The 57,671-nt window shown below is 38.8% G+C and carries 42 protein-coding genes (1 of these 42 running past the window's edge); 19 read left to right on the plus strand and 23 right to left on the minus strand.

The window, feature by feature from the left end:
* Positions 1–36: 36 nt before the first annotated feature.
* Positions 37–2,598, minus strand: coding sequence for a chemotaxis protein CheB (locus tag LY11_RS14715; RefSeq protein WP_245952779.1), 2,562 nt, complete (start codon positions 2,596–2,598; stop codon positions 37–39).
* Positions 2,599–2,615: 17 nt separating this feature from the next.
* On the minus strand, positions 2,616–4,142 hold the full coding sequence (locus LY11_RS14720) for a GAF domain-containing protein (RefSeq protein WP_111634430.1): 1,527 nt from the start codon (positions 4,140–4,142) through the stop codon (positions 2,616–2,618).
* Between the two features lie 176 nt (positions 4,143–4,318).
* On the opposite strand from LY11_RS14720, the gene LY11_RS14725 reads away from it, so the two are divergent.
* The 5 genes from LY11_RS14725 to LY11_RS14745 all read left to right on the plus strand — a co-directional run bounded on the left by LY11_RS14725 (position 4,319) and on the right by LY11_RS14745 (position 10,885).
* Positions 4,319–4,861 (plus strand): biliverdin-producing heme oxygenase, encoded by a 543-nt coding sequence (locus LY11_RS14725; RefSeq protein ID WP_111634431.1) that lies wholly within the window; start codon positions 4,319–4,321, stop codon positions 4,859–4,861.
* A 209-nt stretch (positions 4,862–5,070) separates the two neighbouring features.
* The gene (locus LY11_RS14730) at positions 5,071–5,610 is read left to right on the plus strand and encodes a hypothetical protein (protein WP_111634432.1); all 540 of its coding nucleotides are present in this window, start codon (positions 5,071–5,073) and stop codon (positions 5,608–5,610) included.
* Complete coding sequence (locus LY11_RS14735; protein WP_146610853.1) at positions 5,604–6,134, plus strand: STM3941 family protein; 531 nt, start codon at positions 5,604–5,606, stop codon at positions 6,132–6,134. Before LY11_RS14730 ends, LY11_RS14735 begins: the two co-directional genes overlap by 7 nt.
* A gap of 168 nt (positions 6,135–6,302) precedes the next feature.
* A complete protein-coding gene (locus tag LY11_RS14740; RefSeq protein WP_111634434.1) occupies positions 6,303–8,159 on the plus strand; it encodes a M61 family metallopeptidase in 1,857 nt (618 codons plus the stop codon).
* Between the two features lie 242 nt (positions 8,160–8,401).
* Entirely contained in the window at positions 8,402–10,885 is a 2,484-nt protein-coding gene (locus tag LY11_RS14745) for a DUF5686 and carboxypeptidase regulatory-like domain-containing protein (RefSeq protein ID WP_111634435.1), read from the plus strand.
* 159 nt (positions 10,886–11,044) lie between these two features.
* Here LY11_RS14745 and LY11_RS14750 read toward each other — a convergent pair whose 3' ends face one another.
* Both LY11_RS14750 and LY11_RS14755 read right to left on the minus strand, forming a co-directional pair.
* Positions 11,045–12,280 carry a glycosyltransferase family A protein gene (locus tag LY11_RS14750; RefSeq protein WP_111634436.1) on the minus strand — a complete coding sequence of 412 codons (1,236 nt, stop codon included), beginning with the start codon at positions 12,278–12,280 and terminating at the stop codon, positions 11,045–11,047.
* Between the two features lie 39 nt (positions 12,281–12,319).
* The gene (locus tag LY11_RS14755) at positions 12,320–13,570 is read right to left on the minus strand and encodes a hypothetical protein (protein WP_111634437.1); all 1,251 of its coding nucleotides are present in this window, start codon (positions 13,568–13,570) and stop codon (positions 12,320–12,322) included.
* A gap of 219 nt (positions 13,571–13,789) precedes the next feature.
* Between LY11_RS14755 and LY11_RS14760 the strand changes: the two genes are divergently transcribed.
* The 5 genes from LY11_RS14760 to LY11_RS14780 all read left to right on the plus strand — a co-directional run bounded on the left by LY11_RS14760 (position 13,790) and on the right by LY11_RS14780 (position 20,068).
* Positions 13,790–14,152, plus strand: coding sequence for a cysteine peptidase family C39 domain-containing protein (locus tag LY11_RS14760; RefSeq protein WP_245952785.1), 363 nt, complete (start codon positions 13,790–13,792; stop codon positions 14,150–14,152).
* Positions 14,153–14,277: 125 nt separating this feature from the next.
* Positions 14,278–15,948 carry a vitamin K epoxide reductase family protein gene (locus LY11_RS14765; protein ID WP_111634439.1) on the plus strand — a complete coding sequence of 557 codons (1,671 nt, stop codon included), beginning with the start codon at positions 14,278–14,280 and terminating at the stop codon, positions 15,946–15,948.
* 495 nt (positions 15,949–16,443) lie between these two features.
* Positions 16,444–17,535: a TlpA family protein disulfide reductase gene (locus LY11_RS14770; RefSeq protein ID WP_111634440.1), complete on the plus strand. Its 1,092-nt coding sequence runs from the start codon at positions 16,444–16,446 to the stop codon at positions 17,533–17,535.
* 179 nt (positions 17,536–17,714) lie between these two features.
* Positions 17,715–18,806 (plus strand): TlpA family protein disulfide reductase, encoded by a 1,092-nt coding sequence (locus LY11_RS14775; protein ID WP_170132695.1) that lies wholly within the window; start codon positions 17,715–17,717, stop codon positions 18,804–18,806.
* 179 nt (positions 18,807–18,985) lie between these two features.
* A complete protein-coding gene (locus tag LY11_RS14780) occupies positions 18,986–20,068 on the plus strand; it encodes a TlpA family protein disulfide reductase (protein ID WP_170132696.1) in 1,083 nt (360 codons plus the stop codon).
* Positions 20,069–20,200: 132 nt separating this feature from the next.
* Here LY11_RS14780 and LY11_RS14785 read toward each other — a convergent pair whose 3' ends face one another.
* The 7 genes from LY11_RS14785 to LY11_RS14815 form a co-directional block, all read right to left on the minus strand.
* Positions 20,201–20,563: a carboxypeptidase-like regulatory domain-containing protein gene (locus LY11_RS14785; protein ID WP_111634443.1), complete on the minus strand. Its 363-nt coding sequence runs from the start codon at positions 20,561–20,563 to the stop codon at positions 20,201–20,203.
* Between the two features lie 200 nt (positions 20,564–20,763).
* Positions 20,764–21,417 (minus strand): MBL fold metallo-hydrolase, encoded by a 654-nt coding sequence (locus LY11_RS14790; RefSeq protein ID WP_111634444.1) that lies wholly within the window; start codon positions 21,415–21,417, stop codon positions 20,764–20,766.
* 14 nt (positions 21,418–21,431) lie between these two features.
* Positions 21,432–23,201: an ABC transporter ATP-binding protein gene (locus LY11_RS14795; protein ID WP_111634445.1), complete on the minus strand. Its 1,770-nt coding sequence runs from the start codon at positions 23,199–23,201 to the stop codon at positions 21,432–21,434.
* Positions 23,202–23,298: 97 nt separating this feature from the next.
* Entirely contained in the window at positions 23,299–24,270 is a 972-nt protein-coding gene (locus LY11_RS14800; protein ID WP_111634446.1) for a 2,3-diaminopropionate biosynthesis protein SbnB, read from the minus strand.
* A gap of 17 nt (positions 24,271–24,287) precedes the next feature.
* Positions 24,288–25,262, minus strand: coding sequence for a pyridoxal-phosphate dependent enzyme (locus tag LY11_RS14805; RefSeq protein ID WP_111634447.1), 975 nt, complete (start codon positions 25,260–25,262; stop codon positions 24,288–24,290).
* Positions 25,263–25,384: 122 nt separating this feature from the next.
* On the minus strand, positions 25,385–26,011 hold the full coding sequence (locus tag LY11_RS14810) for an RNA polymerase sigma factor (protein WP_111634448.1): 627 nt from the start codon (positions 26,009–26,011) through the stop codon (positions 25,385–25,387).
* A 468-nt stretch (positions 26,012–26,479) separates the two neighbouring features.
* The gene (locus LY11_RS14815; RefSeq protein ID WP_111634505.1) at positions 26,480–28,864 is read right to left on the minus strand and encodes a glycoside hydrolase family 95 protein; all 2,385 of its coding nucleotides are present in this window, start codon (positions 28,862–28,864) and stop codon (positions 26,480–26,482) included.
* 715 nt (positions 28,865–29,579) lie between these two features.
* Here LY11_RS14815 and LY11_RS14820 point away from each other — a divergent pair.
* Positions 29,580–31,043 (plus strand): tetratricopeptide repeat protein, encoded by a 1,464-nt coding sequence (locus LY11_RS14820; protein WP_111634449.1) that lies wholly within the window; start codon positions 29,580–29,582, stop codon positions 31,041–31,043.
* Between the two features lie 30 nt (positions 31,044–31,073).
* Here LY11_RS14820 and LY11_RS14825 read toward each other — a convergent pair whose 3' ends face one another.
* The 3 genes from LY11_RS14825 to LY11_RS14835 all read right to left on the minus strand — a co-directional run bounded on the left by LY11_RS14825 (position 31,074) and on the right by LY11_RS14835 (position 33,919).
* Entirely contained in the window at positions 31,074–31,505 is a 432-nt protein-coding gene (locus LY11_RS14825) for a hypothetical protein (protein WP_111634450.1), read from the minus strand.
* Between the two features lie 22 nt (positions 31,506–31,527).
* Entirely contained in the window at positions 31,528–32,958 is a 1,431-nt protein-coding gene (dnaA, locus tag LY11_RS14830) for a chromosomal replication initiator protein DnaA (RefSeq protein ID WP_111634506.1), read from the minus strand.
* Between the two features lie 475 nt (positions 32,959–33,433).
* A complete protein-coding gene (locus tag LY11_RS14835; RefSeq protein ID WP_111634451.1) occupies positions 33,434–33,919 on the minus strand; it encodes a hypothetical protein in 486 nt (161 codons plus the stop codon).
* Positions 33,920–34,173: 254 nt separating this feature from the next.
* Between LY11_RS14835 and LY11_RS14840 the strand changes: the two genes are divergently transcribed.
* The 6 genes from LY11_RS14840 (at position 34,174) to LY11_RS14865 (ending at position 42,100) form a co-directional block, all read left to right on the plus strand.
* Positions 34,174–34,929: a hypothetical protein gene (locus LY11_RS14840; protein WP_146610854.1), complete on the plus strand. Its 756-nt coding sequence runs from the start codon at positions 34,174–34,176 to the stop codon at positions 34,927–34,929.
* 7 nt (positions 34,930–34,936) lie between these two features.
* Complete coding sequence (locus LY11_RS14845; RefSeq protein ID WP_111634453.1) at positions 34,937–35,365, plus strand: SRPBCC family protein; 429 nt, start codon at positions 34,937–34,939, stop codon at positions 35,363–35,365.
* Between the two features lie 95 nt (positions 35,366–35,460).
* On the plus strand, positions 35,461–36,600 hold the full coding sequence (locus LY11_RS14850) for a hypothetical protein (protein ID WP_111634454.1): 1,140 nt from the start codon (positions 35,461–35,463) through the stop codon (positions 36,598–36,600).
* A gap of 45 nt (positions 36,601–36,645) precedes the next feature.
* Entirely contained in the window at positions 36,646–37,155 is a 510-nt protein-coding gene (locus LY11_RS14855) for a DUF6141 family protein (RefSeq protein ID WP_111634455.1), read from the plus strand.
* 281 nt (positions 37,156–37,436) lie between these two features.
* Positions 37,437–40,541, plus strand: coding sequence for a SusC/RagA family TonB-linked outer membrane protein (locus LY11_RS14860; RefSeq protein ID WP_111634456.1), 3,105 nt, complete (start codon positions 37,437–37,439; stop codon positions 40,539–40,541).
* Between the two features lie 11 nt (positions 40,542–40,552).
* Positions 40,553–42,100 carry a RagB/SusD family nutrient uptake outer membrane protein gene (locus tag LY11_RS14865; RefSeq protein ID WP_111634457.1) on the plus strand — a complete coding sequence of 516 codons (1,548 nt, stop codon included), beginning with the start codon at positions 40,553–40,555 and terminating at the stop codon, positions 42,098–42,100.
* 45 nt (positions 42,101–42,145) lie between these two features.
* Here LY11_RS14865 and LY11_RS14870 read toward each other — a convergent pair whose 3' ends face one another.
* From LY11_RS14870 to LY11_RS14885, 4 genes are all read right to left on the minus strand, one after another.
* Entirely contained in the window at positions 42,146–44,581 is a 2,436-nt protein-coding gene (locus tag LY11_RS14870) for a glycoside hydrolase family 3 N-terminal domain-containing protein (protein WP_111634458.1), read from the minus strand.
* Between the two features lie 9 nt (positions 44,582–44,590).
* Positions 44,591–46,009, minus strand: coding sequence for an alpha-L-fucosidase (locus tag LY11_RS14875; protein WP_111634459.1), 1,419 nt, complete (start codon positions 46,007–46,009; stop codon positions 44,591–44,593).
* A 25-nt stretch (positions 46,010–46,034) separates the two neighbouring features.
* The gene (locus LY11_RS14880; protein ID WP_111634460.1) at positions 46,035–47,942 is read right to left on the minus strand and encodes an alpha-L-fucosidase; all 1,908 of its coding nucleotides are present in this window, start codon (positions 47,940–47,942) and stop codon (positions 46,035–46,037) included.
* A gap of 97 nt (positions 47,943–48,039) precedes the next feature.
* Positions 48,040–48,909, minus strand: coding sequence for an AraC family transcriptional regulator (locus tag LY11_RS14885; protein WP_111634461.1), 870 nt, complete (start codon positions 48,907–48,909; stop codon positions 48,040–48,042).
* A 225-nt stretch (positions 48,910–49,134) separates the two neighbouring features.
* Here LY11_RS14885 and LY11_RS14890 point away from each other — a divergent pair, with 225 nt between their 5' ends.
* A complete protein-coding gene (locus LY11_RS14890) occupies positions 49,135–50,052 on the plus strand; it encodes a helix-turn-helix domain-containing protein (RefSeq protein WP_111634462.1) in 918 nt (305 codons plus the stop codon).
* Positions 50,053–50,098: 46 nt separating this feature from the next.
* Here the strand turns inward: LY11_RS14890 and LY11_RS14895 are convergent, their stop codons facing one another.
* Both LY11_RS14895 and LY11_RS14900 read right to left on the minus strand, forming a co-directional pair.
* Positions 50,099–51,136 (minus strand): 3-keto-disaccharide hydrolase, encoded by a 1,038-nt coding sequence (locus tag LY11_RS14895; RefSeq protein ID WP_111634463.1) that lies wholly within the window; start codon positions 51,134–51,136, stop codon positions 50,099–50,101.
* Positions 51,137–51,420: 284 nt separating this feature from the next.
* The gene (locus LY11_RS14900; RefSeq protein WP_111634464.1) at positions 51,421–51,948 is read right to left on the minus strand and encodes a protease; all 528 of its coding nucleotides are present in this window, start codon (positions 51,946–51,948) and stop codon (positions 51,421–51,423) included.
* Positions 51,949–52,327: 379 nt separating this feature from the next.
* Between LY11_RS14900 and LY11_RS14905 the strand changes: the two genes are divergently transcribed.
* On the plus strand, positions 52,328–53,722 hold the full coding sequence (locus tag LY11_RS14905) for a glycosyl hydrolase family 18 protein (RefSeq protein ID WP_211321558.1): 1,395 nt from the start codon (positions 52,328–52,330) through the stop codon (positions 53,720–53,722).
* Positions 53,723–53,801: 79 nt separating this feature from the next.
* On the opposite strand, the gene LY11_RS14910 is transcribed toward LY11_RS14905, so the two are convergent.
* The 3 genes from LY11_RS14910 to LY11_RS14920 form a co-directional block, all read right to left on the minus strand.
* A complete protein-coding gene (locus LY11_RS14910) occupies positions 53,802–54,617 on the minus strand; it encodes a DUF4249 family protein (RefSeq protein ID WP_245952780.1) in 816 nt (271 codons plus the stop codon).
* A 4-nt stretch (positions 54,618–54,621) separates the two neighbouring features.
* The gene (locus LY11_RS14915) at positions 54,622–56,949 is read right to left on the minus strand and encodes a TonB-dependent receptor (RefSeq protein ID WP_111634466.1); all 2,328 of its coding nucleotides are present in this window, start codon (positions 56,947–56,949) and stop codon (positions 54,622–54,624) included.
* A gap of 79 nt (positions 56,950–57,028) precedes the next feature.
* Positions 57,029–57,671, minus strand: partial view of an undecaprenyl-phosphate glucose phosphotransferase gene (locus LY11_RS14920; protein WP_111634467.1) — the 3' portion only. It continues 752 nt past the right edge of the window; only the last 643 of its 1,395 coding nucleotides appear in the window; the start codon falls outside the window, past its right edge; it ends in the stop codon at positions 57,029–57,031.

The raw sequence follows: 57,671 nt of genomic DNA on the forward strand, positions 1-57,671 counted from the left end.
TTTGAAAACCCCAAAAAAACAAACATAAATAATTGACTAATAGCTATCTATAAATATTAAATCGATAGTTCTAAGTTTTACCGGACAATAGTGTTCCGTAATATAAGTTATATCAACAAAAGTGATAACGGCACCATCCCTCTTTTTATCTTTTCGGATATAAGGCATGATCCGCATCAAACTTCTTTTACCATTTTTTAGCGCCACCTCTTTTTCAATGACCGGGCCACCTGATAAAACTGAACTTACATCCGTAATCAGGTTCTCTGAAATCAGATTAGTCGAAATCTGGACAAAAGAACGGCCTATATCTGCATCAATCATATTGATAATATGAATCGCAGCCGCATTAAACTTACGGATGTAAAGGTTTGCATCCAGAAATACCTGACCAATATCTGTACTCCTGAAGTAATTATCCAGGTCGTCATTCAATTCAACCAATTCCTTAATCTTGACCTGGTGTTCAGTATTCAGCGTATAAAGCTCTTCATTTAAAGATTGTAACTCCTCATTTCCTGACTGTAATTCTTCATTCGCTGAAAGCAATTCCTCATTGGTAGACTGCAATTCTTCATTGGTTGTCTCCATTTCTTCCATAGCCAGCTGCAGATTGCTTCTACTTTCATTCAGCTCTGCTTCCAGCTCAAAAACATACTCATCATATTGAATGGAGGACAATGGAGAATTACCAGCTTCGTCTTTATCAGTAATCACCTCAGCTGCATATGCTGCAAAAGTAAGCATGGTATATCCAGCCTCATCAGGTGGCTGAATTGCTATATTCAAGAGCGATGGGTTTTCGTCCGGATTGACCCGGAGCTTGTTTAAATGTACCGAAACGTTATCTTTCCATACTTTTCTTAAAGCAGTATTTAGGACAACAGTTATTTCTTTAGGCACCATTTTCAGAATATTCAGCTCGATTTTCTGATCTGGTAAGGATAAAAAGTTCTTATAATTCCCTATAACCTCTTTAATAATATATCCCTTATCAATAAATACACCCGCATAACCCAGTTCATCGACGATGAATTTATTAAAGCGTTTTTCAATTTGGGTCTGCGCTGGCTCAGGTACATTTTTTGCACCTTTATCTTCTGTAGCCAGTAACCTGCCGGAAGTATTATAAGTATTAAAAGAAGAATAATTAATTGCTCCTGATTTTTGATAAATCTTCCACTTCTCCGCAATTTCAGAGATACCTCCCTTTAAAACATGAGCCGTTTCACTCGGACCTAAAAAAAGATACCCACCCTTATTCAGCGCAAAATGCAAAGTAGAAAGTATTTTTTCCTGCAATGTTTTATTCATGTAGATCAACATGTTGCGGCAGCTTACCAGGTCATTCTTAATAAATGGCGGAGACTTAATCACGTCATGTTTCACAAAAACCAGTTGTTTTCTGATTAAAGGATTGATGCTATAGGTACTGCCTTCCTGTATAAAATACTTTTTAAAAAGTGCAGCAGGGACTTCCTTTATTATGTTTTCTGGATACTGATTTTTGGAAGCTATTTCTATACTTTTATCATCAATATCCGTAGCAAAAATTTTCACTTCCAGATTTTTCCCTGCACGTTCCACACACTCGTTAATCAAAATAGCAATAGAATATGCTTCCTGACCAGTACTACAAGCACAAACCCAGACTTTTAAAATGTCTTTATCTTTCTTATTGCTGATGATCTCCGGTAAGATCTTTTTTTCTAAAAACTCAAAATGATCTTTATCCCTGAAAAACCTGGTCACTCCGATCAGGAAGTCCTGCCCCAGTATTTTCACTTCATTGATATTCTCTTTTAAGAACCGGATATAATTATCCAGCGTGTGGATACCGTTTTCATTCATCCGTCGTCCAATACGCCGGATAATAGTAGGTGTTTTATACAAATTAAAATTGTTCCCACTCTGTTCATGTACCAATTTAAAGATAGTATCCAGCATACTTGCATCGACATTACTATGGTCCAGCACGGCTAATGGATCTTCATTGACATAATTGAGCAGTTCCTGGAACATTTTAGCAGGAGAAAGAATATGGTCAGCTTCTCCAAGCGAAATGGCACTATTAGGCATTCCGTCAAACTTGGCAGTGACCGGGTCCTGAACCAGTACCATTCCTCCATTTTCTTTGATACTCTGGATTCCTTTAGTGCCGTCAGTGCCGGTTCCTGAAAGAATAATGGCAATTGCCTTTTCCTTTTTGTCTTTAGCCAGGGTATGCAAAAAAACATCCACTGCCATATTAGGCGCTTTAACGATTGATTTATCGGCAAGTTTTAAGCGGTCCTTACTCACTGTCATTAATTTATTATTCGGAATAATGTAGACGAACCCCTGCTGTATCAGCATATTGTGGGCTGCCTCAATAACCTGCATTTGCGTATGCTTGGAGACTAACTCTACCAATAAACTCTTGTGGTCGGAAGAAAGATGCTGAATCACAACAAATGCAAAATCTGAACTCTGAGGCATGTTATCAAAAAATTCATGTATAGCCTCTAGTCCCCCCGCAGAAGCACCTATAGCGACAATGTATTGCGCATCTTGTTTAGAATAACTGTTCTCCTGCTGATCCCGCATTTCGGTCTTCATTTGTATTTTTTGATTTTCTATTGTTGTGCTTGTTTAATTGTAAATTCGAACAGGAAGCTCCTTAAAGATTCAGCAACTTCGAGTTCATTTTTAGTCCAGGGTAAAGCTTGCTGCTCAACCGTTTGTTTCCAGAGTTCAAATGAAGTTCTGGGATGATACTTTTTACCATCATCAGTAAAGTTGATCGCCTGATTAGGGTCTCCTCCCCAATCGATATTTTTTATAACCTCTGGTCTGAAACATACCAGAAAATCTCCTGCGGTTTGAGCTATGGGTATAAAGAGTACGCCACTTGCTACAGCTGAATACGCCGCTGCATCCTCATATATAGCAGATAATGAGTTTGTTGAATATACAGTATTTAAGTTTCTACTTTCAAACCATTGTATTAAGTTATATAAATCAGCCCGATCAGGAATATTCCCTTTGGTTTCTGACCTGCCATTGATGCTGATTAACACTCCCGAAGCATTAAATAGTTCTAATATATCACCCGAATCATCCTTTAAAAGGCCCGTAGCTATATCATCTTGTGCATAAATCTGATCAGTTAATGCAACACGTTTCTCCTGAATTTGTTTACTATTTCTATAATCCTGTTTGTTAACGATCAATGAAATTTTAGTTGAAATCACTTCCGACAGCCATTCAAATATAGAACATAGTTCATAATTCAGATATTTTGGTTCCAGGTGATGACAAGAAATTAATCCCCATAAAGTCTCATTGCAGATTACCCTGATTGACATGGACGCTTTCACTTTCATGTTTTTCATATATTCCAGGTGGACTTTAGCAACCCCTCTCAGATTGCAATCAGAAAGGTCTATAAAGGCATTGGTTACGGGGTTAATGACCGGGTATAACCTGATGGGTTCATAATCCCGGTTTGGTATCAGCCGGTAAGGATTCTTCAGGTACATTTGCCTGGCTTGTTTTGGCACATCAGAAGCGGGGAAAGTCTGTCCAAGATACTGGTCAAGACGCTCATCTTTTTCTTCTGCAATGACAGTACCGTTCCAGTCCTTGTCAAACTGGTACATCAGTATCCCGTCAAAGCCAGCTATCTTACGCAGTTCATGAATGGCAATATTGCAAACTTCCTGCACGTTATCGGCCTGATCAATAGCTGTGCTGATATATTTTACTTCCTGAAAAACATCTGCAAAACTTCTGTTATAATTTTCTTCTTGTTTTTCAAGCTCTATGATAATATAATCTGCTTCCACATGTAATAAGGCCAGGAATAAACTGGTCTGTTGCTGAGCAGTAAACTGAAGATAAAGTGGTATCCTTTTAGACAGCCCTCTTTTAAGTAATTCTTCAATTTTCACGAGATCTTCTGAACTGATAAAATCAACCAGCGAACTGTTGATTAACTCTTCCGCCCGTTTACCCGCCAACTGAACAATATTCTCACTTAACTGTATAATATTCAGTTTTTTGTCTACAATTAATAAATAACCGTAGTCTTGTATGGAGTTGATATGATGTAAGGGCAAACTTCCGCAGAAGTCAGAATCAAAGTTTTTTTTATCAGTCATCTTGAATTAAAAATCAGAGGTTAATTACACAATTTGCAAGGTAAAGCATTTTACAGGTGTTTTTTTTCTTTACCAAATAATATACCAATTCTACCTTACGTTGTAGGATTTTTTAAAGTTTCAAAGCTGATGGTCCGTAGATTAATTACTATTTTAGCCGCCATACACAAATCATTATGATCAGTTCAATAATCAAAGAGGCTACCATGCCTGCACATCAAAAACTGGAAAAAGAAGTTATTTTAAAACTTAAAGCGATTCGCAGTGACGAAGATTATGTAGCACTGCTCAAAAACTTCAATGACTATTTCAGCGCACTTGAAAATGCGATAACTCCCTATATTACAACAGAAATCCTTTCGGACTTTGCACAGAGAAGAAACTCGGCTTATATCAAACAGGACATTATAGAACTGGGCGGAGATCCTGCAGCAGCAGCCGGGATTGAAGTCCCTGAAATTAAAAATGCGCTGGACGCTATGGCGGCCTTGTATGTAATGGAAGGCTCTATTATGGGCGGAAAAATCATTGTACAAATGCTGGCTAAAGGTAATGTCACTAAAGGTGTTTCTTTCTTCTCTGGCTATGGGGAAGACACGGGCAGCATGTGGGGTAAATTTGTACAGGCTTTAGATCAGACCGGCAAAAATGAAGCTGATGAAAGCAGAGCTGTTGAAGTTGCCAATGCAACTTTTAATTGTTTCGCCAAAGTATTTTAATCCATAGGATGAACGCATACAATGCTTGTCCACGCTGATAACGCATTGTATGCCATTCAAATCAGGAAAACCGGAACCTTTATATCAGCATTTGAGCTTACAAAAGCTAAAGTACAGCATATGAAGTTCATAGCAGTAGCAACCAATTAAGGGGTGTGAACGGCATTATTATTGATGAAGGAAAATAAATTTAACCAATCAATAATTTAATGAAAAACATTCTTAAACATTCCGCTGCCAAATTAGCTGTTGCCGCCACCCTTATTTTAGCTCTACAGTCCTGTTCAGAAACCGCCGACAAATTCTTTGGGATTGCGGTGTTAAACACAAATTTCATATCCAGATTTGCGACCCCGTCAATGGCGAAAGAAATTAATGGACAAACCGTTGAATATGCAGATATTCCTTCTTCTAAGAAAAAAGGTGATGAAGCTGTTTCCTATGTTAAAAATCAAATACTCTATATAGAAAAATCTCTGAAGGACATCAAAGCCTTAAGCGCGAGTGGTGAAAGAAAAGTAATCCAGGACCAGGCTATTGCATTGTATGAATACGTACTGCCAGTTTATAAAAATGAATATACTGCTTATGCGAAATTATGTGATGCAAAAGGTTCACAGGAAGAAAAAGATAAATTAATTAAGGCTATCGAAGAAAAATACAACACTGAATTTGAGAAGAAATACTCCATTTTATTAGAAAACGGGAAAGCATTCGCAGAAGAGAATAACCTGAACGTCAAATGGTAGTGGAATTTTACAGAAACAGAAAGAAATCGATTAATTTATTATTGATACTATCAGGCGTATTGGTACTAATGCTGTTGATCCTGCTTTATAGCAGTGGGGTAATTTCTGGCAGCATCATTGCCAAAGGAATTGCTTTTTCTTCCATAGCCAGTGTAATATTAGCAATCATTATCATTAAAACGCTGATCTCCTTAAAAGATAAGTCTCCTTTAATCGTGCTGACCCCAGAAGGAATTACCTCAAAGGTTACGGCGGTGAGTAAAGCCGCTGGTTTAATTTTATGGGAACATACCGATGATATACAGCTTCACAAAGTTGGAGGAGATACTCTGGTTGCTTTGATTATTAATAATGCTGAGCCGTATTCAGCAAAGATCCGCAAAAAATTGAGTTCAATTGCTTTGGAGAAAGATCAGGATCTGCACATTTACATGACTGCTTCAGTGCTGGACATAAGCGCTGAAGAACTTTATGAGCAGGTGAGTGATTATAGAAACCAGGTAAATCAAGCTGCTGCGTTCTAATTCAATTGCTGCTGCCCTATAGTACGGCAGCAATTTTTAAATAAAATGCTATTGCTTATCAATAAAAATCACGTCATCACCCTGATGCTGTAACTAATTCCGGTTTATTTACTCTTATTGCAGGAACACCCAATTAATCCGCATTCTTAAATAGCACAAAGACAATCAATGAAAAGGTATTTTATTCAATTTCTGCTTCTGGTAAGTGCTGGTTCAGCATTTGCACAGCAAAGTGGCCCTAGCTACCAATACAGCCTCAATTTAAACAATGTCACCAATGACAAGCTGCAGGTTACACTGCTTACACCAAAATTAAAAGGTGGTGAAACCGTTTTCCATCTGCCTAAAATGGTTCCCGGCACTTATGCAATAGCCGATTATGGCCGTTATATTTCAGAGCTGAAAGCCTTTGATCAAAAAGGGAATTTATTAAAAACTGACCGCACAGATTCAAACTCGTGGAAAATCTCTACTGCAGATAAACTTGCAAAAGTTACTTACCTGGTGGATGACAGCTGGGACAGCCCGGAGGTTAAGGGTGCTGAAATATTTCAGCCTGCAGGCACAAACATAGATAAAGACAAATTATTCGTCATTAATAACTTCGGGTTCTTTGGCTATTTCGATGAGCAGAAAAGTATTCCTTTCGAGATCACAATTACTAAACCAGCCGGCTTTTATGGGTCAACTTCTCTGAAAGCGGACCATGTTAATGCCACTACAGATAAATATAATGTGCCTGATTATTACAGCCTGGCAGATGCGCCTATGATGTATAATAAACCGGATACGACTTCTTTAAATATCGGAGGTGCTGAAATCCTGGTTTCACTGTATTCGCCGAACAAAAAGGCGACTTCAGCGGACATTGCCAAAGGGCTTAAACCGACATTAGAAGCTCAGATGGCTTATCTTGGCGGCCGTTTACCTGTTGATAAATATGCTTTTATAATTGCTTTAACAGACAATACAAAAATAAGGAGTTATGGTGCTTTAGAGCACTCCTACTCTTCGTTGTATTTCCTTCCGGAATTCTTTAGTCCGGAGAAACTGGCCGAAAATATTAAAAATGCAGGTTCTCATGAATTCTTTCATATAGTAACCCCGTTAAGTATTCACAGTCATGAAGTTGGAGAGTTTGATTATGATCATCCTAAAATGTCTGAACACTTATGGATGTATGAAGGACTAACCGAATATGCTGCACATCATATGCAGGTAAAGTATGGTTTGATAGACTTTAAGCAATACCTGAAAGTTCAGAATGATAAGTTAGACAATGCTATGCGTTATAATGATACATTGGCTTTCACTAAAATGTCTAAAGGGGTTTTAGATACTTATGCCAGTCAGTATGGAAATGTTTATGAAAAGGGAGCGCTGATTGGCCTTTGCCTTGACATTAAACTCAGACAGTTATCAAATGGAAAGTACGGTACTCAAAACCTCATGGCTGACTTATCAAAAACCTATGGTAAAACAAAGTCTTTTAATGATGAGGAACTGTTTGCAACCATTACCAAATTGACTTATCCTGAGATCGGCGAGTTCCTGAACACTTATGTTTCCGGAGCAAAGAAACTACCTTACAAAGAGATTTTCGCCGCTATAGGGGTAGATTATGAACCTGTGGTTACCGTTAAAAAAGCGGGTATGGGTAAAATGGGTATGGCTTACAACGGTAAAAGCTTTTTTGTTGCCGATATTAACGGAATGAATGATTTCGGTAAAAGAATGGGTTATCAGAAGGGTGATGAATTTATCAGCATCAATGGCAAAAAGATGCCTGATGTTTCTGAGGTCAAACTATTCCTGGATAACTTACGTGAGAACTTAAAAGAAGGTGATCAGCTGACTATCGTTGTCTCCCGAAAAGATACCACTGGTAAAGCTACTGAAGTTACCTTAAGTCAACCTGTTGAAGTTCAGGAAGAGAAGAAATACAATGTTTTAAAAGAGCTTCCTGAGTTAACAGCTGCTCAGACAGCATTAAGAAAAGCCTGGTTGAATACAAGTTCAAACTAGTTTATTCTGCACAATAACGCTGATTAAAAAAGTTATTTTAATGTGTACGTTTAAACAGGCGGGTATAAAATTGCCCGCCTGTTTGAATTTTCAGAACGTACTATCGAACGCAGCGCACAAAACATATCCACAAAAGAAAACCAAACCGCGCCGAACCAAGCTGTTATTTAACTTATTTTAACTTATTGTTATAGAATGTTATATAAATAATATAACCAATTTAGCGATAAGCCATTATATACATGAAGAAACTATTATTTTCCTTACTATTCCTGTTTGCTGCAAACTTTGTCTTTGGACAGCAGTTTATCCTTAAAGGTGTTACCTCTGACAAGCAAAACAACACCCTTCCCTTTACCAGTATTTATATTCAGGGCACCACGAAAGCTACTTCTGCCAATACCAACGGGGAGTATCAGTTCAAACTTGAAAAAGGCCGTTACACCTTGATTTTCAAAGCTGTAGGCTACAACCAGCTTATTAAACAAATAGACATCAGTGCAGATATGAATCTGTCTGTCGTCATGGAGGCCGAAGTATACCAGCTTAAAGATGTCGTGATCAAAGCAAACTCAGAAGATCCGGCCTACGAAATCATCAGAAATGCCATCAAAAAACGTAAGCAGCACCTTACTGAAGTAAAAGCTTTCTCTTGCGATACCTATATCAAAGGCGTAACCAAACTTAGAAATGCTCCTAAGAAATTTATGGGCAGAAATGTACAGGAAGATTTTAAAAACATAGGGCTGGACTCTGGTAAAAGAGGGATAATTTATCTTTCTGAATCGGTTTCCAAATTCAACTTCCAGCAGCCGGGGAAAATCAATGAAGAAATGATTTCTTCAAAAGTAAGTGGCAACAGCAATGGTTTTAGCTTTAACCAGGCTACAGACTTTCTGATTAGTTTTTATAAAAACACAATTGACATTAAAGAATTGAGCAATGTAGGTTTTGTATCCCCTATAGCTGATAACGCGATGTTATTTTATCGCTATAAATTCATCGGGACCTTTAGAGAAGGCAATGACTGGATTAACAAAATACAGGTAATTTCCCGTCGTAAGTATGACCAGGTTTTCAATGGTTATATCTATATCATTGATGATAGCTGGCGCATTCACAGTACAGACCTTGCGATCACTAATAATTCGATTATTGAGGGAATTGATACCCTGCATATCAAACAGCAATTTATTCCGGTCAATGCTGATCAATGGATGCTGGCCAGCCAGCGCTATGACTATACAGGTGGTCTGCTTGGCTTCAAATTTATGGGTACTTACACAGGCGTATTCAACAATTATAATATTGATCCGAATTTCCCGCCAAAATTCTTTACCAACAGGGTGATGAAAGTTAATGCCGATGCCAATAAAAAAGACTCGACGTATTGGGCAGCTGTCCGTCCGATGTTGCTGACTCCCGATGAACGCAAAGACTATGTGAAAAAAGACAGTATCAAACTGGCGCACAGTTCCGACCAGTACCGTGATTCAATTGATAGAAAAGAGAATAAATTTAAACCTTTAAAGGCACTATTGTTAGGCTACAGACATCAAAACACGAAAGCAAAAGAATATTGGGGAATAAGCGGACCGCTTTTCAGCATCAATTACAATACCATAGAAGGCTGGATCTATAATCCTAAATTAACCTATAGAAAAACGCTGAAAGACAGTACTTCGCTGGTCATGCAACTGAATCCGCGTTACGGCTTTGAAAATCAGACATTAAGTGCGAATGCGAGTTTGAGCTACAGGTACGATACTAAACACAATGCCTATACTGGAATTCGCGGAGGAACAAGTTATGCCGATTTCAATACGAATTACGATGCGATCCCTGCCCTGTTTAATACCATAAGTACTTTATTTGATAAGAATAACATCTTAAAATTATACAAAAAAGATTTTGTGAATATCAATTCTGGCAGAGAACTGAGTAATGGATTATATCTTTCGGGTAGCCTGGAGTATGCTAACAGGACTCCACTTCTGAACACCTCTTTCCGCACGATTAAAGACTTTCCTGATAAAGAATTCACCGCAAATAACCCATATCCTACTACAGGTAATGATTATGCCTTTGTAGCTAATAAAGCACTTACCCTTGCTGTAACGCTGAATATCACCTTTGCACAAAGTTATATAGAACGCCCTGATTTCAAGATCAGACAAGGTTCTGTCTATCCAAAACTTCAGCTGGATTACCGTAAAGGGATAAAAGGTCTGTTAAATTCGGATATAGATTATGATTATATAGGTGCCCGTGTCTTTGATTCAAACAAAAGGCTAGGTATGATCGGTACTTTCAGGTATAGCCTTGCAGCAGGTAAATTCCTCAACAGGGACAAAATGTATTATATGGATTTCAAACATTTTGCGGGTAGCAATATCGTAGTCTACACTCAATTTACTGATGGTTATATGTTACTTAGCCCTTATGAATTCAGTACAGGAAAGGAGTTCCTGGAGGGACATTTCGAACATAATTTTGGTGGCCTTTTTCTAAGTAAAATCCCGCTGTTTAAAAAGTTGAAATTACAGGAAGTTGCCGGTGTAAATTACCTGACTTCTGATGTGATCAAAAATTATACGGAAGTTTATGTGGGTGTGCAGCGATTCGGGTTAAGGTTAAACTTTGTTAAAGCTTTTAATTATGAGAATGTAAGTGCTTCAAAGGAGAATCAAAGTACTACAGGGTTCAGAATATCGGCGGCATTCTAAACCGGCCATAAACAAACTGATTACAAAATCAATTAAAATCTGATTATATACCAATTGGATATTTGATATGATTTAAAAAGAGGTTGATCATTTTTCAATTAATGATACAACCTCTTTTGCATTAAAAAATATTGGCATCCAGTTCAGTATAAATATTAATTACAATTTTTTAACCACAAATTTGCGCTTTGGACCAGTATAATTTAAACATGAATCCTCTAATTTAAGAACGCCAAGTTTTACCAGTGTAAAGTCAACTACCCATCGGTTTATTAAATACATTCTACCAGGTGAACCTGCGTATGTTATGGGTGAGGTTGTCAGCGAATCAGGATGAAACCTTCTGATATATAAGAATTCATCAATATTTTCAATCTTATTCAATTTGAAATAGCAATAATATAAAAACTTGCTATCATTGGCGAAAATCTTATCCTCTGATAGTCTATTGCAATAATAAAACATATTCCTTTCAATAGCAGAAGAGGGATGAAGAAGGGCGTGAGCAGGCCCATTTTCCAAAGCATTAATGACATCTTTCGGATACCTGATAGCTTGTATGGTTCTATTAAAATAATCCATTTTAACTTCATGAGAACCACATAAGGGGATATTTCTTTTAGTCATAAATGCTGAAAGCCGTTCAAATCTATCCGCACAGGGAATATCGTCGGAATCCTGAAAAAACACAAATTTAGCTCTGCCCTGATTTACTAACCAGTTACGTATAACATAAGGTCCAACTGGATTAGACTTAAAAGAATAAAAGGATACATTGGGATATTTATGCCGAAACCCTAATTCTTGTCCAACGGTAAGCTGATCTATTCCAATAAATACATCGACATTTTTGAACTTATTTAAGAATACCATCAAATTACGCAAATAAGATATTTCACCTCTATGTGGAACAACCACATCGCAATGGATAACGTCAGAAAGTTCAATAGTTTCAAATGGAATCTGCCGGACAATAATCCTATATAAATTTGAATTACCATTGCCAATGTAATTTAACAACTCAAATAGTAAATTTCTGGAAAGGAGTTCAATTTGGTTGTACGTGTTGATTATCTTTTTGAAATGATGAAAATTACAGCTAAATGAATAAATAAACTCATCACTGCTTACCTGATAAAGCGGAGCCTCTTTTCTTTGTGTAAGTATTACAAATGTATTTTGATCGTTATCAAAAAAAGCTTCTAATGACTTAGTAAGCTTATTCATCTCTGGTTTAAAAACATCCAATGGAGGATCAAATTTCAGGCACAAAATATAATCAAAGTCTTGTTCTAAAAATTCAAAACTCAAAACCATCATATCATAACGGGTTATCATTTCATTCTTTTTCCAAAGAATAAAATGATAGTGCCTGTAATCATCAACTAGTCTCATAATTTATAGAATTAAAAATAAATCCATCAGCTAATAGCATTATATGATGATGTACGATTGCTCATTTATTAACTTCATTATCTGACTACGACATCTGTTTTTTTTGCATTCATCATCCAGTTGCTGCACTTCTTTATACTGATCTTCTGTAAATAAGGTGTGTTCAGCAAGATGTATAATGCGGTTTCCCTTAAATTGCTCCTTTGCTCCTTCTTGTAGTTCCCGGTTAGTAACAATATAAAATGTTTCTGCAAAATTTGCCAGCTGCATATAGTCAATAAGCTGAATAATATGAAATTCTGTTTTTTCATCCAAATAGATATAAACGACCTTAACCCGGCCTTTTGCTTGGAAAATGGACTGTATATGTTCATCATTTAATATTGAAATGTAATAGGAAAACTCTTCTAAATATGGGAACGTTTCCATCAATGTACTTTCGACAGCTGTTATGGATATTCCGTATTTATTTCTGAAATAAGTATAAAGTAAGGCACAAATAATAGATCCGAGCGGTGGGTTGTCAACGTATCCTGTCGTTTGAAATCCCGTTTGAAATATAGGATGAAACCCTGTAAAGTTGGCTTCAATAACATATAATTTCCCTCTGGCAGTAAGCCCAACGTCCCACCCAATTAAAGTTCCTTCCAAAAAAGAATAAGGTAGTTTTTTTAAGATCGAATCTATAAATTCCTGGGGGCGGTCAAAAACGTTTATTTCATTGTCGCCACCTATCCTTAGCGTTAGCCCGTATAAAATATCTTTACCGAAAGTATGTATCCTAAACTCTTTATTAAGGTTTAGCCGTTTTTGAATTATCCATTTTTCATTCTCAAAAGAGTCTACATTCTTATGGTTAAGTAATATCTTTTCGAAATCTGTAGTTTTATCAAAACTGTTCGTTCCACCGGAGCCATGGCCGAGAGTAGCTTTAATGAAGTAACCTGATTTAACCAGTTGCCTGATATTTGCTACCCAATCCTCCTTTTTCAGAATAGCTGTAAGACTTAATGTTCTTGGTATACATCCAGGTGCGTAATGATTAAGAATTAAATACTGAATATATTTGTTTTCCGGTCTCCATTTAAATATGTGATGTTCATTTATACCCAATTCATGACATAAAGCTTTTACAATAAGTGCCCCAATCCAGCCGGACAAATCCGTCAGTAAAAAAGAATGCGGAGAAAGCTCAAAGGTTTTGCTCACCAGATTGTTTTTCACAGTATTCAACTTTGAACTGTTGATATTCAGTATTAACTCCTTTAAAAAAACATCTTTTTTTTCCATGAATTGAAATATCGCCAGAGCATCAATTTACAGACAATAGGTAACTAAATTCAGGCCATAAGGGACAAAATACATACTTGTGATTTTTGGGTATTCTGCTACAAAACAGGGTTTTTATATTTTGTAAATTCAGTAGCTCATCAAAAAATTAATCGAATGAGATTGTTTCCATTTTATTTCCAGTCAAGCCAAATGGATTGTGGGCCAACTTGTTTAAAGATGGTCGCAAATTATTATGGAAAGATCTTTTGTTTACATCAAATGAAAAATTGGTCAGAAATAATGTATCGGGGTTCATCTATGTTAGATCTAGTGGATTACGCTAACGATTTAGGAATCACATCTACGGGATTAAAAATTGAGATAAAACGACTTGGATTGGTTGAACTTCCTGCAATTTTACACTGGGATCAGCATCATTTTGTTGTTTTATTTAGAATTCAGAATAACTTCTACTTTATCGCAGATCCTGGTATCGGAGTTTTACAGTTTAATGAATTGGATTTTTTAAGTCATTGGCAGAATCAGAAAAAAGGTGATCAGCGTTTAGGAATATTATTGGCATTATCAGTTATCCACTAACAATTATGAGGCAGATGGCCGCTAATAAACAGACCTCGTTTTCGTAAATTTAATAGGGTGCTAATTAAATTTTAAGCATAGGCTATCGTGCAGAATGAGATAGCATGTAAATTAAAATATATGCTATGAATTTTTTCAAAAGTCTGTTGGAGCCAGTATCAAATGAGACTGAAATGGCCCATTTAATCATCCGGTTGATCAATGCAAAAATTTCTAAAACAACACTCCAAAAGGAAATCGAGGAACATCCTGAGTATCCAAGCCTGCTCAGCATCAGTGATGTTTTCACCAATCACGGTATTGAGAACATTGCTTTAAAAATAGATACATATCAAATTACAGATACATCTGGTCCTTTTATAACTCAATTGTATGGTAAAGAAGAGGTGACTTTCTTTTCTGTCGTTAGAGAAAAAAGAAATAACACAGTTGATTATTTCGATCCGGAAAAACATAATTGGATTACTATTGGCAAAGATGAGTTTGTTAAAAAGATTACCGGAATAGTCTTGTTAGTAGGAAAAGGAGATAGAATTTTTGAAAAAGACTATGACAAAAAAATAAAAGCAGAAAAAGAAAAAAGGTTAACCCAATACACTGTAATTTTTTGCATTCCAATTCTCTCAGTTGCTCTGGGTATATTCTATTGTTTTCAAAATGGTGCAATTATTATTTTTCCGTTCCTATACCTGTTGTTAACTATAATCGGTGGTGGATTAGCAATACTATTAATTTGGTATGAGTTAGATAAGCACAATCCCGCACTGAATCAGATTTGCACAGCAGGGAAAAAGATAAATTGTGGATCAATATTACTGTCGGGTGCTGCTAAGATAGCTGGTTTAAGTTGGAGCTCAATTGGTCTGAGTTATTTCACAGGCTTACTACTATTGTTAATTTTCGGAGGATTAGACAATAAGGATGTTCTATTTATATTGTCATGGGGAAGTGCGTTGACTTTACCATACCTGATATTTTCCATTTATTATCAGTGGATCATTGTCAAACAATGGTGTATTTTATGTTTAAGTGTTTTGACTGTACTGGGTTTACAAACAATGGTTTCAACTTTTGCTGGTTGGCATACTATAGCTAACATCGATTCAATTACTCCTGAACGGGTAATCCAACTGTTGTTTGCTTTTGTTTCTCCATTAATTGTTATCAATGTTTTAATTCCGGCATTACAAAAAGCAAAAGAGGGCAGGAAAAATTTCATCAGCTTACAAAAGCTAAAAAATAGTCCCCACCTCTTTAATGCGCTCCTAAAAAAACAAAAAGCAGTAACTGAATTGCCTGAGAACCTGGGTATATTTTTGGGTAATCCCAACGGTAAGTATAAGATCATTAAGGTTTGTAATCCTTATTGTGGCCCTTGTGCAGATGCACATCAACAGGTAGAAGAGTTAATGGAGCATAATGAAGATATTCAGCTACAGATATTGTTTACTGCAACTAACGACAAAAATGACATCAGAACACCTCCGGTAAAACATTTTTTAGCTTTAGCAGACAAATATGATCAAGAAACCCTAAAACTGGCATTGGACGATTGGTACTTTAACGACACTAAAAACTATGATGCTTTCGCTGCAAAATATCCAGTATCTGAGAAATCAGAGTTACAAGATAAAAAAATTGAAATGATGAAGAATTGGTGTGACAAAATTAAAATAGAGTTTACGCCTACCTTTTTTATCTCAATAAGTGAAGGTAATAATGACAAACCACCTGCATATTTTCAAATGCCAGTAACATACACGGTAAATGATCTCAAATACCTTTTTCTAAAATAAATATGTACATCAAAATAGTACATACTAAATTCCAATTCACATAAATAAATTTAAACGCTATGAATAATTTAAGGTTAATTAAAGTAAATTTTGCGGCAGCAGAAGTACTTACGAGAGAGCAATTGAAACAAATTGGTGGTGGGGGTCCTCAATGCGGATCTTATCCCAATTGCAACACTAATCCGTGTGTTGCAATGTCAGGTCCATGTATAAATAAACCTGGTACATGCGGCAGAACATCTGCGACACAATCATGTACATGTGCTGTAGTTTGCTGATTTTTCATGAAATCTCTAAACAGTAGGTTTCTAGTATTATTATAATTTGCTAGAAACCTACTGCCTTATTTTTCACATAACTTACTTAAGTTCCTTAAATATATATTAAAAAATATATCAATTACATCAGTAAATCGGCAAAATTATTTTTTTTTCAAGAATAAAATAATTTAGTGTACAACCATAAATTTATTATATAAACTTAAAATTTATAGACATGAAGCACAAATTGCTCCTATTGTTATTGGTATGCACAATAAGTGCCAAAATCAATGCACAACCATTATTTAATATCGGCCTTAATATCGGTGATTCCGCTCCTCCGCTGAAAGTAAAAGCCTGGGTTAAAGGTAAGCCAATACAAAAGTTTGAAAAAGGTAAGATTTATGTGATAGATTTTTGGGCAACATGGTGTATACCTTGTATGGCTTTGATGCCGCATTTTTCAAAACTAGCACATAAATATCAGGATAAAGCTACTTTTTTATCAATTGATATTTATGAAAAGGAAATAATCCCCATAGCAAAAATTAAAAAATTAGTTGACAGTATGGCAAATCGAATGGATTTCACGATTGGTATCGAAGAGAATAAATTAATGACTAAGACATGGGCCGACCCCTCTAAGCTGGAGGGAATACCAAGCATATTTATAATAAATGATGGAAAAATAGACTGGATTGGCCATCCCAAATATGCTGATAGCGTTTTAACACAAATATTAAATAAGACGTGGAGACCGGGATTAGCACTAATAAAACGCAATGATCAACTTTATTTAAAGCATTTGGAATATGTGAGTGCAGCAGAATTAACGGCAAAAATAGACCGATATAAAATTAATATGGCTGGTAATACTTATGATAGAGTAATGATTAGTCCAGATTCTGTACTTTTAGTCATCAATGAAATGGTTAGGAACGTTCCTAGTCTAAAGTTTCTTCCTGTTTTCGTTTCATCTACATTCCGATCATTATTACAAACAAATCCGCAAAAAGCCTATGATTTTGCCCGGGAAGTAATGGCTACACATACTTATTACGATGAACCTATTTATCTCTCTTTAGTCTACTATATCGAGGAAAATTCTGATTCACTAAAGCTTCCAGAGAACATTTACAGGCTAGGAGCAGAATGTTGTCAAGCATGGATAGATAGTGATCCTTATCCTGAATTTGGTTTAACCTTAAGTTCATATAAAAGAATGGCAAACCTATATAGGCATGCTGGAGACTTGCAAAAGGCTGCCGAAGCGGAGCGAAAAGCGAAAGACTTCTCTCTAATAAATCAAAAACTGTTAAATCAATGAGTTTAAATTTAAAAAACAGGATTCAACTTCTTGTTCCAAAAATAACTATTGGAGTTAAAAAGTATTAGAATAAATGGTAAATATCAGGTATGCACTTAATTCGTTCTGTCAGGTTCCTATTTTACAATATTAAGCATATAAATTTTAGGTCATTCCTATGTGAATTTAAATCAAAAAATATGAAGTGTAAATTTCAATTGTTCATATTATTATGTACAATAAGTTTTAATATCAATGCACAGTCATTTTTTAATATTGGACTTAATATCGGTGATCCTGCGCCACCATTGAGAGTAAAAGCCTGGGTTAAAGGTAAGCCAATACAAAAGTTTGAAAAAGGTAAGATTTATGTTATAGATTTTTGGGCAACATGGTGTATACCTTGTATGGATTTGATGCCGCATTTTTCAAAACTAGCGCATAAATATCAAGATAAAGCTACCTTTTTATCAATTGATATTTATGAAAAAGAAAATATCCCCATAGCAAAAATCAAAAAACTAGTGCATGATATGGGTAACCGAATGGATGTTACGGTCGGTGTTGAAGAAAACAAGTTGATGAGTAAGAATTGGGCTGATACATCTAAAGCCAAAGGAATACCAACCATATTTATTGTAAATGATGGAAAAATAGACTGGATTGGCCACCCCAAATATGCTGATAGTGTTTTAACACAAATATTAAATAAGACTTGGAAGCCGGGATTTGCACTGATAAAACGCAATGATCAACTTTATCTAAAACATTTGGAATTGATGAGTGCAGAGGAATTAACAGCTAAAGTATACCGATATAAAATCAATATGACTGGTAATACTTATGATAGAGTAATGATTAGTCCAGATTCAATACTTCTAGTCATCAACGAAATGGTTAAAAATGTACCTAGTTTAAAATATCTCCCCATTTTTGTGGCATTTACATTCCCAGCACTATTAAAAACAGACCCGCAAAAAGCCTATGATTTTGCCAGAGAAGTAATGGCTACACATACTTATATCGATGAACCTATTTATCTTTCTTTAGTCTACTTTATCGAGGAAAATTCTGATGCCCTAAAGCTTCCAGAAAAGATTTACAGGTTAGGAGCAGAATGTTGTCAGGCATGGATAGATAGTGATCCTTATCCTGAATTTGGTTTAACCTTAAGTTCATATAAAAGAATGGCAAACCTATATAGGCATGCGGGAGACTTGCAAAAAGCTGCCGAAGCAGAACAAAAGGCGAAAGACTTCTCTCTAACAAATCAAAAACTGTTAAATCAATAAGTTTAAATTTAAAAACAGGATTCAACTTCTTGTTTTCAAAAATAACTATTGGATTTAAAAAGTATTAGAATAAATGGTAAAGATCAGGTATGCACTTAATTCGTTCTGTCAGGTTCCTATTTTACAGTATTAAGCATATAAATTTTAGGTCATTCCTATGTGAATTTAAATCAAAAAATATGAAGTGTAAATTTCAATTGTTCATATTCTTATGTACAATAAGTTTCAACATCAATGCACAATCATTGTTTAATATTGGCCTTAATATCGGTGACCCTGCCCCTCCCCTGAAAGTAAAAGCCTGGGTTAAAGGTAAGCCAATACAAAAGTTTGAAAAAGATAAAATTTATGTGATAGATTTTTGGGCGACATGGTGCATACCTTGCATGGCTTTAATGCCACATTTTTCAAAATTAGCTCATAAATATCAAGATAAAGCTACTTTTTTGTCAATTGATATTTATGAAAAAGAAAACGTTCCAATAGCAAAAATCAAAAAATTAGTAGATAATATGGGAGACCGAATGGATGTTACGGTCGGTGTTGAAGAAAATAAGTTGATGAGTAAGAATTGGGCTGACACATCTAAAGCTAAAGGAATACCAACCATATTTATTGTAAATGATGGAAAAATAGACTGGATTGGCCATCCAAAATATGCCGATAGCGTTTTAAAACAAATATTAAATAAAACCTGGAGGCCGGAATTGGCTCGGTTAAAGCGCAACAACCAACTTTATTTATATGATCTGGATATGGAGAGTACAGGTGAACTAGTAGATAGAACATACCGATATGAAATTAATATGGCGGGCAATACTTATGACCGCGTAGAAATCAGACCTGATTCGGTACTTTTAATTATCGATGAAATGGTTAAAAATATACCTAGCTTAAAATTTCTTCCGGGCTTTATTGTGTCTAAATTCCCCGCACTATTACAAACAGACCCACAAAAGGCTTATGACTTTGTCCGTGAAGCAATGGCTACACCTTCTTATTATGATGAACCTCCTTACCTTCTTCTTGTTAACGCTATAGAAGAAAATTCTGATAAAATGAAAGTCCCGGAAAATATTTTCAGGCTAGGAGCAGAATGTTGTCAGGCATGGATTGATAGTGATCCTTATCCGGAATTGGGTTTTACCTCGACTACATATAAAAGAATGGCAAACCTATATAGGCATGCTGGAGACTTGCAAAAGGCTGCCGAAGCAGAGCAAAAAGCGAAAGACTTCTCTCTAACGAACAATAAACATTGATCAATGAACTAAAATTTAAAAACAGGGCTCAGACAATCACGTCCTGTGGAAATGAAAAAAACAAAAGATAGAGTGGGATAAAAAGAGGTCAATCATAAAGATATGGCCTCTTAAATTTAAAACCATGATTAGTTAATCTTTTAATAATCCAGCAGGATATAACTTTACCTTGTAAGGCTTAGTATTTCCCCGGATCACTTTAATCATCTGAGTTTGGTAACCAGCAAATGAAACAACCAGCATATCACTATGACGGGAAATCATTAATGCTGCAACCCCGTCAGCATTTGTAATCGTATCCTTATGTAGTTCTTTCAAGCTTACAGTTGCTCCGGGAAAAGCATTAGATTCCTCATCAACTACTGTCACATGCAGCATACATTCCCGTGCAGCGATGCTATAATAAACGGGTGCTGCAGGTGAACTGGCAGTAAGACTGAATATCAAAATAGCAAATAAGGCTAACAAGCTGATGGACAGGGCAACTTTTTTCATCTTTTGAGTATTACTTAAATTTACCCATTTCAATGCTGCCCTAACTGGACATATGACCCATAATCAACTTAGTGTGAAAATAATTTACTATAAAAACAAGAGGCCGCATTGAGACACGTAACCTCCCAAATAGTGTCTAACTGTCAGGAGATTACGCCTTCTCAACAAGGCCTCTTATCTTATTTAAATGTCAAATTCTTTTATTTAAATGCCAAAGGATCGGGTCTGTTCTTTCGCATCCTGAAATCGGCAAACATGGGCTTTTCATCAATCATAAAATACAGATTATTAGACATCAGAAAATCCAGATCCTTACCTGCTGTCATCCCAAAAGAATGTCCCGGCCAGATTAATGTAGTTTTAGGGAAATAGCGCTTAAAAAACTGGACTGAATCATAAAGCGAATCAATTGCGCTGACCCCACACTCCCCTACACCTTCAATAAAAACAGTATCGCCGGTAAAACAATGCGGGCCAACCTGGTAACAAGTACTTCCCGAGGTATGCCCCGGTGTAATTACCGGAATAATCTTTAACTGATCAATAACAAGCTCCTCCAAATGGTATACTGGCTGTAAATTCGGACAACTGAAATTATAATCCCTGATTTCCGTTGCAGACATATAAACCGGAACTTCATGAAGCTGCGCAAAAGTTGCAGCAAGGTCGACGTGGTCCCGGTGCGAATGCGTTAAAAGCACTCCCTTTAAAACGATTTGATGCGTTGACATAAAATCATTGATCAATTCATAATCCCATGCCGGGTCAACCAACACACCAGTTTCGCCTTCATGAATCAAATAACATTGATTTTTCATCTGCCCCTCAGAAACGCGAAAAAGTTTCACTTCCATAAACGTCTTTTTATTTAGTTTGTAAACTGCATTTCACTCAGATTTCTGTACAGTCCGCCAGTCACATCAATCAGCTCGTGGTGCGTACCTTCCTCGACAATCTGTCCCTGGTGAAGTACAATAATTTTATCGGCCTGTCTTACCGTAGCCAGACGATGCGCAATCACAATAGAAGTACGTCCTTCCATCAGTTTATCCAGTGCATCCTGTACTAATCTTTCAGACTCTGAATCCAGTGCAGATGTAGCTTCATCAAGGATTAAAATACGCGGAGCTTTAAGAACCGCACGTGCAATAGCGATCCGCTGACGCTGTCCGCCGGAAAGCTGTATGCCCCGCTCCCCTACAATGGTATCCAGACCGAGCGGAAATCTTTGAATAAACTCCCAGGCATTTGCCTTTTCTGCAGCCGCAATGATTTCTTCCGCAGAAGCACCTTTTCTGCCGTAGCCAATGTTATCTCCAATGGTTCCGCCAAAAAGAAAGACATCTTGCGGAACAACTGCAATTTGTGCTCTCAATTCCGATAGAGGAATACTCGCACTATCTCTTCCGTCAAAGAACACACCGCCTTTAGAAGGGTTATATAATCTCAGTAACAACGATACAATAGTGCTCTTACCCGCACCACTTGAACCCACAATGGCAACCTTCTGATTGGCAGAAGCCTCAAAAGATACCCCCTGCAAAACATTAATATCTTCTCTTGTCGGATAGTGAAAATGAATATCACGGAAAGCGATTGTTCCATGAAGCAGATTTTCCGGTGCAATACTTTTGAAATCCGTCAGCTCTTCTACCGGTTCTTCCAACAGCTCAAAAAGGTGGGTCGTTGCGCCGATACTTTTCTGTAAAGAAGTATATACCTCTGCAAGACCCGAAATAGATGTGGCAATAAATATAGAATACAATAAGAATGAAATCAGTTCACCTGAAGCCACTCCTGTAGTTACCCCGCGCCAGATCACAGCGACCAGCGTTCCGAACATTCCGATAATGACAAAAGAATTAAATAAACCTTTGTACTTACCACCTTTCATTCCTAACCTGGCCATTTCATTCGTATGGGCACGGTAGCGGCCAATTTCAAAAAACTCACTCACGAAAGCCTTTACACTGAAAATACCCTGTAAAGTTTCTTCCACAACCGTATTGGACAGCGCTACTTTATCCTGTACCTGCATGGCATATTTATTCAGGAACTGCCCGAATAATTCTCCCACAACCATCATCACCGGCAATAACAACAGCATGAAAATAGTCAGCTCCATCGAAGTGAGCATCAGCAAGACCAAACCGCCAATAATAATGACCGTCTGCCGCACCAGTTCTGCCAGCGTGGTATTGAATATCTCCTGCAGTAGTGTAATGTCAGCAGAAATTCTGCTGCTCAGTTCACCTACACGTTTATGCAGGAAAACACTCATCGGCATTTTAATCAGGTGGCTATATACAGTCTGCCGTAAAGCAGCCAATGTTTTTTCAGTAACATTCACAAACAAGACTACCCTGAAAAAGGAGAATATAGCCTGTAGAATAAGGATAACGACCAGCAACCATCCAATATAGGTGGTCTTGCCCGACTCGATACCCTGCTTACCGCCATCAATCAATTGCCCGAGCAGCTTTGGCAATGCCAGACCAGATACGCTGGCAACCATCAGCAAAAAAAGTCCAAGGCTGAATTCCAGCCAGTAAGGCTTTACATAGTGTAACAAACGTAATAACGGTTTAAGCGAACTACGTTTAACACTTTTAACTTTAACAATTGTCTGATTTTGCATTTAGAAAACTTTGTAATAAAAATACGTAATTACGGCCCGCATTCCGGCGGGCCATAAAGCATAAATTTCAGAAAATAAACAAACGATTGATTGGTAATTAATCCGGTAGTGCGAAACCCATATTTTTATTCAGTGCTTCCCGGTAATAATACCCGCCTACTGCAATATCAAAAATGGCCATTCCCATCGGGTTGAACATAACCACATCGGTTGCTGCTCTTTTATCCAGGATGCCTTTGTTTACGATTTCCGCAATGGAATAAGTCTCGTTTTCTAAAAGTCCCTTTTGTTTGTGCATATTTTCAATATCCGTGTTCTGTCTGCAAACTTCTTCCCAGTTGTCCACGATAATAATATCCATAAAATCTTTCATATCCACCGTATAATCTCTCAGAGAGACATTCAGTTGTAAAGAACCTTTTTTAGGAGAAAGATTGATGTAAGGTGCATCAGAAACGGTGCAGGTAATGAATATATCTGCATCCTGATAACACTCTTCCCAGCTGGAAACGATAAAGGTCTGCTCTGCAATCTCATCATCAATATGGTTCACATCAATCGGGTTCAAATCATGGATCAGTACTTTATCAATGGCATTGCCCAGGATTGAAGTAATCATACGCAGGTGCATTTGACCAATCGGACCAAAACCATTAATCCCTACAATTAGTTTGCGGTCACTATTGCGGCCATTAATGAACTCTTTAACCACCAGACCAGATACAGCCGCCGTTCTGATAGCACTGACAGTAGCAGTGTTAATGATACAACGCGGTATTCCCGAATCATGTTCATTCAAAATAGTAACGGAATTTGCCCTTAGTTTATCTTTGTAAATATTATCAGGAAAACTTGCAATCCACTTGATACCTGCCCATGGGTTCTCCCCGCCGATATAAGCAGGCATCGCAATGATCCTGTTCTTAGGATCTCCGAATCTTAAATAAGGCTTGATTGGCTGTGAATAGTCATTGGCGTGAAGCTGTACAACTGCATCTTTAATTACTGATGTTAATTGTTCCCAATTAAAACCGATCTCTTTAATATTATTGGCATTCAGATATAACATGATTTCTTTTTTACAGCTTAAAAATTGATGGAAAGGATTTCTTCGTTTAACTTGGCAGCCAGCTGGGTTCCCCACTCCTGGTTATAAATGGTATCGATATAAGTATGGCCCTTATCTGGAAATATTAACAGAGAAGTAGCCTTGGTGTCACTATCATTGAATCTGAAATAGTTTTTAGCGGCCAGGTAAACTGCGCCCGAAGAAGCTCCTGCAAAAATGGCCTGCTCATTCAGCAATTCATTACATCCCCTGATAATACTCATCTGGGAAACAATAACCACATCGTCAATAATTGCATTTTCCATAATCGGAGGCACCTGGCTTGCACCAATTCCGGAGATATAGCGTTTAACAGGTTTGTCACTAAAAATAACAGAGCCTTCTACATCTACGCCGACAATTTTCACCTCAGGTCTTTTCTTTTTGATAAAATCTGAAATGCCTGTAATCGCCCCACTGGAGCTTACCGCTACGAAAATATAGTCGAGGCGATCAAAAGAGGAAATAATCTCTTCCCCAAGTCCGTAGTAGCCTTTATAGTTATTGGGATCGCTGTACTGATCAGCAATAAAGGAATCCGGCGTTCTTTCATGCAGTTGATTCACCACATTAATCCGTGTTAACAAGTATCCCCCGGTATGATCTCTTTCGGTAACTTTCACCACCTGGTGTGACATCAGGTTTAATAAAGTCTCGTAAGAAGAGTTGATATTCGGATCGATTACAGGTATAAACCGGAGATTAAGTCTTTTACAGATCGAAGCGACTGCGATCGCAAGGTTACCGGAACTGGATGCGATGATGGTGGTATACTCAGAAATCTTTCCTGATTTGATACCATTATAAATGATGTTGAATGCAGCCCGGTCTTTTGAACTTCCTGAGAAGTTGTTGTATTCTAATTTGGCAAAGAGGTTGGCCTCGTTATTTTTGAGTTCAATAAGGGGTGTATTGCCAATAAAGGCAGCGAGTTTTCCTAGTTCGTTTAACATGGGTAGGTGAGCTAAAGATGAGAGATAGAATAATTTATAATTTGTTAAGATGGTCCGTAGTTCAGTTCATTAGCATATCCGCTTAATTATTTCTTAATAGAGTATAAAGATTTGCATTTTCACTATTGGATTTGAAAAAATAAAACAAATACAACCATCGTCCCCATAGAGAGCAACAGGTAAATTTCCTGCTCTTTAGTGATAGCTGATTTGATTTTATCAATCGCTTTGTAAATCGTATTGTAGACTGTATGAATAGAAACCTTATTTGTCCTTGCAATTTCCTGGTAAGATAAACCAAGGTAATATTTCTGATAAACCATATGACGCTGCTTCACTGCCAGCTGCCCGACATAATCTTTTACAATCCGCTTTACCGTACCATTCACTCTTTGCTGAATATATTCATCTTCTACTGAGAGAGATAACTGAGCTACAGGAATATCATGAAGCGGATACAATTCAGCAGGGCTGATCATATTTTTCCGGTACAACTTTCTTAAAAAGCAAGTAATAATATAACTGTGGAAGTTATTGACGTTTTGAAGCGATGATCTGTTTTCCCACAAATACAGGAATACATCGTTAATCGCATCTTTTACCACATCTTCAGAAAAGTATCTTTTATACCCTATCAAGCTGAGATAGTGATGATAATGAGAATATATAGTATAAAAATCATCTTCTCCTTCTGATTTTATAAAAGATTTCCAGCTATATTTTAAGTCGCGTCCCTTTAATCCTGCCATATCATTAACCAATTGAATATATTAATATATTTTATAAAGTAAAGCAACATACATTAATACATTATTAATTGAACAACTTATTATCATTAACAAAATATATCAACAGGAACAAAAAACCGACAAATAAAATAACACGGGGAGATAAATCGTTATCATTTAACATTTAAAACCCTGATATTTGCTGTATCCTCTACAAGAAAACCTCTATTCCCCTGTAAAAGACAACAAACCCTTTATTTATCAATAAATTATCAAACTTTACATCCATCACTATAAACAGAATCAAGGACTTACAGGATATTTATTTTTTTTATAACCACCCGGTAAATACGTATTAACTCTAATTATCAACAGATGCCTTAAAGTTAAATTATAAAAAATCAAATCTATTTATTATTACACCAATCGGCGATTGCCCTAGGTGAATACGACAGGATTTTATAAAGAGAATTAAATTGGAGTTGCTGATTACAGCAACTCCTGAAGGTTATATATGCCTGCTGCGGCCGCAGACAAGCTGATCGTTTTATTTCCGTATTTAACGATACAGTTTCCTGCTTTTTTAGCTTTCAACTGTGCTGAAATCAGCTTACCATTATCCCATTGCATATCAATATTATATCCGCCTCTGGCTACCAGTCCTTTAACCTGGCCTTGTTTCCACTCTACAGGAAGAGCCGGCAAGAGTTCAATATATCCCTGATGGCTTTGCAGCAGCATTTCTGCAATTCCTGCGCCTCCGCCAAAGTTTCCATCAATCTGGAATGGCGGATGCGCGCAAAACAAATTTGCATAAGTACCGCCACCGTTCATTTTCACCTCTGCCCCATTCCCTACAAAACGCAGCAGTTTCTTTAACGCATCATAAGCTCTTTCGCCATTTTGCATTCTTGCCCATAAATTGATTCTCCAGGTGATAGCCCACCCCGTACCCTCATTGGTGCGGTCAGTTAAAGATTTTCGTACTGCATTAGCCAGTTCAGGATTTCCGGACGAGGTAATAGAATAACCCGGGTAGGCACCAAAAAGATGAGAAAGATGCCTGTGTTTAGGGTCCTGGTCTTTCCAATCATGATACCATTCCTGCAGATTTCCTGCTTTACCAATGTGATAAGGCAACATCTTCTTTAAAGCACTTTTTACCTGGTTACGCACATCAGGATCTGCATTTAAAATTTCGCTTGCTTTTAGGTAATCATTAAATAATTCCCTGATAATAGCTAAATCGGCAGTACCACCATATAATAAGGACCCCACATAACCAGAAGGTGTCACATAGTTATTTTCGGGCGAAGTGGATGGAGCAGTCACCAGGTTGCCTTTTTTATCTGCGACTAAAAAGTCAAGACAAAATTGCACCGCACCTTTCAGCAGCGGATAACCCTGTTCCTGTAAATATTTTTTATCTTGTGTAAAAGCGTAATGCTCCCAAAGATGGGTAGCCATCCAGTTACCGCCCATTGGCCAGTTTGCCCATGCCGGAGAGCCTTTTCCGAAATCACCAACTGGATTTGTAATTGCCCATATATCGCTGTTATGGTGTAAAACCCAGCCACCAGCGCCGTAATAATTTCGGGCAGTAACTGCTCCATTTTTAGCCAGACGACCAATAAAATCAAGCAAAGGCTGGTGCATTTCCGGCAAATTCGCAGTTTCCACACCCCAGTAATTCATTTCCGCATTGATGTTGGTCGTATAATTACTACTCCATGGCGGCTGAACTTTCTCATTCCAGATGCCCTGCAAATTAGTAGACTGCCCGCCCGGTCTGGATGAACTTATCAATAGATACCTGCTGTACTGATAATATAAAGCAACCAGTGCATTATCACTTTTACCGGCAGCAAATGAATTTAAACGATCAACTGTATTCAATTCTGCACGGTCTTCATCCCCTAAAGTAAGCTGTACCCGGTCATAATATTTCCTGAAATCCTGAGTGTGATTTTTTAACAATACCGTATAAGGAGCCGTATTTTGTAAATAACGGGATGCTATTTTCAGCTCATCTTTACCACGCGTACCCGGGTTCACATCAAATCCATTATAACTGGTAGCCATAGAAAGCACAATCACAGCTTCACGCGCACCTGAAATATGTAACGTGCTATCCTTTGTACTATATTTTCCGTCTGTTTTGAGTACCTTAACCTGCGCAGTAAAGCGCATCGCGTTAACATCATCCCAAATCACTTCATTGCCATGGTTCAGCGGAGAAACATGTACAGGTGAGTGCCCGTTCATAGCAAGGACTTTACCATTGGAAGACACCTTATGTTGCAACAGGCTATTCAAACGGCAGGTAAAGTCCAGTTTGTCCTTTCCGCTGGCCGTAAACCTGACCACAACCAGCTGATCCGGATGGGAAATAAAAGTTTCACGGGTATAGGTTGTTCCATGAAGCGTATAACTGACTTTACTGATTGCATTTTGTATATCAAGCTCCCTTTTATAGGCTTCAGGCTCCCCCTGATGTTTAAAATCAAAAATCAGGTTCCCAAGTGGCGCATAAGATTCTGAGAACTTCCCTTGCATAAAACGGACCAGCGAATCTGCCTTTTGATAGTTTTCCGCGAACAAAGCCTCCCTTACTGGCTTTAAATAAGTTTTTGCCTGAGGGTTCATATCTGGATTTACAGGACCACCCGCCCATAAAGTGGCTTCATTTAAGGAATAACGCTCTGAATGAATACCACCGTAAACCATCACGCCAAGCCTTCCATTTCCTAAGGGCAATGCTTCTTCAAACTGTGTGGCAGGTTTACTATAAATAAGTTTATGGTTATTTTGCTGCGCAGAAGTTTGAAGGAAGAGCAACAGGAGGCCGGCAAAAAAAAGGAGATTTTTCTTCATTTGATATATAGCTTTTATTTGGTCAGCATAAAATAAAGAAATAATTGAATATCCCGGCTTTACTTTATTGGCCAATGATTAAACGATATAGGCCATAAAAAATCAGCAGCCTGTACCCCTGCCTGTAAGTTTACAGATTTGTATTTAAAATAAAATTTTCCTGCTTAAAGTTAAAAATACCGCTGAGCGTATCAAACGCGAAGTACACCGTATATATATGATTATTAAGTGCTTATAATTTACACAATCTTGGCCATAAAAATTACAAACCAGGAACCGAATTTTAGCACTACCGTTAGAACGTTCAGAATTAACCTGATCATTATATATAAAAGACCCAATTCTGGTCAATCAGCTTAGCTGATCCGGAAATTAACAAAAGAATATCATTTTATAACGGCTTTTTGCTAATGCCTGGTAAAGATAGAAAGACCGGATAAAATTCTTTTCCTGTAATAAAGTTTAGCAAACACGTACAGAAACCCCTTAAAGATTCCCGCTGTTAAAAGCGCAATTATCCTAAAACAGCAATTGTCTCCTGCGGAACTGAATTTTCCATAAAAATACTATTCGTAGTAATAAAACAACATATATATGTAATAAACACTACAAAATCGTTAATTTTCGACTATTTAAGTGAAAATTATTGACGAAGATTGCTTCTGCTTCACTATTTTTAAAATAGCTACCTATAAAGCAATTTAAATAAGCATAAATGAAGACAATCCTCAAAACGGCTGTCATTTCAACGTTAATCTTCTTTCTTTCTTCTATTTCCGTATATGCTGGAAACAGTCTTGGAGATAAAATAAAATCGGCCGTAAATTCTTCTCCGCATAGCGCAGAAACACAGATTGAAAAACTGATCACTTCTTATATATGGATGGCCAAAGAAGAAAACCTAAGTGGTAACAGAGAAATATTATTATCGGTAATTACAAAAAGCGATCTTCCGGATAAAAAAGCATTCAGCTATGAAATAGAGGCTTTATATGCGAAAAGACTGTTAAAATTCGAACAGGCAAAGCGTTATATCATCAAAGCGCTGGACGAAACTCCCCAGGAAAATCCGCGATTTATCAGGCTGCTGAGAATACTGGCATTCATTGATACTGACCTGGAGAATTATATGCGTGCCATGGAAAGTTATCTGATCATAGAAAAGCAATTACAAAACCTTCAGGACACCAATAAGCTCATTTTGAATTATACCAACATCGCAGATCTTTATATCAAGAGCAGTCTCTACCAAGAAGCGATAGCAGCCCTTGATACCGCACATCATTTGGCCGTTCAACAAGGAAAAGCACAGATTCAGCTATTAGTTTATGAGAATAAAGCCACGGCCTACTTCCATTTAAATAACCTGGACTCTTTAAGCTATTATGCAGATAAAGTGGCCAAAAGTCCTGCCCAGTCTGCGAATTCCGGCAATATGTACCGCCTGAGATACATGATCCTGTTGTTAAAAAAAGATAAAAGATCAATTGATGAAATTAAGACGCTGATTGATAAGGCAGATGATCCGGAAAAATTATACACTTATCTTCATTTAGCACAAGCCTATCTGCTGTTCGACCAAACAGAAAAGGCCAGAGAAATAGCCTTGATCTTGTTGTCATCCGGCGATCTGAAGAACCTCGGTCATATGAGATGTAAGTTATTTAATATTGTAGGTGATGCTTTTATAAAAGATAAAAAGTTTGCATTAGCTGCACAGTACTATAAAAAAGCAACCGATCAGGCTGCCGTGAATACCGTAAGAACGATGAAAACCGGGAGTATTCTGAATTACCTGAAATACGACGAAATTAAGAAGAAATATGTGGTTGCCCAGGAAGACTTACAAGTGAGACAAAATTACTTTATGTTGTGTATGGCAGTTGCAGGGATGATCATATTAGCTTTTATTTTTCTGTACCGCTCGCTGAAAATGAAGAAAAAATATGATGAATTGATGTTCAATAAATTAAACAGTGAAATTTCATTTATCAATTCTCATGAGATCCGCGGATACTTAAGCAATATACTAGGTATCATTATGGTCATCAGAATGAGTGAAGACAGGAAGGAAACCTATCTGGAGTTTGAACAGGCACTTTTTGATTCCGCTGAAAACCTGGATCACTCTATCCAGAATATCGCAAAGAAATTAAATGATAAAGCTGAATCTTGTTAATCAAGTTCAGCTTTATCATTTAATATTATTTTAAACTAAGACTTCCGGTTCCGTTTCTTGTTCAACTGCGGCTGCTTTGAGTCTTAACTGCTTATTGTGCTCCTGAAACTGAGCTTTGGCTGCTGGATGTAAAGCAAGAATGCCATTTACCTGATCCGCTCTGCCTTCTTCAATTCTAGCATTCAGGTCTGTTACGTCCTGTTCAGAGAGGCTGCCGTTTTCAAATTTAGCGGTCCAGTGCTGCATGAATTTTGCCAGTTCCTGAGTTTCTATTTCTTTAACAATCGGAGATAAACTCAACTTCAACTGATCCGCTTCGTGCATTTCCTTTGTATAAAAAGGGTTCAATGCTTTGAGCAAAGGGATATTATAGTTTTGTACTTTTCTGATTACATGGATCAGGTAAGGGATCGCAAGTATAACAACCAATAAAATTGTTATCGTAGTCGCATTTAAGTTCATCGGATTTTATTGCTGGTTTGAATTAACTCATCTTTAATTTCTTCTGGATATCATTTACGTATCCTTTGAATTTTTTATCACTGTCAATCAGGTCTTCTACAGTTTGACAAGCATAAATTACTGTAGAGTGATCTCTGCCTCCGTAAAACGCACCGATACTCTTCAAAGAAGATTTAGTCAGGCTTTTAGACAGGTACATAGAGATTTGTCTGGCCTGTACAACTTCACGTTTACGGGTTGGTGATTTCACAAGGTCAACAGCAACTTCAAAATATTCACAAACTAATTTCTGGATATATTCCATTGAAATTTCTTTGGAAGTATTTTTAATGAAATTTTTCAACATCGATTTAGCAAGGGCAAGGTCGATCTCTTTTTTATTCAAAGTTGCCTGTGCAAGTAAAGAAACCATTGCGCCTTCCAGTTCACGGACATTGTTATCAATGTTATGTGCTACGTATTCTACTACCTCTGCTGGCAGGTCAATGTCATCACTGGCCATTTTCTTTCTCAGAATAGCAATCCTTGTTTCTAAATCAGGAATTTGTAAATCTGCAGATAAGCCCCATTTGAAACGGCTCAGCAAACGTTCTTCTAAACCAGATAAGTCTTTTGGAGCTTTATCTGAAGTAATGATGATTTGTTTACCAGATTGGTGTAAGTGGTTAAAAATATGGAAGAAAATATCTTGTGTTTTTTCTTTCCCGGCGAAGTTGTGAATATCATCCATGATAATCACGTCCATAGCCTGGTAGAAGTTCACGAAGTCATTGATCGTGTTATTTTTCAAAGATTCAACAAACTGCTGACAGAATTTTTCGCAGGATACAAAAATCACTAATTTGTCTGGGTAAGTACGTTTGATCTCGTTACCGATGGCTTGAGCTAAATGTGTTTTACCTAGTCCTACCGCACCATAAATCATCAATGGATTGAATGATGTTGCGCCAGGTTTAGCGGCAACAGCGAAGCCCGCAGAGCGTGCCAGACGGTTGCAATCTCCCTCAATGTAATTCTCTAAAGTGTAATTAGAGTTCAGCTGAGGATCAACGTTTAATTTCTTCAAACCCGGAATTACAAAAGGGTTTCTTAAGTCTTTACTGATCGGCGCTGGTGTCGGCATAGCTTTGGAAGCAATGGTATTGGTATTTGCCGGTGAACTTGCAGCAATATACGGGGTATTGCTTTTTGATGGTTTATTGTCTACAACGATGTTGTATTCCAAACGTCCTTCGTCTCCTAGTTCCTGCTTTACTGTTTTGCGTAAAAGGCCAACGTAATGTTCTTCTAACCACTCATAGAAGAACAAACTTGGTACTTGTACAGTTAAAACGTTACCTTCCAATTTTAAGGCCGAGATCGGTTCGAACCAAGTCTTATAACTTTGATTCGGGATGTTAGCTTTAATGGTTTGAAGCGAGTTATTCCACACTGTTGTACAAGTATTCTGCATAGTTTTTTTATGGTTATTGGTAATGTTATTGGCCCTGAAAAAAGCTTCCTTCCTTTTTGGGATTGCGAAGATCCAGAAAATTACCAACAAAAAAACATAAACTTATACCCAGCAGTAAGCCACTAAAAAGCAATTAATTAGCTCTTTTTTTTTGGCCATAATGTTGATAAGTATGGGTTACCAACAGGTGTTGTTAACTAAAGACGTGTTAACAACTTTACCAGGTTATTAACCACTGGATGTAGCGGGCAAAAAACTAATAACTATCAACCAGTTAGGTTAAATTTCCGAAGGAAGACAGGGCTTGTTAATAACTTTTGAAAATCAGGTTTTTTGAATTTTCAGCTTTGCTTTTTGAATATTGAGCTAAAAAAGGCATAATTTCCGGGATGGGAAACCGGGGTTATACACATTGCTGAATATGAAGTAAAACAGGGGGGCATAAGTTCTAGTTTACCCACCCTGTTTTTAAAGATTACTCTTTGATCCTTGTTGCCGGAATTGTTTCTACGGGTGTATTTCCGTCATAAACTTTGGTAATACCATGTGCATCGGTAGTCACCGCGCCAAGTCTTCTAACGACCGTAGGAAGCCTTTCCGTATACCCACCCGCCAAAATCATGCTTTTTGGGAGCAACAGGACTAATTTCTGCTGAGCAGGGTCTTTACTGACGAAAATAAACTCATGCAGGTTTTCATCTGCAGCCAGCTTATTTTTAAAAGTATGGTTACCTGAAACAGGCTGGATTTTCAATTTACCCATATTTGTTCCTTTACCCAGATCTACCTTCCGGAGGTCCAGAATATGGTATCTCCCCGGAACAGTTTGGATTTCAACCGCTTCGTTTACTTCAAAACCTGGGGCATTCGCAAGAATTGGTTCAGTGCGCCGCAATTCTTGTCCATATACAGTTATGGAAAACATGGCCGTTAAAGCCAGACTTAAAATGTGTTTTTTCATGATGCTGATCTATTAAATATTCAATAGCTTAAAGATCAGGCATAGTAGTGTTAAGCAAAGTTACACTTTGTTAAAGTTTGTCAAATGACAGGTGCCTTAAGGTATTGTTTTCCAAGTTGTGAGATTCAAAATTACAGGTATTAACAGTGATTAGATTAGTTATTAACCGTGATCAGCATAATGATTTGTATTCAAATACAACGACTATTCCGGATTTAATCAATAAATTGGAGCTCATTTATTAATCAAGCTATATGTATCTATCGGGAGACTATTTTATAATTATGCTATTGGGCGCAGGTGCATTGGCAGTACTGCTTCTGGGCTTACTCCTCTCTATTGTTGTTTTCTACTCCAGAAAGACTGTACCTGAAATTATTGCCTGGATTTGCGGCGGATTATCTCTTGCGCTCTACGCAGCCTTTGCCTATTTTGGTGTTTCCAGACAGTCCGAATGGTTTGATGCCTATCTTATAGCCATATTCCTGATTTTCTTTTTACTCCTGAAATACCGTTCAAAATTAGCACAAGGCAACAAATTGAAACTGGTTTTAATCTTTAGAATAGTAATTATCCTGATGACTTTTTCTACGCTTTGTAAAAGAGTTATCAATTATATAGTTTCTTCCGGAGTGATTGACTATCAATCGGGCGGGCTCAAAATATTCTATACCTGTCAAACCGTAATCTTCTGGTGTATGGTCACTTCTTCCTGTATCTGGTATTTATACCAGGTAAAACCGCCTTTAGTGAAAAGTGAAATCTTTAAAACTGCTGTATTGTTCAACTGGCCCGTCTTTTTCCTGACGGTTACTTTAGGTATGCTACTCTTTTATATAGAATACATCAACATAAATAACAGCACAACAATTTCTATGCTTTTTAATCAGAAATTTTTGTTCGGTCAAATGGGCTTTCTGATAGTTGGCTGTACAATTTCAGCGATTATCGCGACTTCAATTTATTATTACTTTCAAACCGGGAAGAATAAAACAATTATCAATCAATAACCTGATTATGGAAACTGCAAACAACAACTCTATTACCGTAGAAACCACAGTTAATTTACCCGTAGCCAAAGTTTGGGAATCATGGAGTGACCCCGCACATATTAAGAAATGGAATAATGCTTCTCCCGACTGGCATTCCCCTTATGCAGACAATGACCTGCGTAAGGATGGTAAATTCAAAACTACAATGGCTGCTAAAGATGGCAGCGTAAGTTTTGATTTTGAAGGTGTTTATACCCATGTAAAAGAACATGAACTTATTGCCTATACAATGGGTGATGGAAGAAAGGTTAAAATAACTTTTACCAGTGATGGCGATCAGACCAAAATAACCGAAACTTTTGATCCTGAGAGCACACATCCTGTTGATATGCAGCGAGGTGGCTGGCAAGCTATTCTGGATAACTTTAAGGATTATACGGAAAATAATTTTTAAAGCGCCTCCAATGCCTTAAATTATTAACCAGCAATAAGAGGTTTGTTAACTTTTGTTTCATATATTTAAATACGAAAACCGACAAACCTCTTTCCATGAAATACTTCGTCTTTCTCTTCCTGTTGTATTGTATCCCTGCCAGCGCTCAGCAAAAATGTATCCTTACACCTGATTCTTTAGGTAAAACTTTTGCAGCAGCATTTCTCCATAAAGAAGATATTAGCAAAATGCCCATATTTCCTGATTCAAAAGAAATGGATATGGTGGATAAGATGGGGATATCCAGTAATCAAACAGCCGTTACAGTCGGATCTGAAGAAGATAATGCGTCTTTTAATCAGCTTAAAGCATCATGGCAGGAGCTGTTGCAATTGGCAAAAGTTAAAAATGTCAACGCTACTACTGCCAGGTTTGTAAGGGTTTATTTCGCTGAGCAGGAGTTTCCTGTGGAACAGGTAAAAACTCCGCACTATAGTATATACGTACTGCTGAAACAGGCGACTGGAAATATTGCAGTGAAATTCGATGTACTGTGGCGTGATCAAAAATGGCTGCTGATTAATATAGACAATGATTTCTACAGTTATTCAGAAAAACCAGGTGGTAAAAGTCCTGGCGGAAAAAGTTCATTTCGCGCTAAAAAATGGAACACTTTAACTAAGATCCCAAAAATCATCTTCGCTCAGTCTTCTTCAGCAACTGCAAAAGGCTGGCAGAACTCCGGAACATGTTTGGCAGATCCAATACCATTTGCCAATAAGGTACTGCAAGATTTAGCAGCGAAGCAACCGGCAGAGAAATTCTCCAACCTGATTTCAGCCACGGATTTTAAACGGATTTATCAGCCGGATCTACAGGTACTGGTTAATCAGGCTGTAAAGGATGCCGCTTCCATGTCAGCATCAAACCGGACAGAACTGAAGAAAATGCAGGCCATGATGAAGGAAAATCCAGTAGCCTTGCACAAGGAATATGTGACTGATCACATTGAAAAGCTGACGGAATATCTCGGTACAATCGATTTCACAACAAAAAAGGTCAGAGCAGTGGAGTACAGCATTACTAATTTTGATCATGAAATCTGGTCGGCGGGCAAAATCATTATTAAAATTAATGCAGTCATAGACAGTTCTAATGGTCAGGAAGGCATTTTGTTTTATGCAGGGTGGCATGATGGCCGCTGGCAAATCATATCTATGCAGGAAACTACTTATGGTACTTCTGTAGCGGAATAATAATTTAACGTTTTCACCTCATTCTCATTTTACAACAGCAAACTTATGGAAGCTGAGACTTTATTTTTTGAAAGACAATATTTCAGACAAAAAGCATTATGGTTAATCCTGGCAGGAGTTAACATCTACGTTTTATATGGCACTTTTCAGCAAGTATTCCAGGGAATCAAAGTTGATGAGGATTCCATGAGTAATTCTCATCTTCTGATCAGTAATAGTCTTTTATTACTCATCACCTTACTTTTTGCAATAACCCACCTGGATACGATAGTTAAAAAAGATGGCATCTGTATCCGCTTTTTCCCTTTTCAATTGTCCTTTAAAAAATATCCTTTTAATACAATCAGCTCATTAATAGTAGGTGGTTATGATCCCATATCAGAATATGGTGGCTGGGGCTTCAGATTTACATTTACCGGGAAAAAAGCTATTAATATTTCTGGTGATCAGGGCATTAAAATTGAATTCAAGAACGGCAAAAACTTATTGATAGGAACTAATCAGCCACAGGCGGTCATCGAAACCTTAAGAAAAACAGATCAGCCCTGGTATTAGTTAATCACTAAACTGATCAATTTACAGCACCCCCCCCTCCTGTTCTGTTAGCCCCTTTTTCCGGATAACAAATATCATTCAGCGATTCTTCCGTATCGCTTAAAAACCTATGCCTTAATTTTAAGGAATACTTTTGCCAAAATGGTATAGTAAAATACTCATCCGCTTGATTATTGAAATCAAATTCTTAACACCTTGTAATCAATTAATTATTAAATAATAACAGGATATAGTTATTATATAATTGATCCAGCTAACCAAACCAAATATTTCTTTAACTCATGGAAAAATGTTTTTTTATTCATTCAGCAGGTAATTTGTTGAAAAGGTATAAGAAGCGGCTGCATTACGGTGTGATGCTTGGCTTACTTATAATTTTAAGCAATCCTGTTTTAGCCCAAAACGGTATCACAATCAGTGGTATTGTCAGGGAAAGTTCCGGGCAGCCCTTGCCTGGTGCAGGTATAAAAATTAAGGGAACTACCATTGGGACGGTAACCGATGGCTCAGGAAAATATATCATTAAAGTACCAGAGAAAGCTGCTATCCTGGTTTTCTCTTCTATTGGCTTTTTGACCGCCGAAGAGGTAACCGGAAACCGGAACACCATCAACATCACTTTATCAGGTCAGCAGAATGACCTGGAAACCGTAGTGGTGGTTGGTTATGGTACGCAAAAGAAAGCTAACCTGACCGGATCTGTGGCCACTGTAACCGGAGCAGACCTGACTAAAAGAGTATCAACCAATCCTACTCAGTTACTACAGGGTAAACTTCCGGGTTTGTCAGTTACCCAGGCATCTGGTGAAGCCGGAAACGAGGGTAACGTACTGAGGATACGTGGCTTGGGAACTTACAGCGGTGCAGGAACAGAGCCGCTGGTAATTATAGATGGTATCCCGGGAAATCTGACCGTCCTGAATCCCGAAAGTATTGAAAGTGTAACGGTCTTAAAAGATGCGGCTTCAGCATCCATTTATGGCTCCAGGGCAGCAAACGGAGTAATATTAGTCACGACCAAACAAGGTAAAGCGGGTAAAATGCAGATCGCATACAGCTATAACCTGGGCATCACCAAAGCGAGCAGCTTACCTGACCTGGTTTACAATTCGGCGCAATACATGCAAATGTACAATCAGGCCGCTATTAACTCAGGTGCCCCGGTAGCGAACAGGTTTGCACAGGCAGAAATTGACCTTTATGCGAACAGCACAGATAAAAACCGTTATCCTGATTATAACTGGCTGAATGCTGTTTTAAGGACGGTAAATGTACAGACACACAACCTTAATCTGAGCGGAGGTAATGAAACCACCACTTATAATGTTGGATTAGGCATTGTGAATCAGCCGGATATTATGAAGGGTTTTGAGTACAAAAAGTATAATCTTCAGCTGAATATCAACAGCAAAATAAATAGCCATGTTAATTTTGGAGCAAGCTTTACCATGAACTATGGAAAAAGAACCTATCCAAGACAAGGCAGTCAGGATCTTTTTATCGCCACATTGAGCCAGTCTCCGTTATACGGACCAGTACTACCAGATGGAAGTGGTCGTTATACCGCGGTAGCTTATCCTTTCCAGAGTGCCAATAAAAATCCAATTGCAGTAGCAGAAAATGCAATGGCCTCCACCAATGATTATTACATGCAGGGCAATGTATTTGTGGATGTAAAGATAATCAATGGTTTACAATGGAAAACGAGTGTGGGTACTAATTTTGATTTCAAGAAAACTTATGATTATAAACCAGTTATCAATCAATATTTATGGTCTGCTGGTCCTGATGATTTACCTTTCAGGGTATTGGATGTGGGCGGCCAGGGTTTGCAGGTTACCGATGATAACTATATTTATCCGATTGGCTATAGCCAGCTGACTTATACTAAAAAGATAGCCGATCATTCCTTTACTATTTTAGGGGGTACGCAGGCCGAGTATTATAAAGTACAGTCTTTGTCTGCTTCCCGGGTAGCTTTTCCAAATAACGCTGTACAGGAAATTGATGCTGGCGGCACAGGTTCACAGTTAAATAGCGGAAAAGCTTCTGAGTGGGCCATCAACTCATTTTATGGCAGGTTAAACTATGATTATAAAGGTAAATATCTCGTAGAAGGTAATTTACGCGCGGATGGTTCGTCCCGTTTTTATGACCGGAATAAGTGGGGACTGTTTCCTTCTGTATCTTTAGGCTACCGGATTTCCCAGGAAAGTTTCTTCAAGAGCTTACTGCCTGTAATTTCTGATATGAAATTGCGTGCGTCTGTCGGCAAACTGGGCAATCAGAATATCGGTTATTATCCTTATCAGGATGTATATGCTACTGGTTTCTCTTATCCATTTAGCAGTAATTTAACCGATGGTGTTCGTAAAACCAACCTGACCGATCAAGAGATCAGGTGGGAAACAACCAAAATTGTCAATTTTGGACTGGACCTTTCTTTCTTTAATAACAAGCTGAATTTTTCTGCCGATTATTATAACAAAACAACGAGTGATATTTTAGGAGAGGCAGCGCTTCCCGGGTATATTGGTTATAAACCTCCTATTATTAATAACGGGACTATTCAAAACCGGGGGATCGAGTTATCTGCGCAGTATAAAAATAAGATTGGTCAGTTAGGCTATTCAGTAAGTGCGAATTTACAGGCGAACCGCAATAAGCTGGCTCAATATAGCGCAACAAATATCAATACGACGACCATTGAGAAAGTTGGTTTACCTTTTGGTAGTTTTTATCTATATGAGTTTGATAAAATATTCCAGTCTGCGACAGAAATAGCTGCTGCTCCTAAACAGCCATACAATCCTGTTCCGGGCACGTTTAAGTTTAAAGACTTAAATGGGGATGGCAAGATTGATGAGAACGACCGCACAGTAGTATCGGGTATTTTCCCTAAGTATGATTATTCGGTCACTTTTAATTTCGATTATAAGAATTTCGACCTGACGGTATTCCTTTATGGCTCACAGGGGCAGAAACAATACGTGAACGGCTGGGGATTTCAACCCTTCAATCAGGGTTCAGTACCGACAACAGAATGGGCAAATGCCTGGACTCCGGAAAACCCAAGTACAACATTACCACTGATTTATCTGACAGGAACTGGAAATGTAAGCCAGAATTTAACTACAACATCTACTTATTATTTAAAGGATGCTTCTTTTCTTCGGATTAAAAATATCCAGCTAGGTTATAATTTACCTGCACCATGGGCTAAACGCGCAGGCATGAGTGCTTTCAGGATTTATTTCGCAGGAGAAAATCTTTTCACTTTTACCAAATTCCCCGGGCTTGATCCTGAACGCGTGGCCTCGAACACGCGTTACCTGACCCATCCTCAAAACAAGATCTATAATTTCGGCGTAAGGGCAACCTTTTAAAATGTAATCAAATGAATAAATTTATATCTTATAGTCTCATTTTTAGTATCCTTTTGCTTTTTACGGCTTGTAAAAAATCATTTCTGGATAAAAACCCGCTAACACAGGTTTCACAAAGTACTTTCTGGAAAACGCAGAATGATGCTGATCTGGCGTTGGCAGCTTGTTATAATTTTTTATGCAAAGGAAACAATGCAACCGGGGTGAGTGCTGCTGGTGCTGGCTGGGGCGGTGGTTATATGTTCTGGGAAACTTTAACAGATAATGGTTATACGGTATCTACCGCTGCTAATTTCTCGACTATATCCACTGGCAATATTGAACCTACTATTGGCGGGATACAGTCTGATGCTTATAATTTCAGCTATCAGGCGATTGCTGCCTGTAACTTACTGCTGGTTAAGATCAAAGAGATCTCTTTAAGCGACGCGGTTCGCAACCAATATATGGCTGAAGCACGTTTTATCAGGGCTTACCATTATTTTTTACTGTCGCAGTTATATGGAGATTGTGTGCTGACTTTAAAGCCGCTCGGTTTTGATGAGGCCAGTACGAAACTGCCGAGATCACCAAAAAAACTAGTGGTTGATTCTATCCTGGCTGATCTGGATTTTTCTGCTGCTAATTTGCCAAATACGGGCTATACCGGTCATGCGGTTCGTGGAACAGCACTTGCTTATAAAGCGAAAGTGTTACTTACCAATGGACGTTTTCAGGAGGCTTCAGATGCTGCCAGATTGGTGATGGACGAGCATAAATTCAGTTTAGCTGCTACTTACAGCAGTTTATTCTTAAAACCAGGACAAAATTCAAACCCTGAGATCATGTTTTCTGCCCGTTATGCACCTCCGGCTTTTTATAGTCCGCAGGATTGGCTGTTTTCCTACCTGAATAATGTGAACGTACTGAATTACCTGGTAGATGATTATGAATGTACGGATGGGTTATCTATTCAAACCTCACCTTTGTACAACCCGGCAAAGCCTTATGCAAACAGAGATTTACGGTTAAAGATGACGGTAATTGTGCCGGGAGACTGGAGAGGAACTACCGCAGCCACGGCTTTTGACCCAAAGGCTATAGCGGTACCGAGTGGTTTTCTTCCGCGTAAAGGGGTTGATCTTTCCCGTTTTCCGACTACTTATGCTACGCAAAGTGATCAGGATTGGGTGTTAATGCGGTATGCGGAAGTTTTGTTAATGTATGCAGAGGCTCAGAATGAGGTTTCCGGACCCGATGTTACTGTATACAATGCAGTTAATTTAGTACGAACAAGGCCAACGGTTACTTTACCTGTTTTACCAGCAGGACTTTCAGCCGCAGAAATGCGCAATAAGATCCGCCATGAAAGGCGTATTGAGTTTGCATTGGAAGGTCAGCGTTTCTTCGATCTTAAAAGATGGCGCACCGACCGGACAGTAATTCCTACAATTAAAGATCCGAACAATGCGTTCCGGACTTTCCCGGCAAGAGATACGATATGGCCTGTTCCGCAGGCAGAGATTGAGATTGCCAGAAGTTTGAACAATACGGCGTTTAAGCAGAATCCAGGTTATTAAATATATCAGGGGAATTTTCGGGTTCCCCTGATGATTAAAATATTATCATTTTGTGCCAATCACTGTAAATTCTTTTTTCAGCTTTATATCTTCTGATGAGTTTCCGATCATCACCTGAAACTTACCGGGCTCTACAGTCCACTTCATATCTTTATCAAGTAGTGCCAGATCATCAGGATGTAAGACAAACTGAACAGTTTTAGTTTCTCCAGGTTTAAGTGACACCCGTTCAAATCCTCTTAAAACAGATTCATAAGTGGTGACGCTGCTTTCTACATCCTTCAGATATAATTGTACCACCTGATCTCCTTTGCGATCACCGGTATTTTTCACCTTCACGCTAATTTGTACTTCCTGCTGAGCGGATAACTGTGTTGGGGTGACCACTAAATCTGTAAATTCAAAGGTTGTATAGCTCAATCCATAGCCAAAAGGATATAATGCGCCCAAGACCGTGGTTTTTCCGTAACCATTGGGATCTTCTTTACTACTCTGGCCTGCTTGTGAAGCGGGTTTAAAGGGAAAGTTAAATTCGATCTGCCCGATGGATTTAGGAAAGGTCATCGTTAGTTTTCCTCCCGGATTATAGTCACCGAATAAGGTTTCCGCAACGGTTTTACCCGCAGATGGCCCCAGAAATCCGGCCTGAAGGATTGCTGACAAATACCTGTTTTCCCAGTTGATCGTTAATGGTCTTCCATTGACCATGACCATAATTACTGGTTTCCCGGTAGCCTGAAGCGCTTGTAATAACTGAAGCTGTCTGCCGGGTAATCCTAATCCGGTCCTGGATTTGCTTTCTCCAACCTGCGCGTCTGTTTCTCCGACTACAGCAATCACAACATCCGCATTTTGAGCAGCAGCAACTGCCTGCGCAATGGAAGCCTGTTCTGCAGGGCTTAATGGCGTTGGAATAATTTCACTTTCCGGCCAGGTTTCATCAATCACGTCGCAACCTTTAACATAGTTAACCTGTGGCTGCACGCTGTTTTTGTTATCATTTGATACATAACCTTTGATACCTTCTAATATACTTGTTACTGGGTTGTTAGAGGGACCATACCTGCTGGTGGTATAGTTGACCTCAGTTGCCAGCGGACCAGTGACCAGGATATTCTTTAACTTACTCTTGTCCAGAGGCAAAGTATGGTTTGAATTCTTTAGCAAAACCAGGGATTCTCTGTTGATCTGCCTGGCCAGTTCTTCATCAGCCTGAGTATGTACTATCCGGTCAGCTGCCGCAGGATCTTTCACATAAGGCTGATCAAATAATCCTAGTTTGAACTTCACCCGCAGCACATCAGCTACCCGCTGATTTAAAGTTTCCATAGAAACAGTTCCTTCATTCACCAGTTCGCGCAGCGGCAAGATGTACTTATCGGGCATATTGAAATTGGTATACACGTTTAAGCCTGCTTCTATAGCTTGTTTCACTGCGCCTTTCATATTTTCTGCAACATGGTGTTTACTGAAAATAAACTCCACGGCTTCACTGTCAGAGACAACATAACCAGTAAATCCAAATTGTTTACGCAGTAAATCTGTCAAAAAGTAAGGGCTCGCCGAAACCGGCACACCGTCCCAATCATTATAACTGCTCATAATTCCCATGGGATGAGCTTCTTGTATCACTCTTCTGAAAGGATATAAAAATAACTGGTGCATTTCCCGCGGAGCAACATGCGGATCTGTTCTTGCATTTCCATCACGGCCACCTTTAGGGACGCTGTAAACGGCGTAGTGTTTCAGGGTAGCCGCAGCGCCATGATCTTGTATGCCCAGGGTCATTTGTTTACCCATTTCTGCAATTAAATACGGGTCTTCGCCATAACATTCCACGACCCTGCCCCAGCGCTGATCACGCGCCACATCCAAAATCGGGGCGTATACATTGGTATAACCTAAAGCCCTGGCTTCTCTGCCTACCATACTTCCTGCCTGGTAAACCAAATGCTTATTCCAGGTACTTCCTATGTTAATGGGCGCGGGAAGCGGGGTTGCCCGATCGTGACAAAGTCCATGAATAGCTTCATTGGTAAAGTCTACAGGTATGCCCAACCGGGTTTCTTCCACAAACCATTTTTGTACGGTATTAATCGCCGAAGCATGTTTGCTGAAAGGAAAGGAATATTGAGTTTGCGCTTTTTTGTTGTAAGCCAGGCCGTTTAATTCTTCGTCAATATTAGCAATACCGTCTTTCCAGATCTCAGATTTCCAGCCTGCAGTGGGCATTTCATCTTTCAAAACACGTCCGTAGCCGTATAAAGTTGCAGTCTGATTCGTTTTCTCATTCAGGTTCATTTGACTTAACAAGTCATTTACCCGGACTTCTACAGGCTGAGATGGATCTTCGAACAGATCCATCTTCCCGTTTTTATTAAAATCTACCCAGCCTTTATGATATATATTTTTAGATTGGCAGAAGGAAGTCTGCGCAGTGATTAAAATTAATAGCGTACTGATCAGATATTGTGGTTTCATGTAAAATAGTTAGTCGAGTGCGCCAGATTTCATATTTCCTCCTTTGAGGTCCTTTTGTGTAATTTTTCCCTTAATTATAACTTTAATGACTGATGCAATGGAATCCGGTGCCGAAGCAGGAAGCATGATTACATTGCCCTTAAATTTCAACGTCCGGCCATCCGCTAATAAAGCTGCTGATTTAATCTGGTTATTCAACCCTGTAACTTCTATTTTACCTGCTGCCGGCCAGTCCAGTACGGTAAGATATAAAATAGTTTCCGCTCCGTTTTCTTTCGCTGTAATCCTTCCCCAGCTTACCTCTTCCAATGGATTTGCTTTGGAGGCATAAATGGCTTCTCCGTTAATTTTCATCCATTTCCCTATTTCGGCTAAGCGCTGTATACTCTCCTGGGGAAAAGTCCCATCTGGTTTTGGCCCTACATTCAACAGATAATTTCCGCCTTTAGAAGCAATATCCACCAGGTTTTTAATTAATACTGCCGTACTTTTCCAGTTGGTATCTTTTGTGCGGTATCCCCAGGTCCCATTCATGGTCATACAGGTTTCCCAGTCTTTACCGTCCAGTTCTTTACGGTCTGGTATTTTTTGCTCCGGTGTTTTGGTATCTCCGGAAAAATTGGGTCTTTTTAAACGGTCATTGGTAATAATATTGGGTTGTAGTTTTAACAATTCCTGCAGTTTCAAGGCCGCTTTGTCCGTCATATTCGTGGGTGTATCCCACCATAAAACAGCAATATCACCATAATTAGTAAGCAGTTCTTTAACCTGGGGCACGGCAACTTTATCAATATACTGATCAAATGTGGCTGTTTCCTGAGCAGGGTCCCAGTGTCCGTTATGGGCTAAAGTATAGGCATCAATTTTTGTAGAATCCGGATTTGCCCAACCTTCCCACATCAGCTTTCTTGCGGCAGAGCCTCCAGGATTATTCCAGTCTTGTGCGTGAGAATAATAAAAGCCAAGCTTGATGCCATATTTCTTACAGGCAGCAGCGAGTGGTTTTAATAAATCTTTACCATAAGGGGTCGCATCGGCGATATTCCATTGGCTGGCTCCTGATTTAAAAAGTGCAAATCCGTCATGGTGTTTAGCGGTAATCACAATATACTTCATGCCTGCATCTTTAGCCATTTTCACCCATGAATCGGGATCATAACTTTGCGGATTAAATTCTCTGGCCTTCGCCTGATATTCAGCGACAGGAATTTTAGAACGGTTCATAATCCATTCTGCACCGCCCCTGTTTTGTTCGTGACCATGGTAAACTCCTGCCCATTGTGCGTAGACACCCCAGTGGATGAACATACCAAACCGGGCTTCACGCCACCATTTCATTCTTTCATCTTTGGAAGGCTCCGTAGTCTGAGCAGCGAGAAGCTGGCTGCAGGCAAGGAGGATCAATAGTATAGAACAGCACTTTTTCATAAATATATTCGGTTAGATATTTGGTTTAGTCAATAGGCACCAGCTGAACTTCCAGCAATTTCATCAGTTCAGTTTTAGTGATTTTCAAAGGAGTTATCAAAAGATTATGTACTCCCGGATTAAGCTGGATTGTTCCTATTGCTTCAGTAATGGGAGCATTGGAAGCAAAAGAAGTGTTTTTTGTAAAGACCTGATCCGCGAGTGTCAAAGTATATTGCCCTCCGGTATCTCCTGCGGCTATATATCTGATCACTATTTTATACTGCGCAGTTGCTGTAGTGCGGAATTTCCAGCCTATCTTTTGATTAGCCGATTTCCAGTTATTGATATAATATTTATTGGCTTTACCGTCACCGAATTTGAAATTCACGTCTTTGTAATCAGCGTCAAAAGCAAGCAGCCTGGTTGTTAAACCTTCAGCCGCAACTAATCTGACCGGATCAATCTGCGGTATCCTTTGAATAGGTAAAACGATAACTGTATTCAGGGTATCAGGCATTTGAGCTGGCAGACTGAATACAATTTCAGTACCTGCCTGTGTAATCGGAATTGCTATTTTTGATTTATCCTGAAGGAAGTAAGGCGTTCCTGTTTGCCGGCTTAAACCTCCTAAAGATAAACGGCGGTTGGCTGGCCAGTTGAAAACATGCAGATAGATTTTGTCTTTGCCCATCGTGGTTACTCCCCAGCTTTGCAGTGGCAATGTAGTTTTAGAAGCCTGTTCAATACTTTCTGCGTTTTTCTTGTTCCATATTGCAATGCCGTTCAGAATAGCCTGATCTGCCGCATCAAAAGTACCATCACCCTTGGGGCCGATATTTAATAAAAGGTTACCTCCGCGGGAAACTGCTTTAGCAAGCAACTGCACAAAAAATTCAACAGATTTATGGCTATGGTCGTGTTTAGAATAACCGTAAGATTCGTTGGTTGTAGGAATTGCTTCCCAATCGCCCGAAACAGGTGCAAATTCTGCGGGCCTGTCTCCTGTGTTCTGGTAATCTCCAAAATTCATATTGCCATTTCTGGCCAGTCTGCCGTTAACGACTACATTTGGATCTGCTTTGCGGATGGCCTCCAGAATCCGCAGGTTCTCTGAAAAAGGAAGTTTATGCGGGGTATCAAACCATAATATATCAGGATGGTATTTTTTGATTAACTCCAGAATCTGAGGGATCGCTTTTTCATCTACATATTTTACGGCCTTAGGAAGCCAGTCGGGGTGCTGATCATACCAGTTTGCCCCTCCTATCAATTGATCACCTCCAGGGTTCTTATATTCCCAGTCATTACCGGGTGCATTAGGGTCTTCCCAGTCAAAGGCATGCGAATAATAGAAACCGAATTTCATGCCCTGTTTTTTTGCCGCCGCAGCAAGCTCAGCTAAAGGATCTCTTTTAAAAGGAGTTTGGGCAGTCAGGTTAAAATCAGATATGGAAGAGGGATACATTGCAAAGCCATCATGGTGTTTAGCCGTGATAATAAAGTAGTTCATGCCTGCATTTTTAGCGGACGTGATCCATTGGGCAGCATTAAAAGATACCGGGTTAAAGTCTTTGGCAAGCTCCAGGTAATCTGCTTTGGAAACTTTCTCTTTTCGCATTAAATGCTCTGAATAGCCTTCCACGTTTTTACCTTTCCATTCTCCTGCAGCTTGCGAATAGACACCCCAATGGACAAACATACCGAATTTCGCTTCTCGCCACCACCCGATCCGCTGGTCGTGGGTGACCATCGCCGTTTTCCACCATCCATTGACCGCCTGATCAATTGCCTTTTGATCTCTGGAAGCCGCAAAAGCCATTTGTCCGGCTTTTGACTGTTGAGCTTTATTGAACATGTCTTTGTCCTCATCCCCTGTCGTTTGCGCAAAGGCACTGGCAGTGAGTAACACGATGGAACATAAAACAGGCAGTTTTAATAAAAAACGCTTCATTCTTTTTTACTATTGGTTATAACAGCAAGTAAGCTATAAAAACGTTTTATTATTCACCGCCATTTAGCATATGATTCAGCTTTTTTAGCATTCAGGGTTAAGATGCTATAAATTCTCTTTGATAACTCAACGGACTTTTTCCGGTAATGCCCTTAAAGCATTTATGAAAGCTGGTAAAGTTATTAAATCCGCTCTCATAACAGATCTGCTTTATATTTAGTCTGTTATCAATTAATAGTTTACAGGCCTGGCCTACTTTAATTTCCGTTAGGAATTGTGAGTATGTTTTTTGGGTGAAGGATTTAAAATATCTGCAAAAAGAATTAGGGCTGATCCGCGCTACATCTGCGATTTCCTTTAGTTCAATTCTATTCCTGAAATTAGCGAATGTATAATCATAAATATCCTGAATGCGGTCATTGGTCATTTCTTCTTTCACCGGGGAATAACCGATCGAGGATAAAAATTCTGATTGATCACATTTGGCAATTTCCTGTAAAGCCTGGATCATATAAATGATCCGGTCTGTTCCTTCGGTTTCCAGCATGTAATCCAGCAGCTGGGTCACTGTTCTTTTATTGTTGCCTTCTATCCGGATTCCGCGTTTAGCTTTATCAAGAATATCTTTAATCATTTTATTTTCCGGCATATTCAGAAAGTATTCTCCTAAAAATTTCTCCGAGAAGTGGACGACTTTAAAGTCAGCATAGTTCTCGGGATCTATAGTTGTAAAGTCTTCATCAAAACGCCAGTAATGCGGCAGGTTAGCACCGACAAGAACTAAATCGCCAGATTTAAATTCACTGATGCTGTCTCCAATAAATTGTGTTCCTTTTCCTTTGATAAAATAGATAAGTTCAGCTTCAGGATGATAGTGAAACTTATTGTTCATCCCAGGTTTCAGATCATGGCGCACAGTGAATGATTGTGCAGGGCTTTTTGAGATTTTTAGTAATTGTGGTTTCATACGCTCTAAAATTAATCTTGATGATTCAAAGGACTGGCTATCTGCTGCAGGAACTTAGTGTCTGACTGGAAAGCGTTTTGAAAAAACTTTTCAGGATTACAAGCCATGCAGATAATCAAGCGGGTCAAATTTTGATTTTGTTTATATTCGGTTTCTAAAGTTGGGAAAACTATTTTCAATCCTGTTGTATGATTTGCTCAAAAATATGTATAAAACAAACATTGCATGGCAAGGAAGTTAAGTGAGGAAATTAAAATAGATCCGTCTGCTATACATCAAAACTTTAAAGAGTTAAGTATAAAATTGTTTTGCTGCCGGTACTGGATTCTGGAAGAGTGGGAATGTGATGATCTTAAAGTACCTTTCTGGCGGATTTATCATAATTCCGTTGGTGACTCTACGATCAGATTTAAAAATAGCACCATTCCGCTGAATAACGAAAATATCCTGATTATCCCGCCCAACACTTCATTTTCATCGCAATTAAAAAGAAATTTCAATTTTCAGGACGAGTCAATTATCGGCAGAAAATTCATAGAAACTGATGACCTCGCCACTTTAGCAGCACATGGTAAAGCAGATCATTTTTTTACGCATTTTTCATTGGGCTATCCTTTGGATTTCGTGACTAATACCATTTATGTAATCAAACCGGACGAAACAATTGGTCATTTGCTGAAAGAAATCAAAAGAGCCTGCGTGACCGATCTGGTTACCAATATGAAGGAATCGTTACGGGTCAAACAGTTAATTGCAGCCTGTCTGTTGAATTTACCGGATGAGATATGGGATTCAGGAAATATTGATCACCGGATTTTAAAGTCAATTAAGTTCATTGAGGGGAATTTCAGACGGAAAATAACGAATGAGCAACTGGCTGATACGGCAAATATGGCGGTCAATTCTTTTGCCCGGCTGTTTAAAATGAGCACCAAGATTACCACGCAGCAGTATATTCTAAAGTCAAGAGTGGAAGCAGGTTGCCATTTGATGCACCATAGCAATAAGTCACTGGATGAGATCTCTTATGAATGCGGTTTTTCTGACCGGCATCATTTTTCCAAGATCTTTAAAAAGACGATGAAGGTTAATCCTTCTGATTACAAAAAGTTATTAAAAATGGTTAACGGAATTAGTGAATAACCCCGTTAACCTGTGATGTAAAGCTCTGTAGTGATTATATAATGTATTATTTGATAGGGGTAATTACAATTTTCCTAAATTCAATCGGCCCGTGATCTCCTTGAAAGTAAATTGGCCCTGCTTCGGCTTCTTTACTGTCGAGTGCACCACCTGTAATTCCCGGGATCTCCTGGTTACTGATCACCGTTTTTCCATTTGCTACCACAGTGACCATACGACCAATTAGTGTAATATCATAAGTTTGCCACTGGTCTGGCCCTAAAGCGGCAATTTGATTGGGTGCAAGGAAGCCATAAACTCCGCTAAACAGGACGCTTGAAGGATGTGCTTCTTTAGGACTGTCTTCAATCTGCACTTCATAACGGCCTCTTAAATAAACTCCGCTGTTACTGCCTTTTTGATATTTAAATTCTACGTGTAATTTAAAATCTGTAAATTTCTGGTCCGATATTAAATTAGCACCTGAATGCGGACTTGTTAATACACCATTTTTAACAATCCATTGGTTTTCACCCAAAGCTTTCCACCCGGTCAGATCTTTTCCGTTAAACAAGGCAATCGGTTTAGCCCAGACTACCGGAGCGGTTCTATACAAATAAGGAGCTTTCACGCCTTTCCAATTATGTTTTTTCCCTTCGCTGGTCACCAAAGTTCCATGAATTTCATCACCGGTCAATTCGCCTTCTATCACAAAATCCTGATCCCCTTTTTCCCATTGTGGTGGAATGGTAAAGCTGAATTTACCATCTTTAAAGATCACTTTAGCGATTGGGCGCGCACTTCCGGACCCTCCAACAAAATAACCGGTCAGGGTACTGTATCCTGAAAGTTTAACTTCTAACCATGAGGGAACAGCTTTACCGTTTTCATCCATCGTAATGTCCCATCGGCCTATTAAATCTTTTGCAGCCGCCGCATTTTTAAGGCGGGCTGCCGGGGAATGGTCAGCTGCATATAGAGGGTTTACTGCTGCATATAGAGGATTCGCTATTGCATACAAAGGATTCGCTACTGCATACAGAGGATTTGCTACTGTGAAAGTGAGCAGACTGCCTAAACTTAAAACAAGAAATTTCTTATACATATTCATCGTATTATAATGGTTTACTGATTTGGTATCATAAGATAGGATTTATTTAATTTCAAATAAACCATATTTCCCATTATAATATATTCTTTACGAAGATTGCGCTTCAGGAAGCAGAAAAGTTATCCGCAAGAGCGGAGAAGGATTGCCGGGTTGAGTTAATATGCCACTGCAAGATTAAGTTGATAAGTTATTACAGAATTGAGTTAATGGACTATGGTAGTAGTCCAAAAATACAATTAAAGCAATCCCGATCACTGCTCAATGATGACTAAAGGTTATCAGGGTTTAACGTAATTAAAAACAATACTATCTTTAACAACGAGACCGCTCATTCCTTCTCCATTATAAGTAATTACATACTTTCCTGGTTTTTGAATAGCATAGCCCTTCAGCAAATCAACTTCGATAGCAAGACTGTCTCCCGGGTTTACTTTTTGATAACTGCTTGCTGGTGGCGGCATCATTCTTTTGGCCATCGCACCTTTGTAATTCGCTTCTTCTCCATTTACTTCTTTAACGTCAAGGTACTTGCTCATTAAAGGTTCAAACGGAGTGTGCCATTTGCAAAACTGCTGTACACTGTCTGTAGGGTTATAAACAGTAAATTTCAGTTTAACTGAGTCACCTGCTTTAATGCTGCTTTTAATTTGCATGGCGGCATAAATCTTTTCGCCAACCGGCCTTTTCCATGCCCTGTTAGTTGCGGCATCCTCTTTAACCTTCCTGGCTGAAGAAGTCGATGTTTGATTGCTGCAGGAAGAAAATGCCAGAACTGCAACGGATAATAGTGGAATAATTGATTTCATTTATTTAGTTTATTTGTTTTTCTGTCTGATGAACCCGATATGAATGAATAATTTATTGCCCTGCGGATTTAATAATTATTTTAATCATATCGGGTTCATCGTATAAAAGTATATGTTTTATCAGCTATAGCTGCATCCCGGGCCATTTATTAGCTTAATATTTTATTGGTTTTATTGCGAATCATCATTTTCCAGGAGATTGAATAAAAGGATGCTTTTTAAGTATAACAACCTTCATACCAAGGAAAATTTACTGTGTTTCAAGCGTATCACTGATTATCTTTATATATTAATTCTTTAATTTTAATTAAATAATATTTTGTTTTATACAAATTATGATGTTAGTTTTATGTTAAATCTATAACCTAAACCAACTATCATGAAAACAAAAAAACATTTAAGATTAATGTTATTACCTGCACTATTACTCTTGTGTATGGCATCCTGTAAAAAGCAAGAGGCAGATTCCGCAATTCCTGACAACCAAATGAATGCGAACAACACAGCGGTGAATGGCGTTTCTGCAGCAAACTTTAAAGTAATTGGCTATGTACCTTCCTGGGCCGGCGAAGTTAATCAAATTCAGTACAGTAAATTAACGCATATCAATTATGCTTTTATCCTTCCGACCGCTTCTGGTGGTTTCCAACCATTAGAAAACCCTTCAAAACTTCAAAGCCTGGTGGCTACTGCACATGCTAATAATGTAAAAGTATTAGTATCAGTTGGCGGATGGAATAATGGTGATGACAGCGCATTTGAGGCTTTCGCTTCCAGCGCAGCCGGCCGTACAACTTTCACTAATAATGTAATCAATTTGGTGAATCAGTATAACCTGGATGGTATTGATATTGACTGGGAATATCCTGACGCAGGAAATTCAGGTAATAATTATACAGCTTTAATGCAGCAGTTAAGCACTGCAATGCACAACAAAGGAAAATTATTAACCGCAGCTGTGGTTTCTTACAATGGCCCGGGTGTACAAAATGCAGTATTCGCTGCAGTAGATTTTTTAAATATTATGGCTTATGATGAAGGTGGAGCTAACCACTCTACTTATGCGCTTGCTGTTCAGTCTTTAAACTACTGGGTGGGCAGAGGTCTTCCTGCAAGCAAAGCTAATTTAGGAGTTCCATTTTATGGCCGTTCTTCTAATGAGTATGTAGATTATAAAACCATTTTATCAAGAGGCGGAAGCCCAAATTCAGATTCTTATGCGGGAATCGGATACAATGGCATCCCTACCATTAAAAGCAAAACTAATCTTGCTTTTGACCAGGCTGGTGGTATTATGATCTGGGAGTTATCGCAAGATGCTACTGGCGCAAATTCGCTGCTGTCTGCAATTAACCAGGTGGTAGTTTCCAGAGCGGGCAATCCAGGTGGGTCTATTCCAATCGGAAGTACAGTGACGCTAAAAGGGATCAATGGCCGCTATGTAAGTGGTGAAGATGGAGCAACAGCAATGACTTGTAACCGCACTGCGGCATCACCTGTGGAAACTTTTACGGTAGTTGATGCTGGAGGTGGTAAAATATCCTTAAGGAGCAAAGGTAAATATGTTTCGTCAGAAAATGGAACTCAGGCTATTACCTGCAGCCGCGCTACTGCTGGTGACTGGGAAAAGTTTGACTGGGTAACCAATGCAGATGGAACAGTATCTTTCAGAGGAAATAATGGAAAATATATTTCAAGCGAAAATGGTGCACAGGCGATGACTTGTAATCGCGCAACGATTTCGGGCTGGGAGGCTTTTGGTATCAATAAATAAAATCTCAATTTATAAAAACAGGCTGCTCTAATGGAGCAGCCTGTTTTTATAGTTAACTTATTTCAACAATGACTTTAACTTATTTGAACAGCGCCTTACGTGAACTCGTTGTATAAGCACTAAATACACCTAAAGCGTGGTTATCAAAGTTTGAAGGCGGATTTGCTGGCGAAACAGGCTGGGTTTCAGATAAGTTCTGTCCCAGGCTAAAAAAATACCTGTGAACTGCTTTATCGACACATTGAAACTCTACGGCAACGGTATCTCCGGGAACCATATCCTTACTCAAATCATAAAAGATCACATCATTCACCTTATTGCCATCGTTAAACCGGTCGTCTGTCGCCGCATCGAATTCCACTTTACCTTTGAAGCGAACAATAGAATGATACCAATTCTCTACTCCAGGCGGATCATCATAAATGACAGCCACGTATTTCCTGGTTTTATTCGCCACGGTAAGCTCTTTAAAAGTCAGCAGGTTCAAGATTACTTTCTTCGGCATCGTAGATGTTGCGGTATAAGTTTGCCCCTGCGCATTGACGGTTAACTTATAAGTTGTTCCGGGTTTTCCTCTGAATTTCGGACTGTTGTAAATCCCGGTGGTTTTCTCCGTATAATTAACGGTTGTCCCGTCACTTCCGGTGAGTACGACTTTTGCACCTGCGAGTCCATTAAATTTATTCTCTTCGGTGAAAGAATAGGTGGTAGAAATCCTGACGACCTGAACTTCATTGAGGTCATTTACACCCCCGTCAATGACAATAACTGGTTTTACGTTATCCAGATTCAGGTCAATTGCCTTCTCACAGGCGGAAAATAAACTCAGCGATAATATTCCGGTCAGGAACACGGCTCCCGACTTAAATTGTCTGTTTCGATTTGAATACATCATGATACTAGAATTTAAAGTTCCAGGTTACGGAAGGGATAATTCCAAACAAGGTGGTTCTCACGACCTGTGTTTTAGCAGCATTATCCGGATCATCCTTAAAATTAATTGCAAAAGCATTCTGGCGATTGTAGAGGTTATAAATACCAAAAGTCCAGCTGGATTGATATTTCTTACCCGGTTTCCCATCCAGCGTTGCTGAAACATCAAGACGGTGATAAGCGGGCGTACGGTAACCGTTTTTATCCGTATAATAGAAAGCAGTTCTGCCGTTCACCTGGTATTTACCACTCGGATAAGTCACCGCATTTCCTGTGTTATATACAAACACAGTAGAAAGTGTCCAGCGGGGACTTGCTTTGTAAATTCCGACTAAAGAAACATCGTGTGTCCGGTCTTGTTTGGCATTAAACCAGCGGCCATCATTCAGGGTATCAAACTGCCTTTCTGTTTTAGAATAGGTATACCCTATCCACCCGTTGAATTTGCCAAATCTCTTCTTAAAAAATAGTTCTATGCCGTAGGCTCTGCCATCACCATAAAGCAGATCTGCTTCTACATTATCTTTTTCACGCAGATCTGCACCGTTCCGGTATTCGATTTGGTGCTGCATTGATTTATAGTAGATTTCTGCAGAGAACTCATATTGGTTATCGTTGAAATTCCTGAAGTAACCTGTAGAGAACTGGTCAGCAATTTCCGGCCTCACGTTATTGCTGTTCATGATATATAAATCAGTTGGAGAGGTGGAAGTAGAATTAGACATCAAATGGATGTTTTGTGTATTCCGGGTATAAGCTGCTTTAATAGCACTGTTACCACTGAGCTGGTAGCTGGCGGAAAACCGGGGTTCCAGGTTGAGGTAGTTTTTCACAGACTGACTGGAGGCATAACTATTCGTTTTCAGGATATTACCTTCCGCATCATAGGTTTTGAAATGGCCCGGCCCAAGCACTGAGAAACCACTCAATCGTAATCCATAAACCATTTTAAACTTATCGCTCACACTCCATTCATCAGTCAGATAAGCTGCGAGTTCGAGTCCTTTGCGGTTTTCGTAAGTAATGGGGTTGACACTGGATTCGCTGGTAGCAGTCATCTTACCGGGGGCAATGGTATGATGGATAGCGTTTAGGCCGAATTTTAGCTGATGTTTGTTGCTGATACTATACTGGAAGTCTTGCTTTAAGTTAAAGTCTCTGATGAAAGAATTGACTTCAAAATTAGCGTCTTCCATCAGGTTATCGATCACATAGCTATAATGGCTATAGATGAGCGAAGTGTTGGAAAATAGCTTTGGACTATATAAGTGGTTCCACCGCATGGTAACGGTTGCATTCCCCCAGTCAAAGCCAAATATATTAACGAGGTTCAGCTTATCTCTGCCAAAGTAACCAGAGAGGAAAAGCGTGTTTTTGTCATCGATTTTATAATTGGCCTTTGCATTGAGATCATAGAAGTATAAGGCATTTTTACTGATGGATTTATTGGGCGACAATTTAAAAAAGGCATCCAGATAAGTCCTGCGACCACTGATCATATAGGATCCTTTGTCTTTGACAATCGGCCCTTCTACTTTGAGCCGGGAAGAAATCAGGCCAATCCCTCCTTCAACGGTGGTTTCTTTGCTATTGCCTTCCTTCATTTTGATGTCTATGACTGAAGACAACCTCCCGCCGTACTGTGCTGGCATCCCTTCTTTATAAACAGTAACGTCTTTGATCGCATCGGAGTTAAAGGTGGAGAAAAAACCGAGCAGATGAGAGGCGTTGTAAACGGGGGCTTCATCCAAAAGGATCAGGTTTTGATCGGTTGCCCCGCCTCTCACATAAAAGCCGCTGTTTCCTTCTCCGGCTAATTTAATACCGGGCAAAAGCTGCAGGGCTTTCATCACATCCCTTTCTCCCAGTAGCATGGGGAGGCTCCGGATTTCATTCATACTCATCCTTTGAGGCCCCATTTGAGGGCTGTTGATATTGTCATTACTTTTTGCGCCGGCAATCACCACTTCATCTAATTGATTACCGGGTTCGAGCACGAAGTTAAGATGTGTATCTTTTGATAAGTTAAGATGTTGTGTGATAGTTTTGTAGCCAATAAAGCTAACAGAAATATCATGCTCGCCCGGTGTAGTGCCAACAGCATAAAAGCCGTAGCCATTGGTCATGGCTACGGCGGTTGTGCCTCCGGTTATTTTAACGCTGGCACCAATTAAGGTTTCTCCTGTTTTCCCATCAGTTACATTTCCGGTAATGGTCTTTTTGACCTGGGCAAATGAGAACTGGAATTGAGTGAGGAGGATAAGCAATAGTAAATTCCGATAGGTAGATCGCATAAATGTGCTTTAGGTTTCACTCAATAAACAATAAACCCGGAAAATCCTTTCCGGGGTAAAGATTTGGTTAGAATCGGGATTAGTAGGCGTTGTCTTCGCCGTGAATTACGTTGCTAATAGTCATAAAAAGAATCTTCACATCAAGCATAGCAGTCCAGTTTTCCAGGTACCAGATGTCGTGTTTCACACGTTTCTCCATAGAACCCGGTGCTTTGGTTTCTCCGCGGAAGCCATTCACTTGCGCCCATCCGGTAATTCCTGGCTTCATAAAGTGACGTACCATGAATTCACTGATAATTGCCCTGTATTCTTCTGTGTGACTTAACATATGTGGTCTTGGCCCTACAACGGTCATACTTCCGGCAAATACGTTAAAGAATTGCGGCAGCTCATCTAAACTTGTTTTGCGCAAAAATTTACCAATTGGCGTAATACGGTCATCGTTTTTAGTAGCCTGTTTTTTATCACTGGTACTATTCATCCGCATGCTTCTGAATTTCAGACACCAGAATGGTTCGTCATTTCTACCGCTGCGCAGTTGCTTAAACAAGACCGGCCCTTTACTTTGCAGCTTAATCAGCAGTGCAATGACCGGATATAACCAGCTTAGAATAAACAGGATAACCAGGCCGCTGAATATAATATCAAAGGTCCTTTTTTTGAAACGGTTACTCATCAGTTCCAGGGGTTCGTTACGCAGGGTGATAATCGGAAATTCATCG

The sequence above is a fragment of the Pedobacter cryoconitis genome (assembly GCF_003259615.1).
Taxonomy (GTDB): domain Bacteria; phylum Bacteroidota; class Bacteroidia; order Sphingobacteriales; family Sphingobacteriaceae; genus Pedobacter; species Pedobacter cryoconitis.

Coding starts and splice junctions, on each gene's coding strand:
- LY11_RS14715 (WP_245952779.1), bottom strand. CDS start 2,598: ATGAAGACCGAAATGCGGGATCAGCAGGAGAACAGTTATTCTAAACAA.
- LY11_RS14720 (WP_111634430.1), bottom strand. CDS start 4,142: ATGACTGATAAAAAAAACTTTGATTCTGACTTCTGCGGAAGTTTGCCC.
- LY11_RS14725 (WP_111634431.1), top strand. CDS start 4,319: ATGATCAGTTCAATAATCAAAGAGGCTACCATGCCTGCACATCAAAAA.
- LY11_RS14730 (WP_111634432.1), top strand. CDS start 5,071: ATGAAAAACATTCTTAAACATTCCGCTGCCAAATTAGCTGTTGCCGCC.
- LY11_RS14735 (WP_146610853.1), top strand. CDS start 5,604: ATGGTAGTGGAATTTTACAGAAACAGAAAGAAATCGATTAATTTATTA.
- LY11_RS14740 (WP_111634434.1), top strand. CDS start 6,303: ATGAAAAGGTATTTTATTCAATTTCTGCTTCTGGTAAGTGCTGGTTCA.
- LY11_RS14745 (WP_111634435.1), top strand. CDS start 8,402: ATGAAGAAACTATTATTTTCCTTACTATTCCTGTTTGCTGCAAACTTT.
- LY11_RS14750 (WP_111634436.1), bottom strand. CDS start 12,280: ATGAGACTAGTTGATGATTACAGGCACTATCATTTTATTCTTTGGAAA.
- LY11_RS14755 (WP_111634437.1), bottom strand. CDS start 13,570: ATGGAAAAAAAAGATGTTTTTTTAAAGGAGTTAATACTGAATATCAAC.
- LY11_RS14760 (WP_245952785.1), top strand. CDS start 13,790: ATGGTCGCAAATTATTATGGAAAGATCTTTTGTTTACATCAAATGAAA.
- LY11_RS14765 (WP_111634439.1), top strand. CDS start 14,278: ATGAATTTTTTCAAAAGTCTGTTGGAGCCAGTATCAAATGAGACTGAA.
- LY11_RS14770 (WP_111634440.1), top strand. CDS start 16,444: ATGAAGCACAAATTGCTCCTATTGTTATTGGTATGCACAATAAGTGCC.
- LY11_RS14775 (WP_170132695.1), top strand. CDS start 17,715: ATGAAGTGTAAATTTCAATTGTTCATATTATTATGTACAATAAGTTTT.
- LY11_RS14780 (WP_170132696.1), top strand. CDS start 18,986: ATGAAGTGTAAATTTCAATTGTTCATATTCTTATGTACAATAAGTTTC.
- LY11_RS14785 (WP_111634443.1), bottom strand. CDS start 20,563: ATGAAAAAAGTTGCCCTGTCCATCAGCTTGTTAGCCTTATTTGCTATT.
- LY11_RS14790 (WP_111634444.1), bottom strand. CDS start 21,417: ATGGAAGTGAAACTTTTTCGCGTTTCTGAGGGGCAGATGAAAAATCAA.
- LY11_RS14795 (WP_111634445.1), bottom strand. CDS start 23,201: ATGCAAAATCAGACAATTGTTAAAGTTAAAAGTGTTAAACGTAGTTCG.
- LY11_RS14800 (WP_111634446.1), bottom strand. CDS start 24,270: ATGTTATATCTGAATGCCAATAATATTAAAGAGATCGGTTTTAATTGG.
- LY11_RS14805 (WP_111634447.1), bottom strand. CDS start 25,262: ATGTTAAACGAACTAGGAAAACTCGCTGCCTTTATTGGCAATACACCC.
- LY11_RS14810 (WP_111634448.1), bottom strand. CDS start 26,011: ATGGCAGGATTAAAGGGACGCGACTTAAAATATAGCTGGAAATCTTTT.
- LY11_RS14815 (WP_111634505.1), bottom strand. CDS start 28,864: ATGAAGAAAAATCTCCTTTTTTTTGCCGGCCTCCTGTTGCTCTTCCTT.
- LY11_RS14820 (WP_111634449.1), top strand. CDS start 29,580: ATGAAGACAATCCTCAAAACGGCTGTCATTTCAACGTTAATCTTCTTT.
- LY11_RS14825 (WP_111634450.1), bottom strand. CDS start 31,505: ATGAACTTAAATGCGACTACGATAACAATTTTATTGGTTGTTATACTT.
- dnaA (WP_111634506.1), bottom strand. CDS start 32,958: ATGCAGAATACTTGTACAACAGTGTGGAATAACTCGCTTCAAACCATT.
- LY11_RS14835 (WP_111634451.1), bottom strand. CDS start 33,919: ATGAAAAAACACATTTTAAGTCTGGCTTTAACGGCCATGTTTTCCATA.
- LY11_RS14840 (WP_146610854.1), top strand. CDS start 34,174: ATGTATCTATCGGGAGACTATTTTATAATTATGCTATTGGGCGCAGGT.
- LY11_RS14845 (WP_111634453.1), top strand. CDS start 34,937: ATGGAAACTGCAAACAACAACTCTATTACCGTAGAAACCACAGTTAAT.
- LY11_RS14850 (WP_111634454.1), top strand. CDS start 35,461: ATGAAATACTTCGTCTTTCTCTTCCTGTTGTATTGTATCCCTGCCAGC.
- LY11_RS14855 (WP_111634455.1), top strand. CDS start 36,646: ATGGAAGCTGAGACTTTATTTTTTGAAAGACAATATTTCAGACAAAAA.
- LY11_RS14860 (WP_111634456.1), top strand. CDS start 37,437: ATGGAAAAATGTTTTTTTATTCATTCAGCAGGTAATTTGTTGAAAAGG.
- LY11_RS14865 (WP_111634457.1), top strand. CDS start 40,553: ATGAATAAATTTATATCTTATAGTCTCATTTTTAGTATCCTTTTGCTT.
- LY11_RS14870 (WP_111634458.1), bottom strand. CDS start 44,581: ATGAAACCACAATATCTGATCAGTACGCTATTAATTTTAATCACTGCG.
- LY11_RS14875 (WP_111634459.1), bottom strand. CDS start 46,009: ATGAAAAAGTGCTGTTCTATACTATTGATCCTCCTTGCCTGCAGCCAG.
- LY11_RS14880 (WP_111634460.1), bottom strand. CDS start 47,942: ATGAAGCGTTTTTTATTAAAACTGCCTGTTTTATGTTCCATCGTGTTA.
- LY11_RS14885 (WP_111634461.1), bottom strand. CDS start 48,909: ATGAAACCACAATTACTAAAAATCTCAAAAAGCCCTGCACAATCATTC.
- LY11_RS14890 (WP_111634462.1), top strand. CDS start 49,135: ATGGCAAGGAAGTTAAGTGAGGAAATTAAAATAGATCCGTCTGCTATA.
- LY11_RS14895 (WP_111634463.1), bottom strand. CDS start 51,136: ATGTATAAGAAATTTCTTGTTTTAAGTTTAGGCAGTCTGCTCACTTTC.
- LY11_RS14900 (WP_111634464.1), bottom strand. CDS start 51,948: ATGAAATCAATTATTCCACTATTATCCGTTGCAGTTCTGGCATTTTCT.
- LY11_RS14905 (WP_211321558.1), top strand. CDS start 52,328: ATGAAAACAAAAAAACATTTAAGATTAATGTTATTACCTGCACTATTA.
- LY11_RS14910 (WP_245952780.1), bottom strand. CDS start 54,617: ATGATGTATTCAAATCGAAACAGACAATTTAAGTCGGGAGCCGTGTTC.
- LY11_RS14915 (WP_111634466.1), bottom strand. CDS start 56,949: ATGCGATCTACCTATCGGAATTTACTATTGCTTATCCTCCTCACTCAA.